Annotated in this window: 55 protein-coding genes (1 of these 55 only partly in view); 34 read left to right on the top strand and 21 right to left on the bottom strand. The window is 69.2% G+C overall.

The annotated features are described in order from the left end of the window. The 5 genes from KUG38_RS01245 to KUG38_RS01225 form a co-directional block, all read left to right on the top strand. On the top strand, positions 1-2,438 hold the 3' portion of the coding sequence (locus KUG38_RS01245; protein WP_216918684.1) for a UvrD-helicase domain-containing protein. The gene continues 1,381 nt to the left of window position 1, outside the view; 2,438 of the gene's 3,819 nt are visible here — the last part of the coding sequence; its start codon lies off the left edge, out of view; it ends in the stop codon at positions 2,436-2,438. Beyond that, positions 2,435-4,096 (top strand): ATP-dependent DNA helicase, encoded by a 1,662-nt coding sequence (locus tag KUG38_RS01240; RefSeq protein ID WP_216918683.1) that lies wholly within the window; start codon positions 2,435-2,437, stop codon positions 4,094-4,096. Before KUG38_RS01245 ends, KUG38_RS01240 begins: the two co-directional genes overlap by 4 nt. 412 nt (positions 4,097-4,508) lie before the next feature. Continuing rightward, positions 4,509-4,871: a phosphomannose isomerase type II C-terminal cupin domain gene (locus KUG38_RS01235; protein ID WP_216918682.1), complete on the top strand. Its 363-nt coding sequence runs from the start codon at positions 4,509-4,511 to the stop codon at positions 4,869-4,871. A gap of 92 nt (positions 4,872-4,963) precedes the next feature. Then, a complete protein-coding gene (locus KUG38_RS01230) occupies positions 4,964-6,886 on the top strand; it encodes a DEAD/DEAH box helicase (protein WP_216918681.1) in 1,923 nt (640 codons plus the stop codon). Positions 6,887-7,002: 116 nt separating this feature from the next. Next, entirely contained in the window at positions 7,003-7,251 is a 249-nt protein-coding gene (locus KUG38_RS01225; protein WP_216918680.1) for a hypothetical protein, read from the top strand. 27 nt (positions 7,252-7,278) lie between these two features. Here KUG38_RS01225 and KUG38_RS01220 read toward each other — a convergent pair whose 3' ends face one another. Beyond that, the gene (locus tag KUG38_RS01220; protein WP_094584134.1) at positions 7,279-7,482 is read right to left on the bottom strand and encodes a DUF8633 family putative protein; all 204 of its coding nucleotides are present in this window, start codon (positions 7,480-7,482) and stop codon (positions 7,279-7,281) included. A 285-nt stretch (positions 7,483-7,767) separates the two neighbouring features. On the opposite strand from KUG38_RS01220, the gene rbp reads away from it, so the two are divergent. Genes rbp through KUG38_RS01205 form a run of 3 tightly spaced genes read left to right on the top strand, consistent with a single transcriptional unit; the run spans position 7,768 to position 11,004 of the window. Further along, complete coding sequence (gene rbp, locus KUG38_RS01215) at positions 7,768-8,184, top strand: RNA-binding regulator (protein ID WP_216918679.1); 417 nt, start codon at positions 7,768-7,770, stop codon at positions 8,182-8,184. Continuing rightward, entirely contained in the window at positions 8,181-10,010 is a 1,830-nt protein-coding gene (locus KUG38_RS01210) for an ABC transporter ATP-binding protein (RefSeq protein WP_216918678.1), read from the top strand. The genes rbp and KUG38_RS01210 overlap by 4 nt, the downstream gene beginning before the upstream one ends. 25 nt (positions 10,011-10,035) lie before the next feature. Continuing rightward, positions 10,036-11,004 (top strand): LCP family protein, encoded by a 969-nt coding sequence (locus tag KUG38_RS01205; protein WP_502988669.1) that lies wholly within the window; start codon positions 10,036-10,038, stop codon positions 11,002-11,004. Here the strand turns inward: KUG38_RS01205 and KUG38_RS01200 are convergent. Next, entirely contained in the window at positions 10,973-11,476 is a 504-nt protein-coding gene (locus KUG38_RS01200; RefSeq protein ID WP_216918677.1) for an MgtC/SapB family protein, read from the bottom strand. The genes KUG38_RS01205 and KUG38_RS01200 overlap by 32 nt on opposite strands. Before the next feature lie 104 nt (positions 11,477-11,580). On the opposite strand from KUG38_RS01200, the gene KUG38_RS01195 reads away from it, so the two are divergent. The 6 genes from KUG38_RS01195 to KUG38_RS01170 all read left to right on the top strand — a co-directional run bounded on the left by KUG38_RS01195 (position 11,581) and on the right by KUG38_RS01170 (position 19,513). Further along, positions 11,581-12,546 carry an FUSC family protein gene (locus tag KUG38_RS01195; protein ID WP_216918676.1) on the top strand — a complete coding sequence of 322 codons (966 nt, stop codon included), beginning with the start codon at positions 11,581-11,583 and terminating at the stop codon, positions 12,544-12,546. Continuing rightward, a complete protein-coding gene (locus KUG38_RS01190; RefSeq protein WP_216918675.1) occupies positions 12,540-13,622 on the top strand; it encodes an FUSC family protein in 1,083 nt (360 codons plus the stop codon). Before KUG38_RS01195 ends, KUG38_RS01190 begins: the two co-directional genes overlap by 7 nt. 4 nt (positions 13,623-13,626) lie before the next feature. Further along, complete coding sequence (locus tag KUG38_RS01185; protein WP_216918674.1) at positions 13,627-14,973, top strand: carbohydrate porin; 1,347 nt, start codon at positions 13,627-13,629, stop codon at positions 14,971-14,973. A 15-nt stretch (positions 14,974-14,988) separates the two neighbouring features. After that, a complete protein-coding gene (locus tag KUG38_RS01180) occupies positions 14,989-16,776 on the top strand; it encodes a TolC family protein (protein WP_216918673.1) in 1,788 nt (595 codons plus the stop codon). Next, a complete protein-coding gene (locus KUG38_RS01175) occupies positions 16,773-18,179 on the top strand; it encodes a chloride channel protein (protein WP_216918672.1) in 1,407 nt (468 codons plus the stop codon). The genes KUG38_RS01180 and KUG38_RS01175 overlap by 4 nt, the downstream gene beginning before the upstream one ends. 236 nt (positions 18,180-18,415) lie before the next feature. After that, complete coding sequence (locus KUG38_RS01170) at positions 18,416-19,513, top strand: GGDEF domain-containing protein (RefSeq protein ID WP_286195490.1); 1,098 nt, start codon at positions 18,416-18,418, stop codon at positions 19,511-19,513. Between the two features lie 61 nt (positions 19,514-19,574). On the opposite strand, the gene KUG38_RS01165 is transcribed toward KUG38_RS01170, so the two are convergent. From KUG38_RS01165 to psbP, 6 genes are all read right to left on the bottom strand, one after another. Further along, a complete protein-coding gene (locus tag KUG38_RS01165; protein ID WP_216918671.1) occupies positions 19,575-22,166 on the bottom strand; it encodes an ATP-binding protein in 2,592 nt (863 codons plus the stop codon). A 15-nt stretch (positions 22,167-22,181) separates the two neighbouring features. Continuing rightward, positions 22,182-23,129 (bottom strand): ABC transporter substrate-binding protein, encoded by a 948-nt coding sequence (locus KUG38_RS01160; RefSeq protein WP_286195489.1) that lies wholly within the window; start codon positions 23,127-23,129, stop codon positions 22,182-22,184. A gap of 209 nt (positions 23,130-23,338) precedes the next feature. Further along, positions 23,339-23,530 (bottom strand): hypothetical protein, encoded by a 192-nt coding sequence (locus tag KUG38_RS01155; protein WP_216918670.1) that lies wholly within the window; start codon positions 23,528-23,530, stop codon positions 23,339-23,341. Between the two features lie 28 nt (positions 23,531-23,558). Further along, complete coding sequence (locus tag KUG38_RS01150) at positions 23,559-24,803, bottom strand: NHLP bacteriocin system secretion protein (RefSeq protein WP_216918669.1); 1,245 nt, start codon at positions 24,801-24,803, stop codon at positions 23,559-23,561. A gap of 146 nt (positions 24,804-24,949) precedes the next feature. After that, positions 24,950-26,014 carry an NAD(P)/FAD-dependent oxidoreductase gene (locus KUG38_RS01145; RefSeq protein WP_216918668.1) on the bottom strand — a complete coding sequence of 355 codons (1,065 nt, stop codon included), beginning with the start codon at positions 26,012-26,014 and terminating at the stop codon, positions 24,950-24,952. Between the two features lie 2 nt (positions 26,015-26,016). Continuing rightward, positions 26,017-26,613, bottom strand: a complete 597-nt coding sequence (psbP, locus tag KUG38_RS01140) for a photosystem II reaction center PsbP (RefSeq protein WP_286195488.1) — start codon at positions 26,611-26,613, stop codon at positions 26,017-26,019. A 139-nt stretch (positions 26,614-26,752) separates the two neighbouring features. On the opposite strand from psbP, the gene recR reads away from it, so the two are divergent. Together recR and lipA are read left to right on the top strand one after the other, a co-directional pair. Then, the gene (recR, locus tag KUG38_RS01135; protein ID WP_502988670.1) at positions 26,753-27,322 is read left to right on the top strand and encodes a recombination mediator RecR; all 570 of its coding nucleotides are present in this window, start codon (positions 26,753-26,755) and stop codon (positions 27,320-27,322) included. Between the two features lie 37 nt (positions 27,323-27,359). Further along, a complete protein-coding gene (gene lipA, locus KUG38_RS01130; protein ID WP_216918667.1) occupies positions 27,360-28,283 on the top strand; it encodes a lipoyl synthase in 924 nt (307 codons plus the stop codon). A gap of 16 nt (positions 28,284-28,299) precedes the next feature. Here lipA and KUG38_RS01125 read toward each other — a convergent pair whose 3' ends face one another. The 3 genes from KUG38_RS01125 to KUG38_RS01115 are packed head-to-tail and all read right to left on the bottom strand — an operon-like array spanning position 28,300 to position 30,892. Then, a complete protein-coding gene (locus KUG38_RS01125) occupies positions 28,300-28,848 on the bottom strand; it encodes a DOMON-like domain-containing protein (protein WP_216918666.1) in 549 nt (182 codons plus the stop codon). Next, a complete protein-coding gene (locus KUG38_RS01120; protein WP_216918665.1) occupies positions 28,848-29,987 on the bottom strand; it encodes a phosphotransferase enzyme family protein in 1,140 nt (379 codons plus the stop codon). Before KUG38_RS01120 ends, KUG38_RS01125 begins: the two co-directional genes overlap by 1 nt. A 56-nt stretch (positions 29,988-30,043) precedes the next feature. Further along, the gene (locus KUG38_RS01115) at positions 30,044-30,892 is read right to left on the bottom strand and encodes a hypothetical protein (RefSeq protein WP_216918664.1); all 849 of its coding nucleotides are present in this window, start codon (positions 30,890-30,892) and stop codon (positions 30,044-30,046) included. A gap of 226 nt (positions 30,893-31,118) precedes the next feature. On the opposite strand from KUG38_RS01115, the gene KUG38_RS01110 reads away from it, so the two are divergent. The 5 genes from KUG38_RS01110 to KUG38_RS01090 all read left to right on the top strand — a co-directional run bounded on the left by KUG38_RS01110 (position 31,119) and on the right by KUG38_RS01090 (position 37,317). After that, a complete protein-coding gene (locus KUG38_RS01110) occupies positions 31,119-32,135 on the top strand; it encodes a bifunctional nicotinamide-nucleotide adenylyltransferase/Nudix hydroxylase (RefSeq protein ID WP_216918663.1) in 1,017 nt (338 codons plus the stop codon). Positions 32,136-32,230: 95 nt separating this feature from the next. Continuing rightward, entirely contained in the window at positions 32,231-33,610 is a 1,380-nt protein-coding gene (locus KUG38_RS01105; protein ID WP_216918662.1) for a nicotinate phosphoribosyltransferase, read from the top strand. Positions 33,611-33,638: 28 nt separating this feature from the next. Beyond that, positions 33,639-34,286 carry a thermonuclease family protein gene (locus KUG38_RS01100; RefSeq protein ID WP_216918661.1) on the top strand — a complete coding sequence of 216 codons (648 nt, stop codon included), beginning with the start codon at positions 33,639-33,641 and terminating at the stop codon, positions 34,284-34,286. 27 nt (positions 34,287-34,313) lie between these two features. Further along, positions 34,314-37,058, top strand: coding sequence for a cation-translocating P-type ATPase (locus tag KUG38_RS01095; protein WP_216918660.1), 2,745 nt, complete (start codon positions 34,314-34,316; stop codon positions 37,056-37,058). A gap of 43 nt (positions 37,059-37,101) precedes the next feature. After that, complete coding sequence (locus KUG38_RS01090) at positions 37,102-37,317, top strand: Nif11-like leader peptide family natural product precursor (protein ID WP_015108575.1); 216 nt, start codon at positions 37,102-37,104, stop codon at positions 37,315-37,317. Between the two features lie 21 nt (positions 37,318-37,338). Here KUG38_RS01090 and KUG38_RS01085 read toward each other — a convergent pair whose 3' ends face one another. The 5 genes from KUG38_RS01085 to KUG38_RS01065 all read right to left on the bottom strand — a co-directional run bounded on the left by KUG38_RS01085 (position 37,339) and on the right by KUG38_RS01065 (position 40,306). Next, entirely contained in the window at positions 37,339-37,785 is a 447-nt protein-coding gene (locus KUG38_RS01085) for a cupin domain-containing protein (protein ID WP_094584209.1), read from the bottom strand. A 79-nt stretch (positions 37,786-37,864) separates the two neighbouring features. Continuing rightward, positions 37,865-38,602, bottom strand: coding sequence for a superoxide dismutase (locus KUG38_RS01080; protein WP_286195486.1), 738 nt, complete (start codon positions 38,600-38,602; stop codon positions 37,865-37,867). A 57-nt stretch (positions 38,603-38,659) separates the two neighbouring features. After that, on the bottom strand, positions 38,660-39,202 hold the full coding sequence (locus KUG38_RS01075; RefSeq protein ID WP_216918659.1) for a methyltransferase family protein: 543 nt from the start codon (positions 39,200-39,202) through the stop codon (positions 38,660-38,662). Positions 39,203-39,251: 49 nt separating this feature from the next. Beyond that, positions 39,252-39,866 (bottom strand): esterase/lipase family protein, encoded by a 615-nt coding sequence (locus tag KUG38_RS01070; protein ID WP_216918658.1) that lies wholly within the window; start codon positions 39,864-39,866, stop codon positions 39,252-39,254. Positions 39,867-40,114: 248 nt separating this feature from the next. Beyond that, positions 40,115-40,306, bottom strand: coding sequence for a hypothetical protein (locus KUG38_RS01065; RefSeq protein ID WP_216918657.1), 192 nt, complete (start codon positions 40,304-40,306; stop codon positions 40,115-40,117). A gap of 234 nt (positions 40,307-40,540) precedes the next feature. Between KUG38_RS01065 and KUG38_RS01060 the strand changes: the two genes are divergently transcribed. Then, on the top strand, positions 40,541-41,098 hold the full coding sequence (locus KUG38_RS01060; protein ID WP_216918656.1) for a hypothetical protein: 558 nt from the start codon (positions 40,541-40,543) through the stop codon (positions 41,096-41,098). A gap of 26 nt (positions 41,099-41,124) precedes the next feature. On the opposite strand, the gene KUG38_RS01055 is transcribed toward KUG38_RS01060, so the two are convergent. Next, positions 41,125-41,718, bottom strand: a complete 594-nt coding sequence (locus KUG38_RS01055) for a MarC family protein (RefSeq protein WP_158219475.1) — start codon at positions 41,716-41,718, stop codon at positions 41,125-41,127. A gap of 153 nt (positions 41,719-41,871) precedes the next feature. On the opposite strand from KUG38_RS01055, the gene KUG38_RS01050 reads away from it, so the two are divergent. Then, complete coding sequence (locus tag KUG38_RS01050) at positions 41,872-42,489, top strand: hypothetical protein (protein WP_216918655.1); 618 nt, start codon at positions 41,872-41,874, stop codon at positions 42,487-42,489. Here the strand turns inward: KUG38_RS01050 and KUG38_RS01045 are convergent. Beyond that, positions 42,480-43,313: a lysophospholipid acyltransferase family protein gene (locus KUG38_RS01045; RefSeq protein WP_216918654.1), complete on the bottom strand. Its 834-nt coding sequence runs from the start codon at positions 43,311-43,313 to the stop codon at positions 42,480-42,482. The two genes, KUG38_RS01050 and KUG38_RS01045, sit on opposite strands and share 10 nt — an antisense overlap. A gap of 94 nt (positions 43,314-43,407) precedes the next feature. On the opposite strand from KUG38_RS01045, the gene KUG38_RS01040 reads away from it, so the two are divergent. Then, positions 43,408-43,827, top strand: coding sequence for a thiol-disulfide oxidoreductase DCC family protein (locus KUG38_RS01040; RefSeq protein ID WP_216918653.1), 420 nt, complete (start codon positions 43,408-43,410; stop codon positions 43,825-43,827). A 294-nt stretch (positions 43,828-44,121) separates the two neighbouring features. Here KUG38_RS01040 and KUG38_RS01035 read toward each other — a convergent pair whose 3' ends face one another. Further along, positions 44,122-45,006 (bottom strand): DUF6671 family protein, encoded by an 885-nt coding sequence (locus KUG38_RS01035; protein WP_353617680.1) that lies wholly within the window; start codon positions 45,004-45,006, stop codon positions 44,122-44,124. A gap of 209 nt (positions 45,007-45,215) precedes the next feature. Between KUG38_RS01035 and KUG38_RS01030 the strand changes: the two genes are divergently transcribed. From KUG38_RS01030 to KUG38_RS00990, 9 genes are all read left to right on the top strand, one after another. After that, positions 45,216-45,872 carry a Crp/Fnr family transcriptional regulator gene (locus KUG38_RS01030; RefSeq protein ID WP_216918652.1) on the top strand — a complete coding sequence of 219 codons (657 nt, stop codon included), beginning with the start codon at positions 45,216-45,218 and terminating at the stop codon, positions 45,870-45,872. After that, the gene (locus KUG38_RS01025) at positions 45,829-46,410 is read left to right on the top strand and encodes a phosphate-starvation-inducible PsiE family protein (RefSeq protein ID WP_216918651.1); all 582 of its coding nucleotides are present in this window, start codon (positions 45,829-45,831) and stop codon (positions 46,408-46,410) included. The genes KUG38_RS01030 and KUG38_RS01025 overlap by 44 nt, the downstream gene beginning before the upstream one ends. 255 nt (positions 46,411-46,665) lie before the next feature. Further along, on the top strand, positions 46,666-48,006 hold the full coding sequence (locus KUG38_RS01020; RefSeq protein ID WP_216918650.1) for a CmpA/NrtA family ABC transporter substrate-binding protein: 1,341 nt from the start codon (positions 46,666-46,668) through the stop codon (positions 48,004-48,006). Positions 48,007-48,125: 119 nt separating this feature from the next. Further along, positions 48,126-48,974 (top strand): nitrate ABC transporter permease, encoded by an 849-nt coding sequence (gene ntrB, locus KUG38_RS01015; protein ID WP_216918649.1) that lies wholly within the window; start codon positions 48,126-48,128, stop codon positions 48,972-48,974. A 13-nt stretch (positions 48,975-48,987) separates the two neighbouring features. Then, positions 48,988-49,137 carry a hypothetical protein gene (locus KUG38_RS01010; protein ID WP_216918648.1) on the top strand — a complete coding sequence of 50 codons (150 nt, stop codon included), beginning with the start codon at positions 48,988-48,990 and terminating at the stop codon, positions 49,135-49,137. A gap of 6 nt (positions 49,138-49,143) precedes the next feature. Then, positions 49,144-51,141, top strand: a complete 1,998-nt coding sequence (locus KUG38_RS01005) for an ABC transporter ATP-binding/substrate-binding protein (protein WP_216918647.1) — start codon at positions 49,144-49,146, stop codon at positions 51,139-51,141. A gap of 30 nt (positions 51,142-51,171) precedes the next feature. Then, the gene (locus tag KUG38_RS01000; RefSeq protein WP_216918646.1) at positions 51,172-51,978 is read left to right on the top strand and encodes a nitrate ABC transporter ATP-binding protein; all 807 of its coding nucleotides are present in this window, start codon (positions 51,172-51,174) and stop codon (positions 51,976-51,978) included. Between the two features lie 67 nt (positions 51,979-52,045). Then, positions 52,046-53,584 (top strand): alpha/beta hydrolase family protein, encoded by a 1,539-nt coding sequence (locus tag KUG38_RS00995; protein ID WP_216918645.1) that lies wholly within the window; start codon positions 52,046-52,048, stop codon positions 53,582-53,584. A gap of 64 nt (positions 53,585-53,648) precedes the next feature. Continuing rightward, a complete protein-coding gene (locus KUG38_RS00990) occupies positions 53,649-54,254 on the top strand; it encodes an alpha/beta hydrolase (RefSeq protein WP_216918644.1) in 606 nt (201 codons plus the stop codon). Positions 54,255-54,290: 36 nt separating this feature from the next. Here KUG38_RS00990 and KUG38_RS00985 read toward each other — a convergent pair whose 3' ends face one another. After that, a complete protein-coding gene (locus tag KUG38_RS00985) occupies positions 54,291-54,875 on the bottom strand; it encodes a hypothetical protein (protein WP_216918643.1) in 585 nt (194 codons plus the stop codon). Positions 54,876-54,913: 38 nt separating this feature from the next. After that, positions 54,914-55,411 (bottom strand): hypothetical protein, encoded by a 498-nt coding sequence (locus KUG38_RS00980; RefSeq protein WP_216918642.1) that lies wholly within the window; start codon positions 55,409-55,411, stop codon positions 54,914-54,916. 140 nt (positions 55,412-55,551) lie between these two features. On the opposite strand from KUG38_RS00980, the gene KUG38_RS00975 reads away from it, so the two are divergent. Next, a partial coding sequence (locus tag KUG38_RS00975; protein WP_216918641.1) for a cyclic nucleotide-binding domain-containing protein occupies positions 55,552-56,025 on the top strand: 474 nt, incomplete at its 3' end.

Here is a 56,025-nt window from a genome sequence, read left to right as displayed (position 1 = left end):
ACCGGCTGGCCCGCCGCAGCGCGGCGCGGGTGCTGGCGCTGCAGGAGAACCGCCGCTCCAGTCCGGCGCTGATCGGGAGCCTCAACGCCCTGATGGCACCGGCGGGCCTGCCCCGCTCCGGCCTGCCGGTGCCGGCGGTGCTGGCCCGTTCACGGCGGAGCGGACCCGACGGCATGGCGCCGGTGCGCCTGCTCTGGCTGGGGGGCGATCGGGGGGCGGGCGACTCCCTGCCGAGCCGGGGTGGCCTGGAGGACCGCCTGCCCGCTCTGGTGGCCGACGCCGTCCTGGAGCTGCTGGAGGAGGCCCCCGCCCTGGCGGTGGGCGACGGGCGGCCGCCCAGCCCCCTGCGTGCCGGCGACATCGCCCTGCTGGTCCACAACCACCGCCAGGCGGAGGAACTGCGCAGCGCCCTGGAGCGGCGCCAGATCGCCAGCCGACTGGTGAGCAAGGCCGACGTGTTCGCCAGCCCGGCCGCCACCGCCCTGCAGCGGCTGCTCGATGCCCTGGCCGATCCGGCCGATCCCGGCCGTCTGCGGCTGCTGGCCGCCTCCCCCCTGCTGGGCTGGTCGGCGCAGCGGATCGCCGAAGCCGCACCGGCCGAGTGGAGCGAACTGGCCGGCCGGCTCCAGGCCCTGGCCCGGGACCTGCCCCATCAGGGACCGCTCGGGGTGCTGTCGCGGCTGGTGGACGGGGTGGGGCTGGCCCGGCTGAGCGTCAGCGGGCGGCTGCTGGCCGACCTGCAGCAGGTGGCCGAACTGCTCCAGGAGCGATTGCACGTCGAACGGCTCTCCCTGGTGGCCGCCGCCGACTGGCTGCGGCGCCTGCGCCTCGACCAGACCCGGGCCAGCGGGACCATCCCGGAGTCGCACCAGGCCCACAGTGACAAGGCCGACGAGGCGGTGACGGTGATCACGGTGCACCGCAGCAAGGGACTGGAGTTTCCCGTGGTGATCTGTCCCTACCTGTGGCAGGCGGCCGGCACAACCCCCGCCGGCGGCCACCGGGTGGGCCTCCGCTGGCATCCGCCCGGCGGCGCCGGCGCCCACCTCGACCTCCACCTCCGTCCTGCCTGGGGACGGGGATGGCCGGCGCTCCGCCAGCACCGGGATGCGGAACGGGCCGAGCGGGAGCGGCTGGCCTACGTGGCCGTCACCCGGGCCCAGCACCTGCTGCTGCTCGCCTGGGGGCCGGCGAAGGGCCAGCAGGCCAACCCCCTGTTCCCCTGGCTCTTCCCAGACGACCCCCTGCCCGACCCCGAGGACGATGCCCCCATCGGCGGGCGCGGCGACGGGGACTGGCTCCTGCGGCTGGAGGAGGAGATCGGGCGTCGGGCCCTGGGGCTCGAGTTGCGCCTGGTCGCCGCGGAGCCGGGCGCCCCGCGGACGCTGGCGCCAGCGCCGGCGGCGGCCGATGCCCTGCGCTGCGGGCCGGTGCCCCAGCGCACGCTGGACACGAGCTGGAGCCGCAGCAGCTACACCGGCTGGACCCGCTCCGCCCACGGCGCCGGCGTCTCGGAGGCGGCCCTCGACCAGGGCCGCGACACCAGCGATCCCAGCCCCGAAGGCGAGGCTCCGGAAGGGGGGGACGCGGCCCTGTGGCCAGAGCAGGGTCCCCTGGCCGGCTTCGCCCGCGGCCCGGGGGCCGGGGACTGTCTGCACCGGATGCTGGAGCAGCTGGACTACCGGGTTCCCACCGACACGCCGGCCAGCCGGGAGCTGGTGGAACGGGAGCTGCGCCGGGCCGGGCTGGAGGCGGAGGACCTGGAGCCGCTGCTGCGGGGCCTGGAGCAGGTGCGCCTCACCCCCTTCGGCGGCGGGCTGGGGTCCCTGCGGGTGGCCGATCTCGGGCCGGAGCGCCGGCTCAACGAACTCAGCTTCGACCTGACCCTCGGCTTCGTCAGGGCGGCGCAGCTGGCGGCGGCCTTCGCGGACCATCCCGGCGGCGCCTTCGGTGCCGCCTACGCCGCCACCGTGGGCAGCCTGCCGGTGGCCAGCCGCGGCTTCCTCACCGGCTCGATCGACCTGATCTTCACCGCCACGGATGCCGATGGCCTGGAGCGCTGGTGGGTGGCCGACTGGAAGAGCAACTGGTTGGGCCGGCGGGACGGCGAGGGCAAGCCCCTGGCCTGCGGCCCCTGCCACTACGGCCGGGAGGCGATGGCCGCCCTGATGGCCCAGAGCCACTACCCCCTCCAGGCCCACCTCTACCTGGTGGCCCTGCACCGCTACCTGGCCTGGCGCCTGCCCGGCTACGACCCCGAGCGCCATCTGGGGGGGTACGCCTACGTCTTCCTGCGCGGGGCACCCGGAGAAGCGGGGGCGCAGGCCCCAGGCGGAGCGGTGCCGGGCATGTTCGTGGAGCGCCCGCCCCTGGGCAGGCTCCTGGCCCTCAACAGGGCCCTGGGCGGCCATGCCGCCGCCGGTGAGGAGGCGCCATGAGGGATCCCTTCCTCCCCACCCCCCAGCCCTGGGTGGCAGCCCTGGCCCTCGGCCTGGCCGAAGCCCTGCCCCGCCTGCACGGCACCCCCCCCGATCCCCTGGTCGGCGAGCTGATCGCCGCCCTCACCGGCGCCCTGGCCCGGGGCGAGCTGGAGCTGGACCTGCGGGGTCCGAGACCGGCGGAGGTGAGCGAAGGACCCTGGCCGGAGGGGCACCGCCAGGCCCTGGCGGCCAGTCCGCTCTGCAGCGATCCGGACGGGCCCCTGGCCCTGGATGGGGATCGGCTGCAGTGGCGCCGCTGGCAGCGGCAGCGGCGGGCGGTGATCGAGGCCCTGATCGCTCGCGCCGGGGCCGTCGAGCCGGGCGCCGACGACGAGGGGCCTGGCTCGACGGCCCCCGACGCTGCGGCTCCCGGCGCCCCCCGGAGCCTCGATACCCGGCAGCGACAGGCGGTGGCGGCGGTGCTTCGCCACGGACTGGTGCTGCTGGAGGGGGGACCCGGCACCGGCAAGACCAGCACGGTGGCGGCGATGATCGCGGCCCAGCGGGCAAGCCAGCCCGACGCCCGCGTCCATCTGGCGGCGCCCACCGGCAAGGCGGCGGGCCGGCTGCGGACCGCCACCGGCGGCACCCTTCCCTGCACGACCCTGCACCGGCTGCTGGAGAGCCGCGGCGACCGTTTCGGCCGCCACCGCGGCCGGCCCCTCGACCTCGACCTGCTGGTGGTGGATGAGGTCTCGATGGTGGATCTGGGTCTGATGGGGGCCCTGCTGGAGGCCCTGCCCAGCACCTGTCGGCTGGTGCTGGTGGGCGACCCGGCCCAGCTGCCGCCGATCGCCCCCGGGGCCGTGCTGGAGGACCTGCAGCGGCCCGAACACCGCCGCCGGCTGGGGGACGCCGCCATCACCCTGACCACCACCTACCGCAACGCCGGGGCCATCGCCGCCGTGGCCGCCGCCCTGCGCCAGGGACTGGGGGCCGCCGCCGGCCCGCAGGATCCGGATCCGATCGCCGCCATCCGCCCGCTGCTGCAGGCCCTGGAAAGCACCGACAACCTCCAGTGGCGCCCCTGCTCCCCCCGGACCCTGCCGGCGGAGCTGCTGGAGCGGCTGCGCCGCCACCAGGCCGAGCTGGCCCGGCTGGCGGGGCGCTGCCGGCCGGGCTCCGAGCAGGGATGCCGGGCGCTGCTGGCCGAACGGGACCGCCTGCTAGTGATGGCGCCCCAGCGCCAGGGCCGCTGGGGTCTGGAGGCGATCCACCGCACCCTGCTGGGGGGGCGTCGGGAGGGCGATCTTCAGGATCTCCCCCCGGGCACCCCCGTTCTCTGCCGCCGCAACCTGCCGGAACTGGACCTGGCCAACGGCGATGTGGGCGTGCTCGTGGGCGGCCCCGGGCCCTCGGCACGCCTGCTGTTCGGGGACGGGGAGGGGGAGCCGCTCTGGATCCACCCCGGCCAGCTGGGCGGCGCCGCCGAGCCGGCCCTGGCCCTGACGGTCCACAAGGCCCAGGGCAGTGAAGCCGAGGAGGTGATCGTGCTGCTGCCCAGCGGCGCCGCCCGCGACGGGCGGCTGCTCTACACCGCCCTGACCCGGGCGCGTCAGAGGGCCCTGCTGCTCAGCGCCGGGGAGGACGGGCCCGCGGCCGGGGAGGAGCCGTAAGGCTTCTTCATTCATCGCCACAGCCGGCAATGTGTCTACGAAAAGTGAACCGCACGGGGGCAGCTCCGACCCCTGTTCCATACTTCGTCCATCGGCGCGGTTCACCCGGGCCGAACTCACCGGAGCCCCTGCTCCAATAGTCTCCACCGCTGGGATCTCTCCCTTTTCGGGAGCCCCTTGATTCCTCGAGTCCCCCTTTGAGGAATGCCCTCCTGCATCGTCACGAAGGTGCGAACCGGCCCCACCGGATCAACCCTTTCAGGTGCCCCGAGGTCGACAGGGACAACCCCATGGATTCCCTGGCCCCAGGTGGTTCCGGTCAGTCTTTTTTCCATCCCCTCGCCCCCTCCCGCCGCCATCGTTCCCGACCCGCTGACCGTGTCTCTGCCTGCGATCCCAGGAGAGCAACGCGATGGCTGAGCGGGTCCAGCGACCCTGGGGATGGTTCGAGACCCTCGCCACAGGCCCCGGCTACCTTGTCAAGCGCCTGCGGATCACGGCGGGGCAGCGCATCAGCCAGCAGCGCCACCGTCAGCGCAGCGAGCACTGGGTGGTGGCGGCGGGCGAGGGAGTGATGGAGGCCGACGGCGGCTCGATCACCGCCTTCCCCGGCGCCACCCTGTTCGTCCCCCGGGGCGGCCTGCACCGGGCGTCGGCCGGAGCCACCGATCTGGAGATCATCGAAGTGCAGCTGGGCGAGGAGCTGCGGGAGGAGGACATCGAGCGTTTCGACGACGATTACGGAAGGGTGGTAAAGTCTGATTTCAACCTTTGAGCAAGGGCAAGGCAGCCCGGGTGCACGGCACCCATCTCCAACGGTCCGCTGCCGGCCTGCGTTGAAAAGGATTCACCAGGCTCCCGCATCCCGTGACCCAGATCATTGACGGCAGCACCCTCGTCGGTGCTGCCGATTCCCAGGCGGCCCTCGCGCAGCCCTGCGAGGACGTGAACGCGCCCTCCTCCATTGCCCTGGAGAGCGCCGCCGACCGCGACCTCCCCGAAGCGCCCCTATCCGCAACTCCCCAGGCCGCCATCGCTTCCGATGACGCCGCCCCGGAAACGGCCGCCACCGTAACGACAGCTCCCGAAACGGCGGCTCCCGTCAGCGCCTTCGCCGCCTTCGGCCTGCGCCGGGAACTGCTGGAGGGCCTGGCGGCCATCGGCTTCGAGGAGCCCTCGCCGATCCAGAAGGCCGCCATCCCCGAGCTGATGCTCGGCCGCGACCTGGTGGGCCAGGCCCAGACCGGCACCGGCAAGACGGCCGCCTTCGGCCTGCCCCTGCTGGAGCGCCTCGATCCCGGCCAGCGCACCCCCCAGGTGCTCGTGCTCACCCCCACCCGCGAACTGGCGATGCAGGTGGCGGAGGCCTTCAATAGCTACGCGGCCTGCATGAAGGGCGTCAAGGTGCTGCCCGTCTACGGCGGCGCCGACTTCCGCGACCAGATCCAGCAACTGCGCCGGGGCGTCCAGATTGTCGTCGGCACCCCCGGGCGGGTGATGGACCACATGCGCCAGGGCACCCTCGACCTCTCCGGGCTGCGCAGCCTGGTGCTGGACGAGGCCGATGAGATGCTGCGCATGGGCTTCATCGACGACGTCAAGTGGGTGCTCGAACAGCTGCCCGCCGAGCGTCAGGTGGTGCTGTTCTCCGCCACCATGCCCCCGGAGATCCGGCGGATCTCCCAGAACCATCTGAAGAACCCGGCGGAGGTCACCATCCGCCAGAAGGCCGCCGACGGTCGCCGCATCCGCCAGCGGCACCTGGTGGTCAACGGTCCCCAGAAGCTCGAGGCCCTCGAACGGGTGCTGGAAGCCGAGGGCAGCGAGGGGGTGATCATCTTCGCCCGCACCAAGGCCATCACCCTCACCGTGGCCGAGTCCCTCGAGCAGCACGGCTACGACGTGGCGGTGCTCAACGGCGACGTTCCCCAGACCCAGCGGGAGCGCACGATCGAGCGTCTGCGGGATGGCCGGGTCAATGTGCTGGTGGCCACGGACGTGGCCGCCCGGGGCCTCGACGTCGACCGTATCGGCCTGGTCATCAACTACGACATCCCCTTCGACGGGGAGGCCTACGTGCACCGCATCGGCCGCACCGGCCGCGCCGGGCGCAGCGGTGAGGCGATCCTGTTCCTAACGCCCCGGGAGCGACGCTTCCTCGGGGGTCTCGAGCGGGCCGTGAACCAGCCCATCGAACCGATGGAGGTGCCGGGCAACGCCAGCATCAACCAGCACCGCCTCGACCGGCTGCGCCAGAAACTCACCACCGTCCTCCAGCAGCCCGCCTGCAATCCCGAAGAGCGGGCGCTGCTGGGCGAGATCCTGCAGCGGGTGGCCCAGGAACAGGCCTGCACCCCCGAGCAGCTGGCCCTCGCCGCCCTGGAGCTCGGACTGGGTGGCAAACCCCTGCTGCTGCAGGGCGAGGAGCGCTGGGGCCAGGGCCGTGCCGGCGCCCCCACCAGGGACCGCGACCGAGGTGAGCGGGATCGGGGCGGGGAACGCCGCCCCTTCAACGACCGTCACCAGGAACGCGGCGAGGACGGTCCCGAGGACAACATGGAACGGTTCCGCATCGAGGTGGGCTGGCGGGATCGGGTCAAGCCCGGCAACATTGTCGGCGCCATCGCCAACGAGTCCGGCCTGGCCGGACGATCGATCGGGAAGATCCGCATCTTCGACGCCCACAGCACCGTCGACCTGCCCAAGGGCATGCCCGACGACGTTTTCGCGGACCTGCGTCGGCTGCGGGTGATGAACAAGGAACTTCAGATCTCCCGGCTGGGCTCCTGACATCCCCTCACCGGCGCTTCTCACGCCACTCCCCCATGCCTTCCCAGCAGCGGCCCCCTTTCCCCTCACGGCGTTCCCGTCGGCGGTCGGGTCAGGCCGGTCTGATCCTCAGCCTGGTGGCTCTGGCGTCCTTCGGGCCGCTGGAGCGCCCGGCTGAGGCGGCCTCCGGCCCCATCCTCGAGGTGGTGCGCTCCATCTGCCTCTCCGCCTTCGAGACGGAGCTGGCCCAGTCCGGGAAGAAGGCCCCGGACGGCATGGCCAGCTTCGCCTGCGACTGTGTGGCCGATCGCATCTCCAGTGGCAGCAGCATCGCCTCGGCCCGCAGCAGCTGCCGGGACGCCACCTCGAAGCGCTACCCGATCTGAAGCCCGATCAGGCACCTGGCCAGGCCGTCAGGCGCAGAGGCGGGTGACCTGCTCACAGCCCGTCACCTGGAGCTCGCTCACCGCGAGCTGCTCCACGGCGGCGATCAGGGTCATCTGGACCTCGTGACTTTCGCTCGCCACCAGGACCTGCAGCAGGTCGAACAGATCCTGGGAACCGAGCTCACCATCCTCACGCCAGGTGAGGCTCCAGGGCACAGGGGCGGCTTTCATGGGATCAACTGGATCAGGGTTTGCTGACAATGGAGCGGCACGGGCGGGGGTGGGCAGATTTTTTTGTTTTCCTTCGCATCTGCTTCAAGCTTCGCCATGGTGGCCCGGGTCACGGTTGTAGGCTTCCGGGAATTCCATGCCGCTCTGGCTCCCTTCGGCACGCATCGACGGCTCGGGCCCAACGGAACCGGACCCGACCCTGGGTCCGTTCTCAGCTCCATGCCGACCGCCTGCTTTCCCTGGGATTCCCGACACCGGAGGAATCCGTTCCAGCTTTTTCATTGAATGACCATCTACGTCGGCAACCTCTCGTTCCAGGCCGAACGCGAGGACCTTCTCGATCTCTTCGGCCAGTACGGCGAGGTCCGTCAGTGCAGCCTGCCCCTCGACCGTGAGACCGGCCGCAAGCGCGGTTTCGCCTTCATCGAACTCGCCGACGATGCGTCCGAGCAGAAGGCCATCGACGACCTTCAGGACGTCGAATGGATGGGTCGCATGATCCGTGTCAACAAGGCCACGCCCCGTGAAGGTGGTGGCGGCGGTGGCGGTGGCGGCGGCCGCTCCGGCGGCGGCGGCTACGGCGGTGGCGGCGGTCGCCCCGGTGGCGGCGGTGGCCGCTCCGGTGGTGGCGGCGGCTACGGCGGTGGCGGTGGCGGGGGTTACGGCGGCGGTGGCGGCGGCGGCGGCGGCAATCGCTGGTGAGTCCGGCGGCGGCCAGGGCCGTTGATGGCCCCACGGAGCCAGCCCCGACAGCGGCAGGGCTGAAACGCCTGCTGCGCAGCCTGCGGCCCCACCGCAGGCTCGTCGGGCTGGCGGCCGCCTGCTCGATTCTCAACAAGCTCTTCGACCTCGCGCCCCCCGTCCTCATCGGTCTGGCGGTCGATGTGGTGGTCCAGCAGCGCACCTCCTGGCTGGCCGGCCTCGGCTTCACCACGGTGCCGGGCCAGCTGGGGGTGTTGGCGGTGCTCTCGTTCCTGATCTGGAGCGCCGAGTCCCTGTTCGAATACCTCTACGCCCTGCTCTGGCGACGCCTTGCCCAGACGGTGCAGCATGAGCTGCGCATCGAGGCCTACGACCATCTCCAGCACCTGGAGATGGGCTTCTTCGAGGCCGGCAGCAGCGGGCGTCTGCTCACGGTCCTCAACGACGACATCAACCAGCTGGAGCGCTTCCTCGACCAGGGAGCCAATGACATCCTGCAGTTGATCACCACCGTTGTGGCGGTGGGCGGGGCCATGGTGGTCCTCTCCCCCACGGTGGCCGGCGTCTCCTTCCTGCCGATCCCCGTGATCCTCTGGGGGTCGCTCCGCTTCCAGCGGCGCCTGGCCCCCCGCTACCGGGAGGTGCGCGAGCGGGCCGGCGACCTGGCCAGCACGCTCAGCAACAACCTGGGCGGCATGCTCACCATCAAGAGCTACGCCGCGGAGGCGTGGGAGAAGCAGCGGCTCATCGCCCAGAGCCAGGCCTACCGCGCCAGCAACGGCCGGGCCATCCGCCTGTCGGCCGCCTTCATCCCCCTGATCCGGTTCGCGATCCTCTTCGCCTTCATCGCCATCCTCGTGATCGGCGGACTGCAGGCCTGGAGCGGCGCCATCGCCATCGGCACCTACTCGTTCCTGGTCTTCATCACCCAGCGGCTGCTGTGGCCGCTCACCACCCTGGGCCGCACCCTCGACGACTACCAGCGCGCCATGGCCTCCACCCACCGGGTGATGGACCTGCTGGACACCCCTGTCGCCATCCCCAGCGGCAACCTGGCGCTTCCCATCGCCGATGTCCGCGGCCAGATCCGCTTCGAGCGGGTCGACTTCGCCTACAGCGGCCGGGAGCGGCTTCTCGAAGCCTTCGATCTGGAGGTTCCCGCCGGCGCCACCGTGGGGATCGTGGGGGCCACGGGCTCCGGCAAGAGCACGATCGTCAAGCTGCTGCTGCGGCTCTACCCCATCCAGGGCGGGCGGATCCTGCTCGACGGCCTGGCGATCGAGCAGCTGTCCCTGCAGGAACTGCGCCGCGCCATCGGCCTGGTCAGCCAGGAGGTGTTCCTGTTCCACGGCACCGTGGCCGAGAACATTGCCTACGGCAGCTTCTCTGCCACGCGCGCGGCCATCGAACGGGCAGCCGGCCTGGCCGAGGCGGCGGGTTTCATCGAGGCGCTGCCCCAGGGGTACGACACCCTGGTGGGGGAACGGGGCCTGCGCCTGTCCGGTGGCCAGCGCCAGCGCATCGCCCTGGCCCGGGCCATCCTTAAGGATCCCCCGGTGCTGGTGCTGGACGAAGCCACCGCCGCGGTCGACAACGAAACCGAGGCGGCGATCCAGCGCTCCCTCGATCGGATCACCGCCTCCCGCACCACCCTGGTGATCGCCCACCGCCTGAGCACGGTCCGCCACGCCGACCGCATCGTGGTGATGGAACAGGGGCGCATCGTCGAGAGCGGCGGGCACGACGAGCTGCTGGCCAGAAACGGCGCCTATGCGGCGCTCTGGCGGGTGCAGACGGGGCTGAGGCCGGAGGAGGCCCTGCGCTGAGCCCAGTGGGCTTAGCGTGGATTCAATGAAGATTTCTCAACCGAGCACCGAGGCCCAGGCCAGGAAGGGAGCCCAGCCCAGGTCGTCCCGCCGCCGCACCCCCGTGGTTCTGGCCATGGTCTGCGGCTTGGGGGCGGGCCTGCTGCTGGCCGGACCCCTGGCCCAGCTGATCTCGGCCCGGGCCACCGCCGGGGGCAACCCGGCGCTGACCAATCCCTTCGCCGCCTGGAGCGGCGGCATGGACGGTCAGGACGTCCTGATTCTGGGCACCGACGTGGGCGGTGGCAACACCGATGTGATCGCCACCCTGCGCATCGATGGCAAGCGCACCAGCATCACCCAGATCCCCCGCGACACCTACATCGAGGCCGAGAGCTTCGGCCCGGTCAAGATCAACGCCCTCTACAGCCTGGGCGGCATCGAGGCGGTGAAGCGGGAGATCTCCCAGCGCCTCGGCCGCCCCATCCAGCACCACCTGGTCGTCAACCTCTCCTCGATCCGCCAGATGGCCGATGTGCTCGGGGGCATCGAGGTCGACGTTCCCAAGCGCATGCTCTACGTCGATCGCAGCCAGGGGCTGTCCATCGATCTGCAACCCGGGGTGCAGACCCTGCGTGGCAAGGATCTGGAGGGTTTCCTTCGCTTCCGCCACGACGAGACCGGCGACCTGGGGCGCATGGACCGCCAGCAGCTGGCCCTGAAGTCCCTGTTCCGCAAACTCACCCGGCCCGAGTACCTCGTGCGGCTGCCGGCCCTGATGATGGCCGCCCGCAAGGACCTCAAGACCGACCTCGGTCCCATGGAGCTCGGGGGCCTGATCACGGCCATGGGCAGCACCCAGCTCGACACCGAGCGGCTGGACGGCCGCCCCTTCTACAAGGACGGCATCAGCTACTGGGACGCCGTCTGGCCGGCTCCGGAGAACGACCCCCTGGAGGCCGGCAACGAAGGCCAGGCCAACGCTACGAACGGCCGCCACCGTTTCCTTTTCTGACCTCTTCCGCCGGAGCCGGAGCTTCGTCGCTGCCCCCGTCGGGCGGGTGGCCGTCACGGTCGGAGAGGGTGATCAGGGCCAGGCCGAGGGCCATCAGCACCGGCACCGGGCTGGAGACGGCCACCGTGACCCCCAGGGCCGCCGTGAACCAGATCGAGGCGGCGCTGCTCAGGCCCCGCACCTCCGGAATGCTGTGCTTCGAGCGCACCGGAGGCACCAGGATCTCGCCGGCCCCCAGAAAACCGATGCCCGCCGCCACCCCCTGGATCACGCGGCTGCGGGCCTGGGCATCGGGGCCGGCGGCCAGGACCATCAGGCAGGCACTCATCCCCACCAGCACATGAACCCGCAGGCGGTTGGGGTGGGCGCGGCTGCCGTGGTGCGCCCGGTTGAGGCCCACCGCCAATCCACAGAGCACCGCCATGCCCAGCCGCAGCAGGGCCTCCAGATCCGGGCTCAGCGAGAGGACCATGGCTGTCCGCGGCACGGTGGGGGGTGTTCAACCATGGCGCATCGGCCAACGGCCATGGACCATGGGCCTCCATAGGCTCCTGCCAGCCCAGCGCCACGAGGTCCGTGCGGTCCGCCCTGCTTCGCAACAGCCTGAGGCTCGGGGTGGCCGCGTTCCTCACCGCCGCCCTGTCGCTCTGGTTCGAGCGGATCGCCTATGTCTGGTACCCGATGCTGGCCGTGGTCACCGTCATGGAGGACGGTGACGACCTCAGCCTCCAGGCCGCCAGGGTGCGGGTTTTCGGCACCATCACCGGAGGGCTGGTCACCTTCCTGGTCCACACCGTGCTGTCCGGCTGGCCGGGGGTGCTGGTGTCGCTGCTGCTGATGCTGCCCCTGCTGCGCTGGCTGGGTTGGCAGTCCGCCGCCGGGACCGCGACGCTGGTCAGCCTGATGTTCCTGATGATCCCCAGCCATGTGGCCCTGAACTGGGATTACGTGTTCAACCGCACCCTGGACACGGCCGTCGGCTGCGTGATCGCCATCGTGGTGGGGCTGCTGTTCTGGCCCCGGCGGGGATGCGACCGGCTGATGCGTCTGGAGGCCGGGCTGCGCCAGGGCTATGCCGCCCAGCTGGTGCAGCAGCGGAGCTGGCTCGCGGGCCATGGCGAGCGGCCCCAGCCCCTGCCCCCGGCCAGGCTCAGCCACGACCTGGTGGCGATGGAGCAGCTGCTCGCCCAGGAGCGACGGGGCCCCCATCAGCAGCGGCTGCAGCGGCAGCACTGGTCGCAGCGGCTGCAGCTGTGGGGCGCGGTCCAGCACCACTGGGTGCAGTGGGAGCGCCTGCTGGGGGGCCTCCCCGACCGCCTGGGCCAGGACGCGGAGCCCGGCGATCCCCTGCAGGCCGGCATGGCACGCATGGCCGCCCTGCTTAGCGGCGACACCCTTCCAGCCCTGGCCCCGGACCCCGGGCCCTGGCAGAACCTGGCCCGGCGCCGCTCCCTGCCGCTGCTGCCGCTGCTGGCCCTGGCCGAGGAGCAGCATCCGCTGCTGGCCAGCCTGCGGACCCTGAGCCTGGTGGCCCGATGCTGATCCGCCGCTCCGAGCTGCGTCTGGCCCTGACGGCCGGGCTGATGAACGGGCTGGGGTCCCTGGCCCCGTTGGCCTACGGCTTCTACGCGCCGATGGCCGTGCTGGTGGTCTGCACCGGCACCTACGGGGGCTCCATCGGCCTGGGGCGCCAGCGGCTGCTGGGGTCGCTGGTGGGGGGGGTGGTGCTGGTGGTCTCCTTCACCGGCCTCAGTCACCTGCCCCTGCCCCTGGGGCTGAGCCTGTCCCTGGTGGCGATGCGGCTGCTGGGGGGGGCGCTGGGGCTGGAGGTGGGGTACAAGGTGGGCAGCAACATCATCGTGATGGGCTGGCTGGTCCACGACGGTGAACTGGGGATGTGGGTCCCGGTGCGGCTGTTCTGGACCGCGGCCGGCATCCTGGTGGCCCTGCTGTGCCTGCGGCTCTTCTGGCCCGACCTGGCGGTGGAGGGCAACCGGCAGCGGCTGCGGCGGTTCCTGGCCGAGCTAAGCGGAGCCCTCACCGCCCAGGCCGACCGCCTCGAGGCTCCGGCCGTCCCCGCGCCGCCGGGGGCCCTGGTGGCCGCCCGGCAGCTGGAGCTGGAGACGGCCCAGGGGCTGCGGCGCCAGCTGGTGGCGCTGCGCCAGGCCATGCCGGCGGTGGCCGATGAGCTCGGCAACAACCCCACCAGCCATGCCACGTTCCGGCTGTTCCAGCTCCTCAACGGGGCCGGCTCCCAGCTGGTCGGCGTGGTCGACGGGCTGCGGCTCCTTGAGCACACCCCTGCGGATCGGGGGCCCCTGGAGGGACTCCACGGCGCCCAGGCCGAACTGCTGCGGTCGGTGGCCGGGCGACTGGAGCAATGGCGCCACTGCCTCGAGGTGCCGCACCGCCATCGGCCGGCGCCACCGGCCAAGGCCATGATCCCTCCGACCCGCTGGGGGAACCTGGAGCGCTCGCTGCACGATCCGGACCTGGACAGGTTCGATCTGCCCCTGCTGCAGCGCAATGCCAGCCGGCTGATGCTCTGCGGCCAGGCCCTGCGCAGCATCGAGCAGGCGGAGCACAGCTGGCGGGCCCTGGGGGAGGCCAGCGGCTGACGCCATGGCTGCAGCGCGCCCGTCCCCTCCGCAGGCCCCCGGGTGCCGCCGGGCGCTGACGCAGGCGCTACTGCTGCTGGCCGCTGCCGGATCCGGCAGCGCCGAACCGCTGGCCCCCGGGCCCGGGGCTGAGCCGGCGCCACCGGAGCCGCCCCTGATCCAGCTGGAGCCGGGCTGGGGCACCCTCCAGCAGACCCTGGGCCTCCCGGCCTGGGTCGATCTGGATCTGGAGATCCTGGCCGAACCGATGGCCAATCCCGTCGGCGGTCTGGTGATGGAGGCGAACTGGATCCAGCAGACGACCCTGGCCCTGACCCTGCGAGCCCCCGCCGGCGAAGGGGCGGCAGGGGAATGGAAGCGATGGGCGATGCATCTGGCCATCGCCGCCTACAACGGCGACCCCACCTATGCCGAGAGGCTGGGGGCGGCGCTGCCCCTGCAGGAGGTGGCCAACCCGGTGGGGTTCTGGCCCACCCGCGCCAGCCTGGAGCGCCGCTCCGACGACGGTCGCTGGAGCCTGGAGGCGGGGCTGGTGGGCATGGCCCCGGACCTGTTCAGCACCCCGATCGAGGGCTTCTACGTCCACGACGCCCTCAACGGGGCGCCGGTGGTGTTCACGATCCCGAACTTCCCCGTCTTTCCCGTGGCGGCGCCGGGCGCCCTGCTGGTGCTGCGGCCGACCCCGGCCACCACCCTGCGGCTGGCCAGCTTCAACCTGGCCGCCACCGATGAGGTCGCCAAGCTCCTGGGAACCGCCAGCGGCCTTCCCCCCGGCCGGGGCTGGACCCATCAGCTGCAGTGGAGCTACGCGGCTCCCTGGCTCAACCGCCGGCTGGGGGCCCCGATCGCCGCCTGCCGCGAGGGGGGTGGCCTCAGGCCCCGGGGGCAGAGCTGCGGCCAGCCGGTAGCGGTGGAACGGCAGCTTCCCGGCGGGCTGCTGCAGCTGGCGGCCTATGCCGGGACCGGGCCGAACCGGGGCCTGTACGGCAGCGCCACCGTGCCCGTGGCCCTGCCCTGGGGCCTCGACCACCGGCTCTGGGCCGCCACTGCCGCGGGCTTCGACACGGCCGCCAATCCCACCCCCAGCTACATCGGCGGCGGTCTGGTGAGCCAGGGGGTGCTGCCCGGCCGTCCCCTCGACCTGCTGATCCTTGGCGTCGCCCGCACCGGCTTCAGTCCGATCAGCCAGCCCGGCCTGAGCCACGAAGGGGTGGTGGAGCTGGGGTATCAGATCCGTTTCAACCAGTCGTTCAACCTGCAGCCCAGCCTCCAGTGGATCCTCAATCCCGGTGGTGCCGGCCGCGTGCCGGGCCTGTTCGCGGCGGGCCTGCAGCTGGGTTTCAGCTTCTAGGAGCCGGGGAGGCCGATGTCGAGCAAACTGGGCGCCGGACGGGGGGAACGGGAGGCCATGGGGGGCAGCGGAACGGGGCGGCCCCTGGCCAGGTGGATCCTCGCGGGGATGGTGCCCGGGATGGTGCTGAGCTTCGGCCTTGGAACGGGGCCCGTCGCGGGCCAACCCCTGCCGGCGGCCAGCGCCGGCGACGTGCGACGTCTCGAGCGCCGCTGGAACGAGCTGGATCGCCAGATCCGTGCCCTCGAGGAGCTGCTGCCCGCCGAGGCGACACCCCACCACGGTGACGGGTCCGCCAGGCCGGCGCTGCCGGAGGCGCTGCTGGGGCCTGCGGAAGCCAGCGCGTTTCCCGGGCCACCGCAGGACAGCCTTCCCCTACCGCCCCTGGCGCTGCCGGAGGCCGCCGATCTCCGTCCGGGCCAGCTGCAGGCCCTGAGCCTGGAGCAGTCGCTGGCGATCGGCTTCGCCAACAGTCCGGGCCTGCAGGCCCGCCGCGAAGCGGTGGCGGCGGCCCTGGCCGAGCTGCAGAGCCAGATGGGCACCTACTGGCCCCGGATCTCCGCCTACGCCGCCGGTGGCACCGACCAGGCCAGCACCAGCTTCTTCTCCCCCACCGGCACCGGGACCCTGTTCGCCCCCAGCAACCCCTTCTTCATCCCCCCCGGCGGCAGGGGCTCCCTGAACAACAACGCCAACGGGGTGAGCGGCGGCCTCGAGCTGCGCTACGAGCTCCTGGATTTCGCCCGCACATCGAAGGCGCGGGCCGCCCTGGCCCGACTGCGCGGCAGCCGCCTGGACTACGCCGATGCCCTGCGGCGGCTGCAACTCTCCCTGAGCGAGAGCTATTACCAGCTGCAGCGGGCCGACCAGCTGGTGCGCATCCGCGAGGCCGTCGTGCGCAACGACCTGCTGATCCTGCAGGACAGCCTGGATCTCAAGCAGGCCGGGCTGGTGCCCCGGCTCGACGTGCTGCGGCGGCAGGCGATCGAAGCGGACGGCCAGGAGCAGCTGATCGCGGCCCTGGCGGAACGGGCGGTCGCCCGCCGGCGGCTGGCGGCCCTGCTCAACCTGCCACCCCAGCTGACCCCCACCGCCAGCGACCCGATCCGCCTGCAGCCGCGCTGGCCCCTCGACCTGGAGGCCAGCCTGCTGGCCTCCTTCCGGGACAACCCGGAACTGGAAGCCCTGCTGGCCACCCGCGAGGCCCTGCTGCGCCAGAAGGATGCGGTCGCTGCCGAGCTGTTGCCGAAGCTGTCGCTGTTCGCCAGCGCCGGGGCCGGGGCCAGCAACGCCAACAACTGGAACGTGCGCATCGCCGACGGCGGCTGCTGCGGCACCACGGTGGCCACCTCCCTCAACACCTACGGCACCGACTGGTCGGTGGGCCTGGCGGTGAGCTGGCTGCTGTTCGACGCCGGCACCACCCGGGGCCAGGCCAGGGCCCTGGCCCGCCGGGGTGCGGCGGTGGCCCAGCAGTACGCCGCCCAGCGCAACGACATCCGGCTGCGGATCGAGCAGGCCTTCCTGGGCCACGAGGCCAGCCTGGCGCGGCTGGTGGCCGCCAGGCGGGGCGTGGCGGCGAGCCTGGAGGCCTTCCGGGACGCCCGCCTGCGGTACCAGGCGGGCCTGAGCAGCGAGCTGGATCTCTCCAACACCCAGGAACGGCTGATCGCCAGCCTGGTCCAGCGGCTGGAGGCCACCGTGAACGTGAACATCACCTACGCCCAGCTGCTGCGCGAACTGCTGCCCATGCCGACGGACCCGGATGCCGCGGTTCCGGCGCGCCTGGAATGGAGCCCATGACGATTCCCCCCGAAGCGATCGATGCCGCCGACGCCCGCCGCGACGGCAGTCTGCGGCTCGGTCAGGTGGTCGCCCTGCTCCTGGTCGCGCCGCTGCTCCTGCTGATGCTGCAGCCCTACCAGTGGCTCTCGGCCCTGGGCTTTCGCCTCCAGCAGGCCTGGCCCCTGGGCGGGGATGGGGGCATCCCCGGCGGCAGCCTGCTGCTCGTGTTCGCCGGCACGGTGCTGCTGACCCTGCTGGCGAACGGTCCCCTCAAGGGCGGCCGCGGTGGTGGGCTCACCGGGGTGCTGGCGCTGCAACTGGAACGGGTGCACCAGGGTCCCGCCCGCACCGCGGCCCTCGCCTCCCTGGATCTCAGGCGTCAGCTGGCCCGGCTGCCGCTGCTGCTGCTCACCCATGGCGCCAGCCTGACGGTGGGGCTGGAGTCCCCCTCCGCCTCCCTGGGGGCGAGCCTGCTGCTGGCGCTGCGGGAGAGGGTGGCCCCCCTGAGGCGCCTGCCCCTGCCGGTGCTGCTGGCGACCGGAGCCGGGGCCGGCCTGGGCATCGCCTTCAACTCCGTCCTGCTGGGGGTCACCTATGCCGTCGAAGAACTCTGCCGGCGGCGTTCGGCGGCGCTCATCAACGGAACGCTGCTGACCGCGGGAGCGGGCGTCATGCTCGGGGTCGCCACCGGCCTCTGGGCCAGCACCCCGGATGCAGCCCCCGCCCACCAGGCCGGCGTCAGCCTGCTGGTGGGCGGGGGCCCCCACCTGATCGCACCCGCCCTGCTGCTCACCCTCGGGGCGGGATGGCTGGGCGGAGTGTTCAGCGGCGCCACCGCCTGGATGGCGGGGTGCTGGGGCCGCTGGCTGGCCAGGCCAGCCAAGGCGGGGGGATCGCCCTTGGCCAGGCCCCTGATCTGGGCCCTGCTTGCCGCCCTGGTGATCAGCCTGGCGGCCGTCGCCAGCGATGGCTGGAGCCTCAACGACGGCCAGCTGCTGATCTTGCGCATGGCCTACGGCGAGGATCGACCGGGGCTGGAAATCCTCCCCTGGCGGCTGGTCGCCTCGGTGCTGAGCATCGCCATCGGCGCCCCTGGCGGTGTCATGCACGACGCGATGTCACTTGGAGCACTGCTGGCCGGACCCCTGCTCGGCGACCTGCCGCCCCTGGAACGGCAGCTGCTGGTGTGGACCGGGGCGACGGCCCTGTTCAGTGGAGCCTGCCGCACGCCCCTGTTCTGCGCGCTGTTCGTGATGCAGATCGCCGGGACCATGGCGCTGTTGCCCTGGTTGCTGCTGGTGGCCGGCCTGGCGGCACCGATCGGCCGCTGGGTGAACCAGGACACCTGGAACGAGGTGCAGCTTGAACGCTGGCTGGACGCCCACGACTCGAGCATCGCAGAGAAACTGAAAAATGACTGAAAGTTTGCCGTCGTTCCTTCCCTTCACTGCCAGCAGTGCTGAAGTCGGCACTAAGGAACAATGGCCGGAAACGACAGGAAAAACAGGCTAATCTCGGTAGTCATTACTCAGGGCTGAGCATCGCCAATCCCAACCCAACGGATTGATTCCAGCAACGGATGGAATCCCTATTTCAGGATGGCGGTGTCCACCGCGGCCCCCGGAGCAGGGATTCAACCCGTCGCTTCCGTTTTCCGATGATTGTCCTGTCGACCAGTCATGACCCAGAGAGGGATCGATTGAAACCACCCGAGACCCCAGACGACGAACGGCTTCGACTCGCCAAGGTCCGCTCGCTCCGCCTGCTGGACACGCAGCAGGATGACCCTCATTTCGACCGCCTCACCCGGATGGCCAGGAGCATCTTCAAGGTGCCCATCGCGATGGTCAGCCTCCTGGACGAGAACCGGCAATGGTTCAAGTCCTGTGCGGGTTTCGATGTTTCAGAAACCCCCAGAACCGTTTCCTTCTGCGGGCATACGATTCTCGGTTCCGATCCATTCATCGTTCAGGATGCCCTTGGAGATGAACGCTTCCAGGACAATCCTCTGGTCCTGGGCGAGCCCCATATTCGCTTCTATGCCGGCTGTCCCCTGACGGTGGACAACCGCAAGATCGGAACCATCTGCATCGTCGATCGGGTGCCCCGAACCCTTGATGAGGATCAGATCGAGATCCTGAAGGAACTGGCGAAAGTGGTCGAGCAGCAGGTCGCCGCCACACTTCTTGCCACCAGGGATCCGCTCACCGGCCTTGAGAATCGACGCGGCTTCCTGGCCCTTGCCCAGCAGAGTCTTCAACTTTGCACGCGCCAGGCAACGCCTGTTTCGCTTCTCTATCTCGACCTGGACGATTTCCATCGCATCAATGAGCGCCACGGACGTCAAGCGGGCGATGACGTGCTGGTCCATCTGGCCGATCGGATCAAGGATGTCTGCCGAGATTCCGATGTGGTGGCCAGGCTGGGGGGCGATGAGTTTGTGGTCCTGCTGATCAACGCGACCCGGGAGCAGGCAGAGATCGTTGTCCATCGCATCAAGAAGGCCCTCAGCCAGGACAACAGACTGACGAACAAGGGATACTCCATCGCGTTCTCCTTCGGCATCACGGCCTATCAGCCGGAGCGGCATGAAACGATTGTCGAGCTCCTGGCCGATGGAGAGGCCTTGATGGAGGAGATCAAGAAGCTGCGGAGCTTCTACGAGGAGGCTCGCGAAACACCTGAGCCGGTCGCCACACAAGGCGATCGCACCGGGGCAGACGTGAAAAGCAAGCTGCAGGAACGTATCGGCTGATCGTGCCGTCCCGTGCCATTCGGGGCAGGAATGCATTCGTTGGCGGCCACATGAACGGCGATCAAGCACCAACCTGCCAGCCTTTCTGGCGAGCCGTCTCCAGGATTGACCTGATCGTCTGATCCAGCTGTTGCAGTTTGACCGGCTTAGCCAGATACTCGCTGGCACCGGCAGCCAGGCACTTTTCCCGATCGCCTTTCATCGCCAGGGCCGTCAGCACGATGATCGGGGTCGCCGCCAGCTCTGGCCTGTCACTGGAGCGGATCATGCGCAGGACCGCAAAGCCGTCCACCATCGGCATTGACATATCGAGAATCAGCAGGCTAGGAACACGGTCCTGCAGGAAATCGATCGCCTCCTGGCCATTGACCACCTCATGGACCTGGTATCCCTTGGCAGTGAGATACCGGGAATAGATCATCCGGTTGACCCGGCTGTCCTCGGCCAGCAAGATCGATGGCCGATCCATGCGAGCACTTGCGTCAGGTTCGGCAGAGCCAGCCTGCCCCGTTCCAACATCAGAACTATCCGTCGCCATCTCTGCAACGAGCATGACGGGAAGCTGGACACGGAAGTGAGTGCCCTGCCCCAGGGTCGATTGCACCCCGATGTCACCACCATGGGCCAGGAGAATTCGCTTCACGATCGAGAGGCCAAGGCCTGAGCCTGTGAACTGACGATTCAGGCCACTCTCGATCTGCACGAACGGCTGGAAGATCTTGTCCTGATCCGCAGGGTCGATGCCGATTCCCGAATCGATCACGCAGAGCTCAAGCGTGGCCTGGCCCGATGCCGCCTCTGGGGAACGGACCAACCTGGCCTCAAGGCGAACGGTGCCCGCCTCGGGAGTGAACTTGACGGCATTGCTCAGGAGATTGATGAGAACCTGTCGGAGCAGCCGCTCATCCACCAGGACGAGAGGCAGATCAGGTTCAATCTTCGATGACAGCAGGATCGACTTGGCCTGCGCCATCCTCTGAATCGTGGAGACACAGGAGTGGCAGAGCAGACTGATCGAGGCAGGATGGAGATGGACTTCAAGCTTGCCAGCTTCGATCTTCGTGATGTCAAGGATATCGTTGATCAACTCCAGCAGATGGTTGCCACTGCGATCAATTTCCTCCAACGCCTTGCGTTGGATCGTGGAAACCTCACCATAGATATTGTCCTGCAGCGATTCCGCCATGCCGAGGATTCCATTCAGAGGGGTTCGCAGTTCATGGCTCATGTTGGCCAGAAACTCATCCTTCAGACGCGTCGAGCGGGCGAGTTGGTCGTTGGTGGAAGCCAGCTCCTCATTGACGGCGATCAGCCGTTCCTCAGCAATTTTCTTTTCCTGCAGTTCGTCCTCCAGCTTCGTGAACAGATCAGCCTGTTGGATGGCGATACTGAGTTGGCTCGCGACATGATTCACGACCTGAATATCTTCCTCTGTCCAGCGGCGAGGTCGCTTGGAGTGATGCATGCAGAGCAGCCCCCACAAACGGGAACCACAGATCAGGGGAACCACCAGGTTGGATTGAATCTTCAAGCCACGAAGCAGCTCTCGATAACAGGGCTCCAAGTCAGCTTTCGCGACGTCGTCAATCGCCTGGTTTCCGCCCTTGAGATAGCGAGAGATCAAGGCATCGTCGAAACACGTATCCTCAATGGAAACGGTTAACAAGGATTCCGTGCCTGGTCGCACAGCCTCGGCAATGAAGGCACCACGATGGCACTGGAACTCTTGATCAAACTGGTAGATGGCTACACGGTCCACGGCAAGATAGGGAAGCATTTCATTGACCGCCACCTGGAAGATGCGCTTGAGCTCAAGAAACGTCAGAATCCGCTCCGTGATCTCACGCAGGATCAACTCTCTTTGCACCTGCCGTTGTAAGTGGACGGCATTCTGCTCCATTTTCTCCGCCATCTGATCAAACGCCACGGAAATCCCAGCCAGTTCATCGGAGCCACCCAATCCACTCCTCACCGCCAGGTCTCCTTCCCCCAGAGCATGGCTGGCATCGATCAGCCTCCTGATCCGGCTAGTCAGGGCATATTGAAAAAAGAGCCAAACGCAGATTCCGAGAGCAACCAGGAGAGCATTGAAGGCCAGCGTTCGCCTCAGTGCTTCTCGAAATGCACTCTCTTTTACCTCTTTCAGGCTATAATCAACGTAGAAGACTCCGACGCGAGATGGCTTCAGTTCATCCGGCAGAGGCTTGAGCAGAATGGGATATATGGCCGACAGATGAAGACGGTCCTTTGAGAGCCGAACCGTTCCCCGGAGGGTACGACGTGTCTCGGAGAAGATGGAGGCCAATGGTGCAGCAGATGTCACCTTCAGGGGTTCGCCCACCAGGCTGAAGTCATTGGCACGCAGAACGATGTTCCTGTCGTTGAAAAGGATCACACTCCGATAGCCTGGATTGGTTCCCAGCTGGCTGATCAATGCAACGACTTGATCGCCTTCATCATCTGTTCGAAACAGATAGTCGACCATCCGCGCCGCCTGGGACACTGAAGACTTCATATAGATGGTGGCACCTTGCTCGGATCGACGATTAACATCTTGAACTTCAAGGGCAAACTTGATGGCACCCAATGAAAGTCCACTGGCGACGATCAGCGCCGGAATCGTGAAGCGAAGTGGTGGCGGGAATTTCGTCATCAGGCAAGCAACCACCTAGCGTCCAGCCCGTACACGTTCGACAAACTGTGGATCCAGAAGAGTGGCTGGATCGATCTTTTTTGTGATCAGCCCATTTTCATGCATGACCCGGATCAAGTTCGTCATGGAGATCACCAGAGAGGGATCCCGCTGACTCAGCAACGCCACATTCTGCTCAAGGGATGGCTGCTGGATGAGCCGGAAAGCCTCCAGCATCTCCTCCGGCTTCACCTGGGTGCGCCTGGCCATGCGCCGCGTGGCCTCGGCAGGATTGCTTTCAAAGAAATCCAAGGCCTTGAACCTTGCCGCCACAAGGGCCTGCAGGTTCTCGGCATTGTCGGCGATCGCCTGGGTGCTGGCCGCAAGGGTGTCCACGATTTCGCCCGGGATCATGGCGCTGTCGAACAACGGGATGGCCCCGGCCTTGAGCAGATTGATGCGAGCCGGGCCGAAGGTCACCACCGCATCGACCCTTCCCGCCTTGTAGGCGGCTTCGTGATCACTCAGCTCCAACGACACCACCTTGACGTCCTGGGGGGTCATGCCATTGAGCTCCAGGGCCCTGCCGAGAAAGAAGGCCCCCAGGGCGGTGGCCTCCACGCCGACTCGCTTTCCCTTGAGGTCCCGCATCGTCCTCAGGCCAGGCCTGGCGAGGATCACATCTCCACCGTTGGAGTAGTCCATGATGGCGATGATCCTGATGTCCCCCTGGGTGGCGGCCAAGGTGATCACCTGATCAATCGACAGGCCGGCTCCGTCGATCTCATTGTTGCGATAGGCCCGGACTTCCTCGGTTCCGGAAGGAAAGTCAATCAGTCTGATGGGCTTGCCTTTGAGTTCTCCCAGATCTCTCGCCAGAAAGAGGGTTTCGTATCCCGTCCAAAGGTTGGCGCCAATTCTCAGGGGCACTGATGACGGCCCGAAGCAGCTCGTCAGCGTGACCATCATGGCCAGGGCGACCATGCCGAGCAGGAACCTCGCCGGCCGACTCCGCGTGCTGAGTGGCCTCAGCGCTCTCATTGATCTCTGTTGCAACACGGAGCCAGCATCCATAGGCAGAATTATCCACCTCACAGGAAACGGCACATCGGACATGAAGAAAAATTTATCCGCGACGGCATCTTATCGGCCGAATCTAATCTCCTGCCAGCCGTATTGCCCCGGAGAAAAAATCATTCTGGCCGTGCGGCATACCAACGCTCGATCCTGTAGCCAAGGATCACCAGCAGAACCACCAGCCAGAACCATAGTTCCGGGGGGTTGGCATTGCACAGCACCACCAGCAGCACCACCTCACTGACCAGCCAGGGAAGCTCCTGGCGCAGCAGGGGATTGCGGATCTGCCACCGGCGCCGATCAGTCATGGTGATGCTCACCCATGCAGAAGCCCACTCATGGCGGAGATCCACTCTGGCGCAGGGAAGGCCGGTCCCAGAAGCGATCGATGCGCAGGCTGCGGTAGCCACCGGTGAGGGAACGCAGGCCCGGAATCACGTAGGTGATCGGGGTGCGCCACTCCACGTAGGCATGGGCGGCGATCGTCAGACCCTCCCGCACAGGGAACACCCCGCTGCCGCCGGAGAGGGTCCAGCGGTAGCCGTCCCGGCTGCGGGGATCCCGCTCCAGGGCGATCTCCGTGCGCATGACCGGTCCGTGCTTGAGCAGGTCCCGGGCCAGCTGGGGGTTGCCGATGGTGGTGGAGATGTCCTCCTCCGTGGCCGGCAGGGCCAGCACCTGGACCACCTTGCCGACGATCCCGCCGAACCGGCCCCGCTGATCCCAGAGGGGCACCACCTCCACCGGCAGGCCAGCCGGCAGTCGACGGGCATCGGCCGGGGCGAAATAGGCCACGGCCTGCAGCCGCGGCCCCCCGGCACCGCCGCCGCCGGCCCGGCCCAGGGTTCCGAGGCGCTGACCGGTGGCGACCGTCTGGCCCTGGATCACCTGCAGGTCCAGGACGGTGCCGTCCCGGTCGGCCAGCACCTGGCCGTCGAAGGCGAGACGGGCCTCGGTGACCCGGATCTGACGACGCATGTCGTCGATCTGGTAACGACGCCGCAGTGCCTGAGTCTGGATGTCCAGCCGGACCTGCTCGTAGCGGGTCAGCAGGTCCTTCTCCTGGATCCTGACCGCATCGAGACTGACGCTGGTGCTGGTCAGACCCTGCTCGGCCGCGACGACTTCGGAGGCCAGGGGCGCCACCACCTCCCGCTTGCTGAGCCAGCGCAGGTTGCGCACCTTCTCCGCGTAGGTGGCCGCCAGCTCCTCATAGCGGCGCCGGTCCTGGGCCAGCTTGGCCAGGGCGGTGTCGACGCTGAGTCGCTCGCTGGAGAGCCGCAGGGCATCGCGCCGGTCGAGGTCGCGGTTGTCGCGCTCCAGCTGGGCCAGGTTGCCGCGCTGCTGCTGCAGCTGGCGGTCGAGCACCGGCAGGTACAACTCCATCAGCACCTGCCCCTTGCGCACCGGCTGCCCGACGGCCACCCGCAGGCGTCGCACCTGGCCACCGGCGCGGGCATCCAGCAGGCCGGCGGTGTCGGGGTAGATCAGCACCCCCTGCCCCATCACCTCCGTGGGCACGGGCCAGAACAGCACCCAGAGCCCGAGGGCCCCGCCCATCGCCACCAGACAGGCCCCCACCTGGCCCCGGTCGCTGAGACCACTCCAACGGCGGCGAAGGGCCTCACCCGGCCGGCGAGACTGGGCTGCTCCGGGCGGAAGGGCTGCACCGGTCGGGGGAGCGGACGTGGCCATCGCCGCCAGCATGCTGGATGGAAGGCCGCCTGTCAGCCCGGCAGGACGCCGAATCCGGCCAGAACCCCCGGATCGGCCGCCCCGGCGATCACATCGGCCAGCAGGGGCGCGAGCACCGGCACCTGGGCGAAGGCGCCGCCGAAGCCACTGAAGACCCACAGACCCGCCGCGCCGCCCAGGGGTCCCACCAGGGGAAGCCCGCCGCTGCAGAAAGCCACCGGCACCTGACGGTAGGGGCCCGGCAGGGCGGCCAGAACCGGATCGAGCCCGGCCAGAGCCTGGCGCAGCCGGCGTTCCATCACGGCCGCCGCGGGCGGCTCGCCGCTGTCCAAGCCCGGTCGCACCAGGCTGATCTGCCCCAGCAGCAGCCCTTCCCCCTGGGGGGCGAAACCGGCATCGACGATCCAGCCCTCCTCCTCCAGCTCCGGGGCCCGGGCCTCCAGGGACGGCCGCTGCCAGTGGCGCGGCTGCACGATGCGGCGCCGGGCCGCGTGCCCCAGCCAGGGGCTGGAGGACCCTGGTGAACAGCTCGGGCGCGCCGGCAGGGCCAGCACCCCGGCCCAGCTGGCGCGATGGCGCTCCGGCAGGCCGGAGGCCAGGGTGCGGCAGCCGGCCCCGGCCGCCAGCACCACCTGATCTGCCGCCAGGGTGCCGCCGGACTCCAGCTCCAGGTGCCAGCCACCGGCCAGGGGCCGAGGCGGCGCCACCACCCTGCCCCGGCGCCGCTCGACCCCAGCCGCCGCCAGCACCCTGGGCAGGGCCGCCATCAGCACGGCGGTGTCCACCTGGGCGAAGGGAGGGCGCAGCAGGGGGGTGGTCCAGCCGCCGCCATGGAGGCGCAGGCCGCAGCCCCGCCAGCCGAGCCGCCCATGGCGCGCCTGCAGCCGTCGCCAGCGGGCGGGGGCCTGTCGCAGCAGCCGGCCCAGGGGGCCAGGGGCCCCGGCCCACCAGGCCACCCCGCCGTAGCTGAGGGCCGTGGCCGTGGCCTCTCCCCCATCCACCAGGGTCACCGCCAGGCCCCGCTCCGCCAGCTCCAGGGCCAGCAGGCTGCCGGCCAGCCCGCCCCCGATGACAGTCAGCCGGCCGGGGGCGGCCACGCTCAGATCTGCAGGGTGAAGGAGCCGATCACCACGGCGAACAGGTCCTTCACCTTGTTCCAGCGGGCTTCGTTGGTGCTGGCGGCGAAGGTGTAGAGCCGGCCGCGGTCGACCACCACCGTGGCGAGTTCGTGGCGATCCCGATCGGCCAGATGGACCGTGTACTCCAGGTCGTAGTAGGTGCGGCCGCCCTGCTCCCGCTGGTGCGCCTCCACCAGTTCGGCATCCCGGCCGCTGCCTTCCGGTGAGATGACGCTGCGCCGCAGGGTCTCGCCCACCTCGACGGCACTGCCGAGCTGGCTGAGATCCCGGTCGGGAGTGACCTCCGACACCACCAGGCTGAGGGTCTCGTCGCTGTTGATCAGGTCGTGGAAGACCACCTGGGGGCCATTGGAGACCTGCACCCGGGTCCAGCCGGTGGGGTACAGGAAGGCGTAGCGGCCATCCGGGCTCTGGAAGGAGTTCAGGCCCGCGGCGGCGGCGCTGCAGCCCACCAGCATCAGGGTCAGCAGCAGGCCCGCCAGCAGGGAGCCGGCGCGGGCTCGCCAGGGGCCGGCGGCGGCGGGGGCAACGGGCTGGTGGGTGGCGGGGAAACCCATGGCACGGGGCGGGGCGGGGGAGCTGGCGGGAGCCGGGGCCATCCTCACCCGGCGCCGTCGCCCGCCGCGAGCGGGCCACCTAGATTCATTCCCACCTGCAGCCGGTCCGCTGAGCGGTTTCACCCGACCCCTGGCCCGGCTGATCGACCAGTTCGAACGACTGCCCGGCATCGGGCCCCGCACGGCCCAGCGACTGGCCCTGCACCTGCTGCGCCAGCCGGAGGAGCAGATCCGCAGCTTCGCCGATGCCCTGCTGGCGGCCCGCAGCCAGGTCGGCCAGTGCCGGCGCTGTTTCCATCTCTCGGCCGAGGAGTTCTGCGAAATCTGCCGCAATGAGGAGCGCCGCAACGGCCAGATCTGTGTGGTGGCCGACTCCCGCGACCTGCTGGCGATGGAACGCAGCCGCGAATTCCACGGCCAGTACCACGTGCTGGGCGGACTGATCTCGCCGATGGATGGCATCGGTCCGGAGCTGCTGCAGATCCAGCCTTTGGTGGAGCGGGTCGACCGGGAGAATGCGATCGAGGTGATCCTGGCCCTCACCCCCAGCGTGGAGGGGGACACCACCAGCCTCTACCTGGCCCGGCTGCTCAAGCCCTTCACCAGCGTCACCCGCATCGCCTACGGCCTGCCGGTGGGGGGGGAGCTGGAGTATGCCGACGAAGTCACCCTGGCCCGGGCGTTCGAAGGACGCCGGCGCATGGAATGAATCCCACCGCCTGACCCCGAAGCCTGACCGCGACACCATGACCACCACCAGCCGCTACAGCGCCATCCCCCCCGCCGAGCGGCTGCCGGACTGGATCCGTCGTCCCCTCGGGGAGGCCTCGGCCACCGAACGGGTGCAGGGGGTGGTCAAGGCCCAGCGGCTGCACACCATCTGCGAGGAGGGCCGCTGTCCCAACCGGGGTGAGTGCTACGCCGCCGGCACGGCCACCTTCCTGCTGGGGGGCCCGATCTGCACCCGCAGCTGCGCCTTCTGCCAGGTGGACAAGGGCCTGGCCCCGGTGCCCCTCGACGCGGGTGAAGCGGAGCGGGTGGCGGAAGCGGTGCAGGCGCTCGGGCTGCGCTACGTGGTGCTCACTGCCGTGGCCCGCGACGACCTGCCCGACCACGGCGCCAGCCTGTTCACCACCACCATCGCGGCGATCCGCCGCCGGGATCCCCAGGTGCTGATCGAGGTGCTGACGCCCGACTTCTGGGGCGGACACCCCGACCCCGAAGCGGGCCGCCGGGCCCAGCGGCAACGGCTGGCCGCGGTGCTGGCGGCCGAGCCGGTGTGCTTCAACCACAACCTCGAGACGGTGGAGCGCCTGCAGGGGGAGGTGCGCCGCGGCGCCACCTACCGCCGCTCCCTCGACCTGCTGGCCATGGCCCGGGAACTGGCGCCGGGGATTCCCACCAAATCCGGCCTGATGCTGGGCCTCGGGGAGACCGCCGCCGAGGTGGTCGCCACCCTGGAGCACCTGCGGGCCGCCGGTTGCCAGCGGCTCACCCTGGGCCAGTACCTGCGCCCCTCCCTGGCCCACATCCCCGTGGCCCGCTACTGGCGGCCGGAGGAGTTCGAGGAGCTGGGCGCCATCGCCCGCGGCCTGGGCTTTGCCCAGGTGCGCAGCGGCCCCCTGGTGCGCAGCAGCTACCACGCCGAAGCCTCCGGCCCCGGCGCCTGAAGCCACCGGGACGCCCTCAGAACCGCAGCAGGAAGGCGTCCCGGCGGTGGAAATCGGGCTCGGCCCCCGGATGGGCCAGGGCCCAGTAGCTCAGCTGGCCGTGGCGGTCCTCGATCACGGCGGCGATCGCCACCTGCAGGGGGGCATCGGGGGCAATCGGGGCCGGCAGCGGTAGATCCAGCTCCATTGACAGGACGCCGTCCCCCTGGCTGACCCGGTGCAGGGGGCTGTCGAAGCCAGGCTCCGGCCGCAGCCCCAGCCGGTAGTCCTCCAGCCGGTACAGGTTCCAGTGGCCCGCCGGGGACAGGTTCAGTTCCCAGTAGGGCCGCTCCCCCTCGAGGCCCCAGAAGCATTCGAAGCAGGTCGTGGTCCAGAGCCCGTCCCGCCGTGTGGGCGAGGCCACCGCTGGCGGCAGCTGCACCGTTTCGATCGCGCCGCTCAGCTGGTAGCGGAGCCGCAGCAGGTCCCCCTCCCGGCAGACCTCACCCTGCAGCCGCAGGTCCGGCGAGGGGCACTCGGCACCGAAGGGGCGGAGCTCGAAGCCGTGGCGGAGGGGACCTGGCATCAGCTGCGGCCGGCGCCGCCGGCCCGGAGGTCGTCGATCACCGCGAGGATCGTCCGCTCCTGGGCCTCGATGCTGGCCGTCAGCCGGAACTGCACCAGGGCCCGCTGCAGGTTGTGGTCGGGCCGCTCCGTCCGGAAGTAGACGTTTCCAGCCAGGTGATCGGTGAAGAAACGCAGGCCGAGCTCGAAGCTGATCAGGCGGATCGCGGCGTAGAGGTGCTCGTAGTCGGCCTCGGTGAGAAAGCCTGAGGCGGCGGAGAGGTAGCCGCCCAGCACCGCACGGCAGAGGTCCACATCGAAGCGGACGGCCTCCAGATCCGCCGTCTCCTCGCCGAGGGGGTTGCAGCAGGAGCGCAGGCAGTCACCGATGTCGTAATGAATCAGCCCGGGCTTCACCGTGTCGAGGTCCACCAGGGCCACGGCCCGGCCGGAGCCGGCTTCCAGCATCACGTTGCTGATCTTCGGATCCCCGTGGATGGGGCGAAGCCGCAGACGGCCGCTGGCCCTGGCCGCCTCCAGCACCGGCGCGAAGTCCCGGCGCTCCTCCACGAAGGCCCGGCAATGGCTGACGTCGCCCCCGACTGCGGCCGGCGCGCCGGCCAGCACGGCGTCGTACTGCTCCAGATACCTGGGCGTGACGTGGAAGCCCTCCAGGGTGTCGGCCAGCCGCTCCGGAGACAGATCACTGATCAGGTGGTGGAACAGACCCAGACCGACGCCCACCTCCCGGGCCTGGTCGGCACTGGTCACCAGATCGAAGCTCCTTGAGGATTCGACGAAGGTGATCAGGCGCCAGAAGCCGTCCTCCCGCTCCACCCAGGGCCGCTGGTCGGCGCGGCAACGCACCACCCGGGGGACCTCCCAGCGCCGCTCCCCCAGGGAGGAGTCGCCCTCAGCCAGGCGCCGGTCGACATGCTCCCCGAGGGCGAGGATGTTGGCCATCACCAGATCGGGCCGGGGAAACACCCTGCGGTTCAGGCGTTGCAGGACGAACCTCCGCTCGGGCGGGCCGTCGCAGACGACGACGAAGCTCTCGTTGACGTTGCCGCTGCCCAGAGGATCGAGGCTGCGGATCCGGCCGGGAAGCTCGAACGCCTCGGCAATGGAGACCAGGGCGCCGTCGGATTCCCCCAGGGTCATGGGCCGCTCAGCGGTGGCGCAGGTGGGGTTGATGGTATGCCGCCCCGGCAGCTCGGTCAGGGGACGCTCTGGAGGGAGCCCCTCTGGGTCTTCACCTTGGCCCAGACGGCCTCGGTGCCAGCCACCATCGGTCTCGAGCTGAGGGCGTAGATCCGCAGAACCTGTCCCCTGGGGATGATGCCGAGGGACGAACCCGAGCGGATCGTGCCCTGGGAACGCAGATACACCGACGTGATGGTGGTGACATCGGCATTGGGGGAGGGCTTCCGGGCGATGTTGATGGTGCGGTCGTCGAGAAGGGCGCCGGAGGGATCCGCCTTGCCGATGTAGATCCAACCCTGCAGGTCGGAGGCGGCGATCTTGGCCGTCGTGATCTCCTCGAGAGCCTGGGCCACGGGCGAGGGTTGAACCTGAACATTCACCACGGCCTCCTGCCGGCGAGCCTCTGGCGATTCGCCGATCAGCTTGTCTTCCTTGCGGATCTGGCGCTGCACGATCCCATCCTCCGTACGTGCCAGCATCTCCAGGGCGTTCTTGCAGGTTGACTGCTCAGGAAGGTCCTTGCATTCCTGCCGCAGCAGGAATGCCGCGGCATCTCTGAGGTTGTTCTTTCCACTCTGGAGAGCGATGTTGGCGATATTCATCTTGTCTTTGTCATTGGCCGCAATGATGTAGAGGCCAATCAGGGCAACCTTGCCCTTGGTTTCATTCTCGCCCGTGAGATTGTCCATCTGATCGAGGATCTGCCTGGAGAAGGCCTGCGTTCGCCTGGCCTCCTCGAGAGAGTGGGTGATCTGCATCGAGCTCCAGGCCTGGAAAGCCCCGGAGAGAGACACCACCGAAGCCGTGAAGATGCTGAGATTTCTGATCAGAGAGGAGGTCTCATCGGAAGGAGAGGGTCCCATGCTTCCTCAGGCCACACCGCAGACCTCAGGCTATGGGCGGCCGGCCTCCATGACCTTCAGCTCCAGGCAACGTCACACCATCTCCGCTCTGCGGTGGCCCCTGCGGATCGTGACGCCCGGACGTTGCCCCCCGTAGACAGTCCCCATTGACAGTCGCCGCGGACGTGCTAGATCGGTGGGGTCTGCCGCTGAGGCGGGCTTCATCTCAGGGATTCTGAGGTTCACCATGAATCACGACGTCGCCGTCCTCATCGGACGGTTCCAGCCCTTCCATGAGGGGCATTTCGGGTTGGTCGAAGCGGCCCTGGACAGGGCCGATCGGCTGATCCTGCTGCTCGGCAGCCACCGCTGTGCCCCGGACACCCGCAACCCCTGGAGCAGCGAGGAACGGGAGGCCATGATCCGGGCCGCCCTTCCGGCCGCCTGGCAGCGGCGGCTGGAGGTGATCCCGATCCGCGACCATCTCTACTCCGACAATCTCTGGCTGGCGGAGGTGCAGCAGAAAGTGCTCGCCGTCACGGCCGAGGACGAACGGGTGCTGCTCATCGGTCACCGGAAGGATCACAGCAGTGACTACCTCGATCTGTTTCCCCAGTGGGACTTCCAGGATGTGCCCCTCAAAAGCGACGTCCACTCCACGGCCATTCGCCAGGCCTACTTCTCTGACACCGATGCCACCGAGTGGGCCTCCCACGTCCCGGAGGCGGTGCGGGCCTTCCTGACGGACTACCGGGACACGGGCCGCTACCGCTGGCTGCGCCAGGAGGCCGACTACATCGCCGGCTACCGCCAGCTGTGGTCGGTGGCGCCCTATCCGCCCACCTTCGTCACCACCGACGCGGTGGTCGTCCAGTCGGGCCATGTGCTGGTGGTGCGCCGCCGGGTGCGGCCCGGCCAGGGGCTGATTGCCCTGCCGGGGGGCTACCTCAACCAGCAGGAGCAGGTGGTTGATGGAATGCTGCGGGAGCTGCGGGAAGAGACGGGTCTGAAGGTGCCCCGGCCCGTGCTGGAGGGATCGATCGCCGATCGCCACGTCTTCGACGCTCCGGGACGCTCCCAGCGCGGCCGGGTGATCACCCACGCCTTCCTGATCCAGCTCAAGGGCGGGGCCCTGCCCTCCGTCCGCGGCGGCGATGACGCCGAGAAGGCCTTCTGGATGCCCCTGGCCGACATCTACGCCCACGAAGACAGCTTCTTCGAGGACCACGTCCAGATCATCCAGCACTTCATCTCGCGACTCTGAGCGGCGGCGCCGTCGTTGACGGCCCCCCCATCAACGCCTGCGGCCCGGGGAGACCGGGCCGGGGCCACCCATCCAACCCGTGCGGAGCGCACACCATGGACTTCAATCTTCTGCTCGACACCGACAGCTACAAGGGCAGCCACTGGCTCCAGTACCCCCCCGATCTGACCGCCATGGGGGCCTACCTGGAAAGCCGTGGCGGCGAGAACCCCGACACCCTGTTCTTCGGACTGCAGATGCTGCTGCAGGACACCCTGGAGCGGCCCGTCACCCGGGGCGATGTGGAGGAGGCCGCTGAACTCTGGAGCGCCCACGGCCTGCCCTTCAACCACCAGGGCTGGCAGCGCCTGCTGAGCGTCCACGGCGGCCGGCTGCCCCTGCGCATCCGGGCCGTCCCCGAGGGCAGCCGGGTGCCCACCGGCAACGCGCTGATGACGGTGGAATCCACCGATCCGGCCCTGGCCTGGCTGGTCACCTGGGTGGAGACCCTGCTGCTGCGCCTCTGGTATCCCACCACCGTGGCCACCCGCAGCTGGCACTTCCGGGAGCTTCTGCGGGAAGCCCTGGAGCGCTCCGCCGACGACCCAGCCGCCGAACTCCCCTTCCGCCTGCACGACTTCGGCTCCCGCGGCGTCTCGAGCCACGCCAGCGCCGCCATCGGGGGCCTGGCCCACCTGGTGGCCTTCCGCGGCACCGACACCGTCGCCGCCCTCGTGGCGGGCCGGCGCCACTACGACTGCCCGATGGCCGGCCTCTCGATTCCGGCAGCCGAGCACTCCACGATCCTGGCCTGGGGGCAGGAGCACGAGCTGGAGGCCTACCGGACCATGCTCGACCGCTTCGCCAGGCCCGGTGCCGTGCTGGCGGTGGTCTCCGATGCCTACGACCTCTGGAACGCCGTCGACCACCTCTGGGGCGAGCAGCTGCGGGAGCAGGTGATCGCCTCGGGCGCCACCGTGGTGATCCGTCCCGATTCGGGCGATCCGGTGGCGATCGTGCCCGAGCTGCTGCGGCGCCTGGAGGCCCGTTTCGGCAGCCGGCTCAACGGCAAGGGCTACCGGGTGCTGGAGCACGTGCGGGTGATCCAGGGGGACGGCATCACCGCCACCAGCCTGCCGCTGGTGATCGAGGCGATCCTGGCGGCGGGCTTCAGCCTCGAGAACGTCGCCTTCGGCATGGGTGGGGGCCTGCTGCAGCAGGTGAACCGGGACAGCCAACGCTTCGCCTACAAGGTGTCGTGGGTGGAGCGGGCCGGCCGGATCCGGCCGGTGCACAAATGCCCCATCACCGATCCCGCCAAGACCAGCAAGGCCGGCGTGCTCGACCTGATCCGCGACGAACGGGGCTACCGGACGGTGGTGCTGGAGCGACCGGAGCCCCATCCGGCCAGCTGCCTGCAGACCGTTTTCGAGAACGGGGCGCTGCGGCGGCGCTGCAGCCTCGAGGAGGTGCGCTCCCGGGCGATGCAAGGCTGAGGGCCCGCCCTCCCTGCCCCCCGGCGCCATGCCCGGCCACCGGTTGCCGTCGCTGCTGATGCTGCTGGCCCTGCTGCAGGCCGGGCCCGCAGCAGCGGCACCGGCTTTCCAGGCCACCGTGGTCTCGGTCGGCGATGGCGACACCCTGCGGGTGCGCCGCGGCCAGGAGCGGATCACGATCCGCCTGGCCTGCATCGATGCCCCCGAAACGGCCCAGAGCCCCTGGGGCCAGCAGGCGCGCCAGGCCCTGCTGATGCGCCTGGCCGTCGGGCGGCCGGTGACGATCCAACCCCACAGCACCGACCGCTTCGGGCGCACGGTGGCCGAGGTGATCCGTGACACCAACATCAACCTGACCCTGGTGGAGGACGGCCTGGCCTTCGCCTACCGGCGCTATCTCGCAGGCTGCGACGGGGCGGCCTACCTGGAGGCCGAGGAACGGGCCAGCCGCCGGGGGCTCGGCGTCTGGCGGGTGCCGGGTGGGATCACCCGGCCCTGGGACTTCCGGCGCGGCCGACGTTCCGCCCGGATCCCCGATGGCACCACCCCCGACGGCCGCCGCCACTTCTGCAGCCAGATCGGCTCCCATGCCAGGGCCCAGGAGCTGCTGCGCCAGGGCCACAGCTACCTGGACTCCGATGGCGACGGGGAGGCCTCCGAAAGCCTGCGCCCTTAGGGTTCAGGGGCCACAGGGTGGCTGGCCATGATCCTTCCCGAGGCCACGGACTGGCAGGCCCTGTCCGGGTCGGATTGCCTGCGCCGGCTGGGGGTCGGCCCGGAGGGTCTGGGCGGGGCCGCCGCGGCCGAGCGCCTGGCCACCACGGGCCCCAACCGGCTCCATCTGCCGCCGGGGCCGGGCCGCTGGCGGATCCTGCTGGATCAGTTCAGCAACGTGATGCTGCTCCTGCTGCTGGGGGTGGCGGCAGTCTCCGCCGGGCTGGCCGTGGTGGACCACGCCGTCCCCAAGGATGCGATCGCGATCCTGCTGATCGTGGGGCTCACCGCCCTGCTCGGTTACCTGCAGGAGAGCCGGGCACTGCTGGCCCTGCGCAGCCTGCTGGACCTCGCCCAGCCCCTGGCGCGCGTCCGCCGCGACGGATGCTGGCAGCGCCTCCCCGGTGACCAGCTGGTGCCGGGGGACCTGATCCGCCTCGAGAGCGGTGATCGGGTGCCCGCCGACGCCCGGCTGCTGGAGGCCAGTGACCTGGGGCTGCAGGAGTCGGCCCTCACCGGCGAGGCCGATCTGGTCAGCAAGCGCCCCGAGCCGCCCCTGGCAGCGGACACGCCGTTGGTGGAGCGCAGCAACTACCTCTTTCTCGGCACCGACGTGGGGCGGGGACGGGGGCTGGCGGTCGTGACCGCCACGGGCATGGCCACCGTGCTCGGAGGCATCACCACGCTGATCCACGCCGCCCGCCCGGAGCCGACGCCCCTGCAGAAACGGCTGGCGGACCTGTCCCGCCAGCTGGTGGCCTGGGCCCTGGGGCTCGTGGTGGCGGTGGTGCTGGGGGGCTGGCTGCTCGGCGGCGCTCCCCTGGCCCTGCTGGAGCTGGCCCTCTCCACCGCGGTGGCGATCGTGCCGGAAGGGCTGCCGGCGGTGATCACGGTGAGCCTGGCCATCGGCACCCAGCGGATGGTGCGTCGCGCCGCCCTGGTCCGCCACCTGCCGGCCGTGGAGGCGCTCGGGGCCATCACCGTCATCTGCACCGACAAGACCGGCACCCTGACCCAGAACCGGCAGGTGGTGACGGAGCTCCGCTGCGGCACCCAGGCCCTGCACCCCGACGGGGAGCACCAGGGCGGCCGGGGGGCCGACGGCAGCGGCCATGGCTTCCTGACCACCGAGCTGGCACCGCCGCCGGGGGCCGTGGCCGGGCTCATCCCCGGCCACCTCGACCTGCTGCTGCAGGCCGGGGTGTTGTGCAACGACGCCGAGCCCCAGAAGCGGGGGGGAATGGGCGATCCCACCGAAGTGGCGCTGCTGGAAATCGCCGCCCTTGCGGGCCTGGAAGCCACCAACCTGCGGGCGCGGCACTGCCGTGCCCACGAGATGCCCTTCTGCTCGGAGCAGCGGATGATGGCGGTGTGGCTGAGGGACGCCGACGGCCGCCTGATGGCACCGCTGGCCCCCCCAGACATGGACCGGAACCCCGCCGGGGGCTCCCTGCTGCTGATCGCCAAGGGGGCTCCCGAGGCGATCCTGCACCGCTGCGACCGCTGGCTGGACGGCGCGGGGGTGGGGCCCCTCAGCGAGGCCCAGCGGGACTGGTGGCTGGCCCAGGCCCGCGGAGTGGCGGCCTCGGGGCTGCGGCTGCTGGCCTTCGCCGCTGCCCCCCGGGATCGGGGCCCGGAGGCCGGGCTGGAGGGCCTGGTGCTGCTGGGCCTGATGGCCCAGCACGATCCGCCCCGGCCGGAAGTGCCCGCTGCTGTGGCCCGCTGCCGTGGGGCCGGCATCCGGCCGGTGATGGTCACCGGCGACCATCCGCTCACGGCGCGCTCGATCAGCGAGGCCATCGGCCTGGCGGAACCGGGAAGCCCGATCGTTCAGGGCCCGGAGCTGGAGGGCCTCGACGCGGCGGCGCTCGAAGCGCTGGTGCGACGGACCAGCCTCTTCGCCCGGGTGGTGCCGGAGCAGAAGCTCCGCATCGTGCGGGCGCTCCAGGCCACGGGGGCGGTGGTGGCCATGACCGGGGACGGGGTCAACGATGCCCCGGCCCTGCGCCAGGCCCACGTCGGTGTGGCCATGGGCATCAGCGGCTCGGACGTGAGCCGGGAGGCGGCCGACGTGGTGCTGCTCGACGACAACTTCGCCTCGATCGTCAATGCCGTGGAGGAGGGCCGGCAGGTGTACGCCAACATCCGCCGCTTCGTGCGCTTCATCCTCGGCTGCAACCTGGGGGAACTGATCACCATCGGCTCGGCCCCGCTGCTCGGGCTGGCCCTCACCCCCCTGCAGATCCTCTGGATCAACCTGGTGACCGACGGACTGCCGGCCCTGGCCCTCGCCCTGGGCCCGCCCGCCGAGGATCTGATGCGCCAGCCGCCGATCGAGCCCGGCGAATCGATCTTCGCCCGGGGTCTGGGCAGCGCCATCCTGCGCATCGGACTGGTCTTCGGTGCCCTGGTGGTGGCGTTGATGGTGGTGGCCGCCCGGCTGGGACGGCCCTGGCAGACGATGGCTTTCACCACCCTCTGTCTGGCCCAGCTGGGCCATGCCCTCTCCGCCGGCAGCGATCGGGCCCTGTGGCGCTCCGCTCCGGCGGCGAACCCCTGGCTGCTGGGGGCGGTGCTGGCCAGCGCCGCCCTGCAGCTGATGCTCCTCTACGTGGCGCCGCTGGCCCATTTCTTCGGCGTCACCCCGCTGACGGCCATCGAGCTGGGGGCCTGCGGGGGCGTCAGCCTGCTGTTCGTCACCTACCTGGAGCTGGAGAAGCTTTGGAGCCGTTAGCGGCCTGCGCCATGCTGGACGGCCACGCCACCCCCACCGGCGCATGAGCCTCGATCAGGCCCGTTCCTTCCTGGCCCGCATGCAGGACGACCAGGCCCTGCGCGCCGAGGTGCTGGCCGCCGCCACCGCCGACGACGTCGCCCAGATCGCCGCCGGCAGGGGCTTCGACTTCTCGGGCGATGAGCTGCTGCGCCTGTCGGGGAAGAAGGTCGGTCGGGTCACGGTGACCAAGCAGGACATCCCCGGGGAATACAACTGAGGGGTCGGCCGGCGCCGGCGGTCAGGCGACCGCCAGCCGGCGCCACTGGCTGCGGAACCTGGGCGGCACCGGATGGGGCTCATAATCCCTCGGGTCACTGGGTCCGTGACGGAGCACGGCATTGACGAGAAGGGCGGGGATCCGGCCCCGGTTGATGGCGCCATGGGGCACCCCGGGGGGAATGCAGACCCAGGTGGCCTCGTCCTCCCGCAGGGGGATGCGGCGCAGCTGGCGGTTCTGGAGCACTACCAGATCGATCGCCCCCCGCAGCACCAGCAGCTGATCGGTCTGGAAGCGGTGGCAGAAGAGCTCGAAGGCGTCGCCCCTGGCGATCTCGGCGATGAGGGTCTCGTCGCTGGTGCGGGGCGCGGAGAAGAGGGCATCCCCGTGGAGCGTGCGCTGGACGGGGACGAGCTCGACGGTTCGGGACAGGGCAGTTCCGGACAGGCCGGTTCGGGACAGGGCCATGGTGGTCACGGCAATATCGTTAACTTTCGCGACCGTTTTCCCGGGCGGTCGTCGTATCAGCTACCGACAACGGGAGGTGTCAGGATTCACGCGCGGTTGTCGCCGCACCGCCATCGGCGAAGCGCCGGTTCACCTCGTTCCAGTTCACCAGCGACCACCAGGCGGCGATGTAGTCCGGCCGGCGGTTCTGGTAGTCGAGGTAGTAGGCGTGCTCCCAGACATCCAGACCCAGCAGGGGCACCCCACGCTCGATGCCCGGCAGATCCATCAGCGGGTTGTCCTGGTTAGCGGTGCTGGTGATCGCCAGGCTGCCGTCGGGTCGCCGGATCAGCCAGGCCCATCCCGAACCGAAGCGGTCGGCCGCCGCCCGGGCGAAGCGCTGCTGCAGGGCTTCGGGCGAGCCGAAGGAGGCGGTGATCGCCGCCCCCAGTTCCGCCGAAGGGGCACCGCCCTGGCCCGGGGGCGCCATCACCTGCCAGAAGAGGGAATGGTTGTAGTGACCGCCGCCGTTGTTGCGCACGGCGGCCGGGTAGCGCGACATCCGGCCCTGCAGATCCTCCAGCGCCATCCCCTCCAGCTCGGGGTGGTCAGCGATCCGGGCATTGAGGTTGGCCACGTAGGCGGCGTGATGGCGGTCGTGGTGGATCGTCATCGTGGTGGGCGCGATCGCCGGAGCCAGGGCATCGACCGGGTAGGTCAGCGGCGGCAGCACAAAGGCGGCCAACGCCGGCGCCGGGTCGGCCACGCACACCGCCAGAGCCATCAGGGCGGCCAGGCCGCAGGCCCTCAGAACCCGAAGCAACGGAAGCAGGTTCATGGACCGGACAGGGCAGTGGGATCGGTTCTAACCGCTCCACCGGTCGGCGGCAGCGGCTCAGGCGGAACGCCAGTCCAGCCAGGGCAGCCCGGGAAGGATCGCGGCGGTCGCCTGGCGGTAGGCGGCGTAATCCGGATGGAGCAGCACCAGGCGGGCCTCCTCGCGGCGGGCCTTGAAGCCGAGCACGACAACCAGCCCCAGCATCAGGCCGAGATGCAGCAGGCTGCCCAGGGCCACGGTGACGCCCAGGGAGCAGAGGATCAGGGCCTGATAGAGCGGGTGGCGGCAGCGGCCGTAGGCCCCGGTGGTCACCAGGGGGACGTCGGCCATGGGCTCCGGCAGGGGGCTGAGGCTGGCGCCCAGGTTCAGGGCCCCCTGGCCGGCCAGCACCAGCCCGAGGCTGAACAGGGCCAGCCCCCCGAGACGCAGCGGCAGCGGCCAGGCCAGACCCAGGGAAGCGGGGGAGGGGGTGGCCGGCAGCAGATGGGCCACGATCAGGGCCATCTGGGCGATCAGCCACCACTCACCGCGGCGGTTGTCCCGCAGGCCCGCCCAGGAGAACCCCCAGGCGGTGAGCCTTGCGGCCAGGGCGTTCGGCATCGTGACCTCGCGGATCGGCGTCCACCCCCATGCTGGGCCCGGAGACGGCTCAGGGGCGCAGCAGATCCGCCACCAGGGGATCCAGGGCCGCCGGGTGGCGCAACAGCTGCTGGTGGGTCCAGACCGGCAGCATCCGCCGCGGCCCGATCGGCAGGACCGCCCGCCAGCCCGGCACCACCATCAGATCGAAGACCGTGGCGTAGCTCCGGCAGTCAATCCCCTGCAACAGGCTGAGGTCGGCATTGAGTTCCCGCAGCAACGGGCTGCCCACCTTGAGGTCGGCGATGCCGGCCAGCGGCCTGCGGGGCCAGGGCTGGGCCGTCAGGGTCCCCTGCTGGGGGCTGCCGAGGCTGATGAAGCGGCGGGTGCGGTCATGGCCGCCCATCCGCTGGATCCAGGTGCGGGCGATGACCCCGCCCATGGAGAAGCCCAGGATGTCGACCGGCGTCGCGCTCCCGAAGGCCGCCTCGATCGTGGCGGCGAGCCGCTCGGCCGAGGTCTCGATCGCGGCGGCACGCAAGGGGAGCGGCAGGGCCGGCTTCAGCAGGGGCTGGCGCCTGTCGGCCAGCCGGCGATCGAGTCGGTCGAAGACCCGGGGTGTGTCGAACAGGCCATGCACCAGGACCAGCGGGGGGCCGTGGGAAGGCTCAGGGCCGGAGGGCATGGCAGCGGCGGACGGCGCCCGACCATCCTGAGTCGCGACCAGAGAAAAGTCTTGAAGGGGATCCGGACCATGGACTGTCGATCAGCGGGCCGGCGTCGGGTCTCGCGGCTGATCGGTCCGTGGGGAATCTTTTGCAGGAAATCCGTTGCCGGATGGCTGGGTGAACTCTGTGAGTTGGTCTGGCCTTGGAATTGCAGGCTGCTCGACGGTGGCCGTGACGGACCAGCGGAGCGGTTGTTGCCTGAGGCTTACTTGGCCAGGGGAGGGGTGGAGACCTCGAGGGTGCGAAGCATGCTGGCGCTCGTCTGGGAGGTCGGGGTGATGCCCGCCGAGGAATCGGCCTTCGACTCGGGGAAGGGGATCACGACCATCGAAATCAGGAAGGCTGCACCGCTGATGGCGGCAACTGCCAGCTGGGCTACCGGGCTCACAGGATCCATGGCCGTCGTTTCACTGCCCTTTAAGAGTACACCAAGTTATCGCTCATGGCCATGGCCAGCGCAGCGGTGCTGCTGCAGCCCTGCCGCGATCGGGCTGAGGCACCAGGAAAACCGCCGCAGACAGGCCTTTCGGGAGGTGAAGCTCCCGGGGCTCGGGCCTCGCCGGTGGCAGCACGGCCACCCCCTGGCCCCCACACCGACCGTCGATAAACTGAGAAAGTGAGGAGAGCATCGGTGACTGGCCCCACGGGACCCACCCCCCAGGACCTGCCCCAGATGAACCGCTATGAGGCGCTGGCCCAGCGCTGGCGGCTTCAGAGCAACAGGACCGACGAGCTCCACGAGACCCTCCGCACCCATTCCTATCTGCTGCTCACCGAGCTGGCGACGGAGCTGGGGGTGGAAGCGAGGACCTGGAAGGAGCAGAGAAACCCCTTCCATCGCCGCTACGTCGAGTACCGGCTCTCCCCCTTTCCCGGATCGGACGGGGAGACCCGGATCGACCGCTACACCCCGAAGGGCGAGCTGGAATTCGCCATCGTCCTCACCTTCGATCACGGGGAGGACCAGTTCCCCAAGACCCGCTTCCTGGTGCCCCTGGCCACCCGCATGTACCGGCAGCACCCCCAGTTCTGCCTGTGGGACCCGGTTGCGGCGGCTCCCCTGGAGGGTTTCCTCTGGGTGGCCACCCGGCCTGCCGTGATCCAGGACATCCTCACCTTGCTGGATCGGGAGCTGGCCATTGACCCGTTCGAGGGGCCGCCGACGCCACCAAGGCTCGGTTATCTCTGAGCAGCCCGGGGGGGACGCCGCGGCCCTCAGGCCAGCACCGGAAAGCAGCCCCTGAGGCCACTGACGAGCATCTGGACGGCGATGGCGCTCAGCAACAGACCCATCAGGCGGCTGATCACCTTCTCCTGCAGTTCCCCCAAGGCCTGGCGCAGGGGCATCGAGGCGATCAGCAACAGATAGATGAGGATCGCCAGCAGGCCGATCACACCGCTGAGGGCGAGCCTGCCCTGCCAGGCGGCGGGGGCATCGGCCACCACCAGGGAGATGGCCCCCGGACCCGCCAACAGCGGCAGGCCGATCGGCACCACGCCGGCACTGTCCTCGGTGCCGTCGAGGGAACCGTGACTCACCTCCCGGCCATCGATCAGGCGCAGGCCGATCGGCAGCAGAATCAGACCCCCGGCCACCCGGAAGGCGTCCAGGGTGATGCCGAACAGGTCGAGCAGGCCCTGGCCCCACCAGCAGGCGGCGATCAGGGCACACAGAAAGGTGAGCACCGCCAGGCGACTGATCCGGCGGATCCGCACGGGGTTGCCCCCTCCGGCCTCCACCACCACCGGCAGCAGACCGATCGGCGAACTGATCGCCAGCAGACCGACGGCCGTGTTGATCAGGGACATGCGGGCCCCGGGGACACCGGCAGAGCGATGACCATCATCGGAGCCCCGGGGGCGCCGCCACGCCGGACACATCCGGTCATCACCCCGTGGTCCCGGCCCCATTGCGCCGTCGGCGAGCGTCGATTGACTGGCACGACCCTCCACGCTCGACCCATGACCGTCACGCGAGCCCGGCTTCGACGGCGAGCCTGCCAGGCCTCTCCCTTGCTCCTGGCCCTGCTGCTTCCCGCACCGGCGATGGCCACCACCTATCAGGCCCTCTGCGGCAACAACCCCTGCACCATCAACCTCGACGCCAACGGCATCGGAGACAGGAGGAGCTTCATCCCCATTGGCCGCATCGCCCGCTGGTACGCGGGCGGGCAGGAGACCTATGACAGCACCAACGGCACGGTGGGAGCCGTGGGTGGCGGCACCGCCGGGGCCATCGCCGGTGGCCTGCTGCTGGGCCCGATCGGCCTGGTGGGAGGGATGGTGGGCGGGGCCCTCGCCGGCTCCAAGGCCGGCAAGACGGCGGACCTCTACTTCACGGTGGTGGGCTACGACAGCGGCGGCGACAAGACGACGCTCAACTTCCGCTTCGTGAATCCCAGACCCGCCAACCAGCTGAAGCAGGAGCTGGCGGTGCTGACCGGCCTGGCCATGGGCGAAACCCGTTCCCTGGCGGAACTGCAACGCCAGCGGGACGGCCTGCCGCAGCGGCTCGGCAACGGCACCGGGCCGCAGTCGATTCCCTCCCAGTCCTATGTGTCGCCCTCCCGTTACCGCTGAGCCTCGACAGCCAGCCGGTCCAGGGACTCCTGCATGGTGGCCGTCACCCGCCGGTAGCAGGCCTGCACATAGGCCCGGTCGCGGCTGGCGGCGTGGCCGCTGCGCTCCAGGCGGATCGGCGGGCACACCCGCGTGTGGATCCGCACCGGCAGGGGCAGGTTGAGCAGCGGCCCCAGGGCCAGGCCCCAGGGAAGACCCAGGTAGAGGGGCATCACCTCGGGATCGATGCCGAACAGCCAGGGCATCCCCCGTTCGTGCAGCGCCCGGAACTGGGGGTAGAAGTCCTCCAGCACCACCAGGGTGTCGTGGGCCCCCCAGGAGATCACCGGGACGATCGGCAGGTCATGCCAGATCGCCAGGCGCAGGAAGCCGGTGCGGCCGGCGAAGTGGATGCGGCCCCGGTCCCGGTGGGGCCGGAAGGTGTCCTGCCCGCCGCCGGGATACACCAGCAGGCTGTTCCCCTCCTCCAGGGCCGCCAGGGCCAGGCGGGGGTGATAGGGGATGGCGCCGGTGCGGGCGGCCAGATCCGCCAGCGGCGGGTAGCCCAACCAGACCTTCGGGTGCGCCAGCCCCAGCACCGGACGCTCCAGGCCGAAGCGGCGGAACCAGTCGTACATGACCATGTGCATGTCGGGGGCCGCCAGGCCGCCGTTGTGGCTGCCCACGAACAACAGCGGATCGGCGTCGGGGATGTGCTCCCAGCCATCGGAGACGACGCGGAAGTAATGCGCGTAGAACCAGCCCCAGAACGGCATCAGCCGCTGGATCAACTGCGGATCCCGGCGTTGCCAGCGACGCAGCGCGGTCTGGCGGCAGACGGACATGGGGGAGAGGGGAGCGGGCTGGAGTCTGGCCACCGGAGGGGCGCCACCGGGGCGGTGGCTGCTCTTTCTAGGCTCACCAGGCGTCTGGAGCCCCATGGCCGAGCTCACCCTGCTGTTCGATGGCGGCTGCCCCCTGTGCCTGCGGGAGGTGCATACCCTGCGCCGCCGCGACCAGGGGGTGGGCCGGCTGGCCTTCGTCGACGTGAACGATCCCGCCTACGACCCGGCCCGCCACGGCGGCATCACCTACGCCGAGGCCATGGGCCGCATGCACGCCCTGCGCAACGACGGCGAGGTGATCCGGGATGTGGAGGTGTTCCGCCAGGCCTATGGACTGGTGGGTCTGGGCTGGCTCTACGCCCCCACCCGCTGGCCCCTGCTGCGGCCCCTGGTGGATGCCCTGTACGGACTCTGGGCGCGCTGGCGCCTGGCCATCACCGGCCGGCCGTCCCTGGAAGTGCTCTGCCGCGACCGCTGCGGGACGGACGCGGCAAGAGAAGCCGCACCAAGGTGAGATCGCTGAAGCGGCCATCCTGTTTGCATGACGTCAAGCTTCGGGCCTTGGGGGTTTCAACGGTTCCGGCAACCAATCCTTCCAGAAAAAAATTCCGGTGGGGGCCATGTCCTGACCTCCACCGGAACCGGATTCCAGGAGAAAGCCAAACCTAGGTTTCTTTTGTTTTGGATGTAGACGGAGGGACACCTTTGCCGGTAGCCGCTACAACCAGACGCGACACCCCTGGATCAGAATCGACGCTGTTGTTCGGCGCTCTACCGTCCTATCCGCGGCTCCGCCGGTGCCGTTCCTTCAGGGGTTGCAGTTCGGGCAATCACCAGGATCCGCCGTGCGCCGCCCATCCGGACGCGGCTTCTCCTCCCGGTGGCCGCAGGCCACGCACCCCCACACCTCGGCCCTGAGGCGCTCGGTCGGCTGGCCGCACCAGGCACAGGGAAGGCCGACGCGGCCATCGCACGGGCCCCAGCCAGGGGCGCCACAGGCTGGGCAGGGACGGGCGATCCGCCGCACCAGGCGGAAGGCCAGGGCCCGGATCGCGGCCCGGCGGGTCGGGTTGCAGTGGGCGCGCATGTCGGTCTCCAACCAGACCGACCCATCGCTCGAGGCCCGGGCACAGCGGCTCAGAGCCCCCGCAAGGGCGGCTTGCGTATGCAGGCCCTTGAGCAAAGGGGCGTCGGCACCGCCGCCAAGGGGACGGGCGATCAGGCCATGGGAAGGAAAGCCCACCCGAGCCAGCCAGTCCTGGATGTCATCCCCCGGCGTCACCCGCCGCCGGTCGAAATTGGTGCGCGGCGCCACCAGGCTCTCGGCGATCAGCCAACCGTCCCGGCGGTCCACGAGGGTCAGCCACTCGGTGCCCACCGTCAGCCAGGGGAGGGCGGGGTGGGGCCCGAAGCTGCCCTCGCTGGCCAGCCCCAGATCCAGACCCGTGTCGTCCATGCCGGCCTCCGCCTTGCGCCGGCAGGTCTCGAGGGCGTCGGCGGGACGGGGCCGTTCGCCGCTGAAGGTGCCGAGCTGATCGGTGTCAAAGCCGCTGGCCAGGACCAGGCTGAGGTCAAGGCCATGGCGGAAGGGCCTGGCCAGCACACGCTCCTTGCCATGACGGGTGGCCAGGCTGACCGGGCGCCCGGCAAAAACCGCCGGGGTGCGAGAGGCGAAGGGGGGCAATCCGATCACCGGGGCTTATCGGCTGGATTGGCAATCCTGCGTTGAGATAGCACCCATCAGCCGAATCCAGTCATTAATGTTCCCGGACTCCAACACCAGGTCCTCCCTGGTGCTTCGGGCACCTCAAAAAACACAACACCATCTCCTCTCTTCCGCAGCCTCCAACGCCGCCCGCCGGAGCTGTCCGCCATGCCATCCGCCGTGACATGACCCTCGCCATGCCCGCCCGACCACTGCGCCTGACCCTTCGGGCCGATGATCATCTGCCGGCTGACCTGAGCTGGCGCATCGACGATGGCTACATCCGGGCCAACACCTGGAATGAAGAGGGTGAATCCATCACCCTCGGCATCTGGGGGCCCGGCGAACTGATCACCCCCACCGGTTGCGGGGTGACCCCGTACGAGCTCATCACCCTCACCCGGGTGGTGGTGGTCGAGTGGGAACCCAGCGAAAGCGAAACATTGGAATTCATGCGGGATCTGTTCACCCAGACCACCCAGCTGCTGCAGATCCACCGGGTCCGACCCGCCGACTCCCGACTGCTGCGCCTGCTGCACTGGATCGGCGCCCGTTTCGGCCGGGTCAGCACCAGCGGCACCACCCTCTCGCTGGAGGACATGAACCTGACCCACCGCCAGCTCGCCGACATCGCCGGCATGACCAGGGTGACCGTGACCAAATCCCTGACCCGCTTCCGCAGCAAGGGCCAGGTCGTCAAGGTCAGCGAGGCCGATCTGCTCGTCCCTCGCGCCGCCAGCCCCCAGACCCCCAGCGACAACCCAGACCCCCTTCCCGTGGCCCCCTTCCCGTTCCCGAAAACCCTTCGCCATGAACCACCCGCCCACCGGAACGCCGGTTTCAGCACCCCATGACGCCATTCCCTGGCATCAGCAGCTCCGCCGCAGCCAGATCGTCCAGTCCCTCGAGGCCGTCCAGGATCTGATCGCCATTTCCCTCTGCCTGGGACTGTTCGGCGTGATGGTGCTGCAGCTGAAGCGAACCTTCTCGACCCTCTTCTCCGCCTCGGAGTTTCACGAGGTCACGGCCGACATTCTCTTCATCCTGATCCTGGTGGAACTGTTCCGCCTGCTGATCATCTACCTGCAGGAGCAACGGGTGTCGATCGGGGTGGCGGTGGAAATCGCCATCGTCTCGGTGCTCCGGGAAGTGATCGTGCGGGGTGTGCTGGAGACGGACTGGCAACAGATCCTGGCCGTCTGCCTGTTCCTGATGACCATGGCCCTGCTGATGGTGGTGAGGGTGTGGCTGCCGCCGACCTTCGCCGGCGTCGACCCGGAAGCCCAGGTGTCGGCACGGATGCGGCAGGTCCAGGAACACGGTGAGGGCAGCAATTCCCTGGCCGCTCCATCATTCGCAACGAGCAAGTCCGCGATTGATCAGGCTGTCTGATCGAACAGATTGGCAAGCCTGCTTGAACTTCCTACCCACCCATCTGATCCAGCCACTATTCTTGCCGGACCCCAAACAGGGGACCATCTAAAGCTCTCGAATCCATCCACCGACTCGAACATGCAGCTTCGCTGATTACAGCTTTCGATTTCAACTCAGTCAATCCGTTTTCTCCTCATGAGACTGTCGCCATGACAGCCTCTTTCTTTTGCTGAGCCTCCGTCTTCTCCCCCCCCTTTCCCAAATCCCATCACCATGGTCAAGCGACGTCGTTTCCTCGCCCTAGTCGGTGGAGCCCTCACCTCCACCATCGTTCTCGCCGGTTGCCTGGGCAACCCGCCCACCAGCACAGACGCTGGCGGCTCGGCCCCCACCACCCAGGCACCTGCCGCCGGCAATACCGATCTGGAGGTCAAGACCGTCAGCCTCGGCTTCATCCCCATCCTTGAGGGTGCCCCTCTCGTCATTGCCCTTGAGAAGGGATTCTTCGCCAAGCACGGTTTAGAGGTCAACCTCACCAAACAGGCCAGCTGGCCCGCGGCCAGAGACAACGTGGTGCTCGGGACAGGTGGCGGCGGCATTGAAGGTGGGATGTGGCAGCTGCCCATGCCCCAGATGATCACCGAAGGGGCGATCACGGATGGCAAAAAGGTGCCGATGTACATCCTCGCCATGTTGATGAGCCAGGGCAACGGCATCGCCGCGTCCACCAGCATCAAAGACGCCAACCTCGGCACGGATCTGAAGCCGGCCGTCCCGTTCTTCAAGAGCTTCTCTCAGAAGGAGGGGCGCAAGTTCCGGGCCGCCTACACCTTTCCCAAGGCCAACCAGGAGTTCTGGATCCGTTACTGGCTGGCCGCCGGTGGCATTGATCCTGACAAGGAAGTCGAACTGCTGACCGTCCCCGCCACCGAAACGGTGCAGGGGCTGCGCAACGGGACCATGGAGCTGTTCAGCACCGGCGATCCCTGGCCGACCCGCGTCGTCGATGACAAGATCGGCTACCTGGCCACCACCACCGCCTCAATCTGGCCGGTGCACCCCGAAGAGTTCCTGGCCATCCGTTCCGACTGGGTGGACAAGCATCCCAAGGCGACCATCGCCCTCATCAAAGGGGTGATCGAAGCTCAGCAGTGGCTCGACAAGCCAGAAAACAAAGCCGAGGCCGCCAAGATCCTTGCGTCACGGAAGTGGTACAACATCCCCCAACCCGTTCTTGAACGTGCCCTCAAGGGTGGCTACAAGCCCGGCACCACGGCGACACCGGAGACCGATCCCAAGATGGGTCCCCTGTACTGGAACAGCGATCGCGGGGTTATCTCCTATCCCTACAAGAGCCTGACCCTGTGGTTCCTGCTGGAGTCAATGCGCTGGAAGTTCTACCCCGAAACCATCAACAGCGTCGAGCAGGCCAAGGCCATCAACGACAAGGTCACCCGGGAGGATCTCTGGCGTCAGGCGGCCCAGGAACTGGGTCTCCCCGCCAGCGACATTCCCACCACGTCCAGCCGTGGCAAGGAGACCTTCTTCGACGGAGTCGTCTATGACCCGGAGAATCCCAAGGCCTACCTCGACAGCGTGAAGATCAAGCGCTGATCTTCAGGGCCGGGAACCCGATGGTGGCGGGCGTGCATGGATCCGCCCCCCACCATCCCCGGTCCAGTCCTTCGAATCGATCGATCCCATCTTTCCTTCCCTTCCAGGAGAACGTTTCCATGGTTTCCACCCCCAACGACGGACCTGCGACACCCCGCAAGTCCAAAGGCCTCAACCCTCTCACCTGGCTGCTGCGCAACAAGGGCAACTGGTTGCCACCGATGCTGGGCATCGGCGGCTTCCTGCTGATTTGGCAACTCACGTCCGCTTTCGGCGTCACGCGTCTGCCCTCACCCTCCAGCCTGTTCACGGAAGAGCGCACCCGCAACCTGATCTTCTATCCCTTCTTCGATAATGGGGGCCTCGACAAGGGGCTCTTCTGGCAGACCTTCGCCAGCCTGGGCCGGGTGGCCCAGGGCTACACCATCGCCGCCCTCGTGGGCATCGCCGTGGGCATCACGGTGGGTCTGAAGCCGTCGATCAACCGCGCCTTTGACCCCCTGTTCCAGTTCCTGCGCATGGTGGCCCCCCTGGCCTGGGTGCCGATCGCCCTGGTGGTGTTCCAGAAGAACCAGCCCGCCGCCATCTTCGTGATCTTCATCACCGCGGTCTGGCCGATTCTGATCAACACCGCCGAAGGCGTGCGCCAGATCCCGCAGGATTACCGCAACGTGGCCCTGGTGCTGCAGATGTCGAAGGGTCGTTTCTTCTCCAAGGTGCTGATCCCGTCGGCCCTTCCCTACATCTTCACCGGCCTGCGCATCTCCATCGGTCTGGCCTGGCTGGCGATCATCGCGGCCGAAATCGTCATGCCTGGAACCGTTGGCATCGGTTTCTTCATCTGGGATGCCTATCAGCAGAACTATGTGGGTGAGATTGTGCTGGGTGTGATCTGGATCGGGGCCATCGGCCTGATTCTTGACCGTCTGATGGTCTGGCTCCAGTCCCGCATTTCCGCTGGTCAGTAATTCAGGCAGATCCATGAATCTTTTCCCCACCCTCCAGGCCTCCGGAACCCTTGAAGCCTGGATGAGCGACAAGCGGAACGTGATCCGATTTCTGCTGGCCCGCATCCTGCTGATGACGGCCATGGTCCTGGCCTTCAGTTTCTTCTTTCTCACCCGACAGTGATCCGTCATGACAGCACTCGTTGATGTCCAGAACATCGAAAAGAACTTTCCCCTCAGCGGTGGGGGCAATTACCTCGCCCTGAAGGGGATTGATCTCGAAATCCGCAAGGGGGAATTCATCTCCCTGATCGGCCACTCCGGCTGCGGCAAGTCCACCCTGCTGAACATGATCGCGGGCCTGGATCTCCCCACCGGAGGCACCGTGCTCCTTGAGGGGGAAACGGTGAAGCGCCCCGGGCCCGACAAGATGGTCGTGTTCCAGAACTATTCCCTGCTGCCCTGGCTCACCGTCCGCCAGAACATCGCCCTGGCGGTCGATGAGGTGATGCCTGATCTGTCCAAGGCCGACAAGGATGCCGTGATCGAAGAGCATCTGGAGATGGTGGGGCTGACCCCGGCCGCGACCAAACTCCCAGGCCAGCTCTCCGGTGGCATGCGCCAGCGGGTGTCCATCGCCCGGGCCCTGGCCATCAAGCCCAAGCTGCTCCTGCTCGATGAACCCTTCGGCGCCCTTGATGCGCTGACACGGGGCAACCTGCAGGAAAAGCTGATGCAGATCTGCAACGAGCACGAGCTCACCGCGGTGATGGTCACCCACGACGTGGACGAGGCCGTGCTGCTCTCCGACCGGATCGTGATGCTCACCAACGGACCGGGATCGAAGATCGGCGGCATCCTTGAGGTCGACATCCCCCGGCCCCGGGCGCGCCTCACGGTGGTGCACCACCCCAGCTACTACAGCCTGCGCTCGGAGATCATCTATTTCCTCAACCGCCAGAAGCGGGTGAAGCAGTGGCAGGCCCGGCCCCACAAGGTGCTGGCCCGCCACGGCCTCGAGAAGGTGAATCTCGACCTGGGCTTCATCCCCCTGGCCGCCTGTGCGCCGCTGGCGGTGGCCGAGGCCAAGGGGTTCTTCACCAAGCACGGCCTCGATGACGTGCACCTGGTGCGGGAAACCAGCTGGCGCGGTGTGGTCGACGGCCTGGTCGACAACACCCTCGATGCCGCGATGATGCCCTCGGGCATGCCCACCTGGATGACAGCCGGCGGCCACGGCGCCGATCCGCTGCCGATCGTTTCCGCCCTCACCATCAGCCGCAACGGCAACGAGGTGACCCTCGCCAAGAGGCTGGCGGAACAGGGGGTGAACACCGTGGAGGACTACCGCGCCTGGCTGGGAAGCCACGAGCGGGAACCCCACCGCATCGGCATCGTCCACCCCGCCTCGATGCACAACCTGCTGCTGCGCTACTGGCTGGCGGCCAACGGCATCGATCCCGACAAGGACGTCCACCTGCAGACCCTGCCCCCCGCCCAGATGCTGGCGGACCTCAAGGACGGCTCCATCGACGGCTACTGCATCGGCGAACCCTGGAACTTCCGGGCCGCCAGCAGCGGGCACGGCGTGCCGATCGTGGGCGATCTGGAGATCTGGTCGGGGCACCCCGGCAAGGTGCTCGGCGCCCGCGAGGACTGGGCCCTGGCCTATCCCAACACCCACATCGCTCTCACCAAGGCCCTGCTGGAGGCCTGCCGCTACTGCGCCGACCCCGCCCACTGGGCGGAGATGAGCGAGCTGCTCAGCGACCGGCGCTACCTCGGCATGAAGGCGGATCTGATCCGCTTCAGCGGCCAGCCCGGCGAGACCGGTCCCTTCGCTCCCCACGGCGAGCCCCACCACCTGTTCTTCGGTGCCGGCCTCAACCGGCCCAGCCGCACCGAGCACCTCTGGATCCTCACCCAGCTGGCCCGCTGGGCCGAGATCCCCTTCCCGCGCAACTACGTGGAGATCCTGGAGCGGATCTGCGCCGTCGGCGTCTTCAGCACGGCCGCCCGGGAGCTGGGCCTGGAGGACGTGAGCTACCAGCGCCAGGGGATCGAGCTGTTCGACGGCCGTCCCTTCAACCCCGAAGACCCGATCGGCTACCTCAACGAGGTGTCCCTGCACCGCGATTTCAGCATCGCCGAAATCCCCATCGGCCAGCCCCGTCTGCTCCGCGCCTGAGCGTCCCCATCCGTCCGCCATCACCCTTCCATGACAACCACTGCCACCCAGCCCCTGCTGCGCTTCGACGCGCTGGGCAAGGTCTATCCCACTCCCACCGGCCCCTACCCGGTGCTGGAGAACATCAACCTCCAGGTGCAGCAGGGGGAATTCGTCTGCGTCATCGGCCACTCCGGCTGCGGCAAATCCACCCTGCTGAACATGGTCTCGGGCTTTTCCATGCCCACCTCCGGCCAGGTGCTGCTCAACGGAGTACCGATCGAAAAACCAGGCCCCGATCGCATGGTCGTCTTCCAGGGCTATGCGCTCCTGCCCTGGATGACGGCCTACGAGAACGTCTACCTGGCCATCGATTCGGTCAAGCCGAAGATGCCCGACAGGGAAAAGCGCGACATCGCCATGGAGCACCTGGCGATGGTGGGTCTCGACAAGGCGGCCGAGAAGCGCATCACCCAGCTCTCCGGTGGCATGAAGCAGCGGGTGGCGATCGCCCGCGCCCTGGCCATCCGTCCGGAAGTCCTGATCCTCGATGAACCCTTCGGGGCCCTCGATGCGATCACCAAGGAGGAGCTGCAGGAGGAGCTGCTGCAGATCTGGAACACCCAGAAGTGCACCGTGCTGATGATCACCCACGACATCGATGAGGCCCTCTTCCTCGCCGATCGGCTGGTGATGATGACCAATGGCCCGGCTGCCTCCATCGGCGAAGTGATGACCATCGACTTCCCCCGGCCCCGTAATCGGGAGGACATCATGGAGGATCCGAAGTACTACGAGCTGCGCAACACCGCCCTCGACTTCCTCTACAACCGCTTCGCCCACGACGACGTGGAATGAGGCCCACGGGGCGGGTCAGGGCCGATCGTTTCTGCCAGGATGCGCCCCCATAAGCGGAGTTGCTCTGGTGCTGCGGACATCTCCGTCCCTGGCCGGCCTGGGTCTGGCCCTGGCCGCGGCCCTGGCCGCTGCACCACCGGCCCGGGCCCTCGAGACGATCGAGCTGAAGCTGCCCCTGGTCGAGACCACGTTCTCGATCCGGCTGGCGGAACTGAAGGATCCCAGGGCCCTGCTCGCCGGCAACAGTGATCTGGCCGAACTCAACCAGGCCACCAGGGGCGCCATCGGACGCTCCCTGGTGGATCTGTTCAACGCCCCCCTGCCCCTGCAGGCCCTGGACGTGGCCCGCCAGGTCGTTCCCTCGCCCCTGGCCCAGCAGGCCCTGCTGCTGCTCTCCTCCCTCGGGGGGGTCGATGGTCTGCCGGCCGACGTGTCGAGCGACACGGTGCTGAAGGTGCTGGACCAGGCCGCCGGCCGGGGCCCCCTGACGATGCTGGGGGTGCTCCTGGCCGTGCCGGGCCGGACCGCCAGCGTCGATGTGGGCAAGGGCCTGTTCCTGCTCCAGCGGATGAACGCCCAGCTGCTGGCGGCCCACCGTCTGCTGGAGGGGGAGACTGCGGCGACGGTGACCCCCGCCCTGCAGAATCCGGGCCCCCTGCCCGTGCGTCGCGACACCCTGTCCCTGCGGGTGGCCTACCGGCCCCAGCCCCTGGAGGTGGTGGTGATCCGACCCACCCACCAGGCGTCAGGCCGGCTGGTGGCCATCTCCCATGGCCTCTGGGATGGGCCCGAAAGCTTCGAGGGCTGGGGACGGCATCTGGCCAGCCACGGCTACACGGTGCTGCTGCCCCGCCACCCCGGCAGTGATCGCACCCAGCAGCAGGCCATGCTCTCCGGCAAGGTGCCACCGCCCGGTCCAGCGGAGCTGCGCCTGCGCCCCCTCGACATCTCCGCCCTGATCGATGCGGCGGCCGCCGGAAAGCTGGGTCTTCCGAGCGGACTGGACACCGGTTCGGTGGTGGTGCTGGGCCAGTCCTGGGGCGCCACCACGGCCCTGCAGCTGGCGGGCGCCCGACCCACCTCCCAGCAGCTGCAGAAACGCTGCGGCGATCTGCAGGATCCCCAGCGCAACCTGAGCTGGGTGTTGCAGTGCAGCTTCCTGGGCGCCATCGACCAGGCCGCCCTGGCCGACCCGCGGGTGAAGGCTGCCGTGGCGGTGAGTCCGCCGATGTCGCTCCTGTTCGAGACCGGAGCCAGCCCGGTCTTCCAGGGCCGGGTGCTGCTGGTGAGCGGCAGCCGTGACTGGGTGGTGCCCCCCGGTCCCGAAGCCATCGCTCCGATGGCCCGGGTCGCCCGCCTGGGGAACAACGGCCATCGACTGGTCCTGGCGGGCGGCGGTGATCACTTCAACATGGGCTCCCCCTATGACCGGGGCGGCGGGCCCCTGCGGGGGCTGCTGCTGGCCTGGGTGAACGGAGCCTTCGCCGCCGGCCCCGCCGTCGCCCCCGGGCCCGGAGCCCCGGCCCTGCTGCCCACGGGTGGCTGGGGGGGTGACGGCCTCACCCTGGTCGACGTGACCGACCGGCTGGCGAGTTGGAACCCCTGAAGCGCCGGTGCCCGTCGTCTGACCCACACTTGATCGGGCACCCAAGGATCCGGCCACCCGATCGATGCCCCCCCTGCCTTCCCTGCCCTCAACGGCCCACGCCTGGGGCGCCACCGGCTTGGCGGCCCTGCTGATCCTGGCCGGGCCGGCGGCCGAGGCCGCCGAGCAGGTGGTCTTCGTCAGCGGAGCGTTTCGCCGTTCGATCCCCGTCGCCGACCTGGAACGGCTGGCCCGGACCGGTGAGGCCGTGGGCCTGCTGGGGGATGCCCTGCGGCTGGGCGGCAAGGACCCCGCCGAGGTCGGCAGGCTGCTGAACCACCGGGTGACGCTGCCGCTGGCGCTGACCACCCGGCTGCTCAGCACCCGCTTCGGCGAGAGTGCTCTGGAGCGGCTGTCCGGCATCCTCTATCCGCTGAGGGCGCCGCAGGTGGGCATGGTGGCGCTGCGGTCGGCCACGATCCTGGGGATCGAGTCCGGCTCGGGAACGCTCTCGGCGGTGGGATTCCTGCGGGCCTACCCCAACGAGGAGGTCGCCATCAACCTGCCGGCCCTGCAATCGGCCCTGGCGGGGCTCAGCGGCATGGGCCATGTGGTGAAGGAGTTTCTCGAATCCGACCTCGGCTCCAACCTCGAGCGGATGCAGGAACCCGGCCCGCCGGCCAGCCCCTGACAGCGCCATCCCCGGTCCGGGCCGGCAAGCCGGGGCTCAGGCCGGCCGCTTCAGAATCGCCACCAGGGCCGCCAGCTGGGGACCCTCGAGGTGGAACAGCCCCGGCTCGGCGCTGGCCTGCCAACCGCGTTCCTCCAGTACCGCATGGATGGCGGTGCGGATGGCCCGGGCCTGGGATTCACCGGCGACGGGCAGGACCTGGACCGTCTCCTGGTGCCCCCCGGGGTCGGCGGGGCTGTCCCTGATCTCCAGGCGAAACCAGCGCAGACCATCCGGCATCGACTGGGCCGTGAGGTGAAGCTCGCAGCGGCAGGCGCGGAGGCCACGATCCACCTCCCGGCCCAGCTGCAGGGCCAGGTCGCCGTCGGCCTGGGCATCGAGGCCGAGCTCGGCATGGAAGGCGGCCGCGCGATCCTGCTGCTGGGCCTCGGTGGCTTGGCGCCGTCCGCGGTCCGCCTCCTCCAGGAGGTGCTCCTGCCAGGCATGGGCCACGAACACCGGCAACAGGCTGAGGTCGCTGGCCTGGAAGGCCCGCGAGAGGTTGTCCGGGAGGGTCGCCGTGCTGCCGTCCTGCGCCCTCAGGAGCAACCAGTCCTGCAGGGCCGTTGCAGACTCAGCCATGGTTCCAACCTTTTATTCAATTTTCATTCACCCTAGCCTCATTTTTGTCCTTCGTCCCCCTCGTGGAGCCACAGGGCGAGGCCGCCGCCGCGACCCCGGGCCGCCAGCCACCCCGAGCGTTCGGCGGCGATCAGGGCGAAGAAGGGCCGGCGCAGCGGATCGGGCTGGGGCAGAGTCCGCTCGATCAGCACCCGCCCGCCCAGCAGCAGCAGCAGGCGCTCGAAGCTGAAGACCAGCAGCGGGCGGCGGCCCTCCAGACGGCCCACACCCTCGAAGCGAAGCTCCAGAACACCAAGGCGCACGCTGTTGGCCAGCCGCAGGTCCCCAGCCTCCGGACCGGCCCCGTCCGCGGACAGCCGCAGCCGGGCCGCCAGCCCCCGCAGCAAGACGGCGGCCACCGAGGCTGGCTCCCGGCTCCCCTTGTTCCAGATCCGCTCCAGTCGCCAGCAGCCGACCAGGTCCGCCGTCGTCAGGCCGCTACCTTCCCGGCGGCAGCGGCGTTCCCGTTCGAGCAGCCATGGGGCATCGGGGATCACGGCAGCGCCTCTGAAAGCAGCTCTCGACGCTAGTGACCCCCACCTCGCAACCACCAGCTGCTATTGAGAATCGCTTGCAAAAGTGCCGGTGGAGCGTCTAGGTTGAGAGCTATTCGCAATAAGGCCCCTCTCTTCGCCCGATGCGCTACCGCTTCCTCCCCGACGATCCCGTCAGTGCCGTGCGCATGCCCGCCGGTCAGACGGTTCTGCTTGACCCCACCCCCCGCCCCGGCGGCTCCTGCCTCGAGGTCCTCGACGGCATCGCCCGCGTCTATTGCCCCTGCGAGGAGACCGAGGGGATGACCCTGGCCTTCCTCCAACCAGGCGACCAGCTGCGCACCGACCGCCTCTGCAGCGAGGGCGTCTGCGTCGAGGCCCTCACGCCCCTCTGCTTCCGCAGCGATGCCGAGCCCCTCGAAGGCCATGGCTTCGATCCGGTCAACGAGTGGACCCTGCAGCTGCTGCGCATCCGCCACCTCGGCAGCGCCGAGCAGCGGCTCCATGCCCTGCTTTCGCTGCTGGTGCGCCGCCTGGGGCGCCGCTGCGGCCCCTGGTGCGACCTCCCCTTCCGCCTCACCCATGAGCGCATCGGGGAGCTGATCGGCACCACCCGC

This window comes from Synechococcus sp. CCAP 1479/9 (assembly GCF_019038535.1).
Lineage (GTDB): Bacteria > Cyanobacteriota > Cyanobacteriia > PCC-6307 > Cyanobiaceae > Cyanobium.
This window is presented reverse-complemented; position numbering and strand designations above follow the sequence as displayed.

Coding starts and splice junctions, on each gene's coding strand:
- KUG38_RS01095 (WP_216918660.1), top strand. CDS start 34,314: ATGATCCTTCCCGAGGCCACGGACTGGCAGGCCCTGTCCGGGTCGGAT.
- KUG38_RS01085 (WP_094584209.1), bottom strand. CDS start 37,785: ATGGCCCTGTCCCGAACCGGCCTGTCCGGAACTGCCCTGTCCCGAACC.
- KUG38_RS01105 (WP_216918662.1), top strand. CDS start 32,231: ATGGACTTCAATCTTCTGCTCGACACCGACAGCTACAAGGGCAGCCAC.
- KUG38_RS01240 (WP_216918683.1), top strand. CDS start 2,435: ATGAGGGATCCCTTCCTCCCCACCCCCCAGCCCTGGGTGGCAGCCCTG.
- KUG38_RS01065 (WP_216918657.1), bottom strand. CDS start 40,306: ATGGATCCTGTGAGCCCGGTAGCCCAGCTGGCAGTTGCCGCCATCAGC.
- KUG38_RS01180 (WP_216918673.1), top strand. CDS start 14,989: ATGTCGAGCAAACTGGGCGCCGGACGGGGGGAACGGGAGGCCATGGGG.
- KUG38_RS01115 (WP_216918664.1), bottom strand. CDS start 30,892: ATGGGACCCTCTCCTTCCGATGAGACCTCCTCTCTGATCAGAAATCTC.
- KUG38_RS01155 (WP_216918670.1), bottom strand. CDS start 23,530: ATGACTGATCGGCGCCGGTGGCAGATCCGCAATCCCCTGCTGCGCCAG.
- KUG38_RS01110 (WP_216918663.1), top strand. CDS start 31,119: ATGAATCACGACGTCGCCGTCCTCATCGGACGGTTCCAGCCCTTCCAT.
- KUG38_RS01050 (WP_216918655.1), top strand. CDS start 41,872: ATGACCGTCACGCGAGCCCGGCTTCGACGGCGAGCCTGCCAGGCCTCT.
- KUG38_RS01075 (WP_216918659.1), bottom strand. CDS start 39,202: ATGCCGAACGCCCTGGCCGCAAGGCTCACCGCCTGGGGGTTCTCCTGG.
- KUG38_RS01090 (WP_015108575.1), top strand. CDS start 37,102: ATGAGCCTCGATCAGGCCCGTTCCTTCCTGGCCCGCATGCAGGACGAC.
- KUG38_RS01020 (WP_216918650.1), top strand. CDS start 46,666: ATGGTCAAGCGACGTCGTTTCCTCGCCCTAGTCGGTGGAGCCCTCACC.
- KUG38_RS01045 (WP_216918654.1), bottom strand. CDS start 43,313: ATGTCCGTCTGCCGCCAGACCGCGCTGCGTCGCTGGCAACGCCGGGAT.
- KUG38_RS01125 (WP_216918666.1), bottom strand. CDS start 28,848: ATGCCAGGTCCCCTCCGCCACGGCTTCGAGCTCCGCCCCTTCGGTGCC.
- KUG38_RS01000 (WP_216918646.1), top strand. CDS start 51,172: ATGACAACCACTGCCACCCAGCCCCTGCTGCGCTTCGACGCGCTGGGC.
- KUG38_RS01165 (WP_216918671.1), bottom strand. CDS start 22,166: ATGACGAAATTCCCGCCACCACTTCGCTTCACGATTCCGGCGCTGATC.
- KUG38_RS01175 (WP_216918672.1), top strand. CDS start 16,773: ATGACGATTCCCCCCGAAGCGATCGATGCCGCCGACGCCCGCCGCGAC.
- rbp (WP_216918679.1), top strand. CDS start 7,768: ATGACCATCTACGTCGGCAACCTCTCGTTCCAGGCCGAACGCGAGGAC.
- KUG38_RS01070 (WP_216918658.1), bottom strand. CDS start 39,866: ATGCCCTCCGGCCCTGAGCCTTCCCACGGCCCCCCGCTGGTCCTGGTG.
- KUG38_RS01205 (WP_502988669.1), top strand. CDS start 10,036: ATGAAGATTTCTCAACCGAGCACCGAGGCCCAGGCCAGGAAGGGAGCC.
- KUG38_RS01005 (WP_216918647.1), top strand. CDS start 49,144: ATGACAGCACTCGTTGATGTCCAGAACATCGAAAAGAACTTTCCCCTC.
- KUG38_RS01055 (WP_158219475.1), bottom strand. CDS start 41,718: ATGTCCCTGATCAACACGGCCGTCGGTCTGCTGGCGATCAGTTCGCCG.
- KUG38_RS00990 (WP_216918644.1), top strand. CDS start 53,649: ATGCCCCCCCTGCCTTCCCTGCCCTCAACGGCCCACGCCTGGGGCGCC.
- KUG38_RS01190 (WP_216918675.1), top strand. CDS start 12,540: ATGCTGATCCGCCGCTCCGAGCTGCGTCTGGCCCTGACGGCCGGGCTG.
- KUG38_RS01235 (WP_216918682.1), top strand. CDS start 4,509: ATGGCTGAGCGGGTCCAGCGACCCTGGGGATGGTTCGAGACCCTCGCC.
- psbP (WP_286195488.1), bottom strand. CDS start 26,613: ATGGGTTTCCCCGCCACCCACCAGCCCGTTGCCCCCGCCGCCGCCGGC.
- KUG38_RS01200 (WP_216918677.1), bottom strand. CDS start 11,476: ATGGTCCTCTCGCTGAGCCCGGATCTGGAGGCCCTGCTGCGGCTGGGC.
- KUG38_RS01080 (WP_286195486.1), bottom strand. CDS start 38,602: ATGAACCTGCTTCCGTTGCTTCGGGTTCTGAGGGCCTGCGGCCTGGCC.
- KUG38_RS01120 (WP_216918665.1), bottom strand. CDS start 29,987: ATGACCCTGGGGGAATCCGACGGCGCCCTGGTCTCCATTGCCGAGGCG.
- KUG38_RS01100 (WP_216918661.1), top strand. CDS start 33,639: ATGCCCGGCCACCGGTTGCCGTCGCTGCTGATGCTGCTGGCCCTGCTG.
- KUG38_RS01010 (WP_216918648.1), top strand. CDS start 48,988: ATGAATCTTTTCCCCACCCTCCAGGCCTCCGGAACCCTTGAAGCCTGG.
- KUG38_RS01160 (WP_286195489.1), bottom strand. CDS start 23,129: ATGGTCGCCCTGGCCATGATGGTCACGCTGACGAGCTGCTTCGGGCCG.
- KUG38_RS01040 (WP_216918653.1), top strand. CDS start 43,408: ATGGCCGAGCTCACCCTGCTGTTCGATGGCGGCTGCCCCCTGTGCCTG.
- ntrB (WP_216918649.1), top strand. CDS start 48,126: ATGGTTTCCACCCCCAACGACGGACCTGCGACACCCCGCAAGTCCAAA.
- KUG38_RS00985 (WP_216918643.1), bottom strand. CDS start 54,875: ATGGCTGAGTCTGCAACGGCCCTGCAGGACTGGTTGCTCCTGAGGGCG.
- KUG38_RS01170 (WP_286195490.1), top strand. CDS start 18,416: ATGATTGTCCTGTCGACCAGTCATGACCCAGAGAGGGATCGATTGAAA.
- lipA (WP_216918667.1), top strand. CDS start 27,360: ATGACCACCACCAGCCGCTACAGCGCCATCCCCCCCGCCGAGCGGCTG.
- KUG38_RS01185 (WP_216918674.1), top strand. CDS start 13,627: ATGGCTGCAGCGCGCCCGTCCCCTCCGCAGGCCCCCGGGTGCCGCCGG.
- KUG38_RS01030 (WP_216918652.1), top strand. CDS start 45,216: ATGCCCGCCCGACCACTGCGCCTGACCCTTCGGGCCGATGATCATCTG.
- KUG38_RS01025 (WP_216918651.1), top strand. CDS start 45,829: ATGAACCACCCGCCCACCGGAACGCCGGTTTCAGCACCCCATGACGCC.
- KUG38_RS01220 (WP_094584134.1), bottom strand. CDS start 7,482: ATGAAAGCCGCCCCTGTGCCCTGGAGCCTCACCTGGCGTGAGGATGGT.